General features: G+C 71.6%; 56 protein-coding genes (1 of these 56 cut by a window edge). 21 read left to right on the top strand and 35 right to left on the bottom strand.

Annotated features, from left to right (window positions below; all coding sequences use genetic code 11):
• Positions 1–30: 30 nt before the first annotated feature.
• The 5 genes from ACTJI1_RS12245 to ACTJI1_RS12265 all read right to left on the bottom strand — a co-directional run bounded on the left by ACTJI1_RS12245 (position 31) and on the right by ACTJI1_RS12265 (position 3,162).
• Positions 31–282 carry a DUF3072 domain-containing protein gene (locus ACTJI1_RS12245; RefSeq protein WP_310133200.1) on the bottom strand — a complete coding sequence of 84 codons (252 nt, stop codon included), beginning with the start codon at positions 280–282 and terminating at the stop codon, positions 31–33.
• A gap of 56 nt (positions 283–338) precedes the next feature.
• The gene (locus tag ACTJI1_RS12250; protein WP_440742875.1) at positions 339–869 is read right to left on the bottom strand and encodes a hypothetical protein; all 531 of its coding nucleotides are present in this window, start codon (positions 867–869) and stop codon (positions 339–341) included.
• Positions 870–910: 41 nt separating this feature from the next.
• Complete coding sequence (locus ACTJI1_RS12255) at positions 911–1,183, bottom strand: hypothetical protein (RefSeq protein WP_310133196.1); 273 nt, start codon at positions 1,181–1,183, stop codon at positions 911–913.
• A gap of 108 nt (positions 1,184–1,291) precedes the next feature.
• Positions 1,292–2,122 (bottom strand): class I SAM-dependent methyltransferase, encoded by an 831-nt coding sequence (locus ACTJI1_RS12260; RefSeq protein ID WP_440742876.1) that lies wholly within the window; start codon positions 2,120–2,122, stop codon positions 1,292–1,294.
• Between the two features lie 38 nt (positions 2,123–2,160).
• On the bottom strand, positions 2,161–3,162 hold the full coding sequence (locus tag ACTJI1_RS12265) for an EamA family transporter (protein WP_440743381.1): 1,002 nt from the start codon (positions 3,160–3,162) through the stop codon (positions 2,161–2,163).
• Between the two features lie 70 nt (positions 3,163–3,232).
• Between ACTJI1_RS12265 and ACTJI1_RS12270 the strand changes: the two genes are divergently transcribed.
• A complete protein-coding gene (locus ACTJI1_RS12270) occupies positions 3,233–3,787 on the top strand; it encodes a CGNR zinc finger domain-containing protein (protein ID WP_440742877.1) in 555 nt (184 codons plus the stop codon).
• 172 nt (positions 3,788–3,959) lie between these two features.
• Here ACTJI1_RS12270 and ACTJI1_RS12275 read toward each other — a convergent pair whose 3' ends face one another.
• Entirely contained in the window at positions 3,960–5,279 is a 1,320-nt protein-coding gene (locus tag ACTJI1_RS12275; protein WP_440742878.1) for an NtaA/DmoA family FMN-dependent monooxygenase, read from the bottom strand.
• A gap of 6 nt (positions 5,280–5,285) precedes the next feature.
• Complete coding sequence (locus ACTJI1_RS12280; RefSeq protein WP_440742879.1) at positions 5,286–6,671, bottom strand: O-acetylhomoserine aminocarboxypropyltransferase/cysteine synthase family protein; 1,386 nt, start codon at positions 6,669–6,671, stop codon at positions 5,286–5,288.
• A gap of 167 nt (positions 6,672–6,838) precedes the next feature.
• Here ACTJI1_RS12280 and ACTJI1_RS12285 point away from each other — a divergent pair, with 167 nt between their 5' ends.
• Positions 6,839–8,728 carry an FAD-binding monooxygenase gene (locus ACTJI1_RS12285; RefSeq protein WP_440742880.1) on the top strand — a complete coding sequence of 630 codons (1,890 nt, stop codon included), beginning with the start codon at positions 6,839–6,841 and terminating at the stop codon, positions 8,726–8,728.
• Positions 8,729–8,737: 9 nt separating this feature from the next.
• Here ACTJI1_RS12285 and ACTJI1_RS12290 read toward each other — a convergent pair whose 3' ends face one another.
• Both ACTJI1_RS12290 and ACTJI1_RS12295 read right to left on the bottom strand, forming a co-directional pair.
• Positions 8,738–9,310: a hypothetical protein gene (locus tag ACTJI1_RS12290; RefSeq protein WP_440742881.1), complete on the bottom strand. Its 573-nt coding sequence runs from the start codon at positions 9,308–9,310 to the stop codon at positions 8,738–8,740.
• Entirely contained in the window at positions 9,303–10,517 is a 1,215-nt protein-coding gene (locus ACTJI1_RS12295; RefSeq protein ID WP_440742882.1) for a glutathionylspermidine synthase family protein, read from the bottom strand. The genes ACTJI1_RS12290 and ACTJI1_RS12295 overlap by 8 nt, the downstream gene beginning before the upstream one ends.
• An 86-nt stretch (positions 10,518–10,603) precedes the next feature.
• Between ACTJI1_RS12295 and ACTJI1_RS12300 the strand changes: the two genes are divergently transcribed.
• Positions 10,604–11,530: an MBL fold metallo-hydrolase gene (locus ACTJI1_RS12300; protein WP_440742883.1), complete on the top strand. Its 927-nt coding sequence runs from the start codon at positions 10,604–10,606 to the stop codon at positions 11,528–11,530.
• A gap of 108 nt (positions 11,531–11,638) precedes the next feature.
• On the opposite strand, the gene ACTJI1_RS12305 is transcribed toward ACTJI1_RS12300, so the two are convergent.
• Entirely contained in the window at positions 11,639–12,289 is a 651-nt protein-coding gene (locus tag ACTJI1_RS12305) for an IclR family transcriptional regulator (protein WP_440743382.1), read from the bottom strand.
• Between the two features lie 116 nt (positions 12,290–12,405).
• On the bottom strand, positions 12,406–12,873 hold the full coding sequence (locus ACTJI1_RS12310) for a hypothetical protein (protein ID WP_440742884.1): 468 nt from the start codon (positions 12,871–12,873) through the stop codon (positions 12,406–12,408).
• Between the two features lie 228 nt (positions 12,874–13,101).
• Here ACTJI1_RS12310 and ACTJI1_RS12315 point away from each other — a divergent pair, with 228 nt between their 5' ends.
• The gene (locus ACTJI1_RS12315; RefSeq protein ID WP_310133178.1) at positions 13,102–14,133 is read left to right on the top strand and encodes a glycoside hydrolase family 6 protein; all 1,032 of its coding nucleotides are present in this window, start codon (positions 13,102–13,104) and stop codon (positions 14,131–14,133) included.
• Between the two features lie 2 nt (positions 14,134–14,135).
• Positions 14,136–14,576 carry a hypothetical protein gene (locus ACTJI1_RS12320; protein ID WP_440743383.1) on the top strand — a complete coding sequence of 147 codons (441 nt, stop codon included), beginning with the start codon at positions 14,136–14,138 and terminating at the stop codon, positions 14,574–14,576.
• Positions 14,577–14,582: 6 nt separating this feature from the next.
• Here the strand turns inward: ACTJI1_RS12320 and ACTJI1_RS12325 are convergent, their stop codons facing one another.
• The 7 genes from ACTJI1_RS12325 to ACTJI1_RS12355 form a co-directional block, all read right to left on the bottom strand.
• Positions 14,583–15,461, bottom strand: a complete 879-nt coding sequence (locus tag ACTJI1_RS12325; protein ID WP_310133174.1) for an alpha/beta fold hydrolase — start codon at positions 15,459–15,461, stop codon at positions 14,583–14,585.
• Between the two features lie 61 nt (positions 15,462–15,522).
• Entirely contained in the window at positions 15,523–16,152 is a 630-nt protein-coding gene (locus tag ACTJI1_RS12330; RefSeq protein WP_440742885.1) for an HAD-IA family hydrolase, read from the bottom strand.
• 86 nt (positions 16,153–16,238) lie between these two features.
• Complete coding sequence (locus tag ACTJI1_RS12335; RefSeq protein ID WP_440742886.1) at positions 16,239–17,369, bottom strand: NAD(P)/FAD-dependent oxidoreductase; 1,131 nt, start codon at positions 17,367–17,369, stop codon at positions 16,239–16,241.
• Positions 17,370–17,374: 5 nt separating this feature from the next.
• The gene (locus ACTJI1_RS12340; RefSeq protein WP_440742887.1) at positions 17,375–18,394 is read right to left on the bottom strand and encodes a Gfo/Idh/MocA family protein; all 1,020 of its coding nucleotides are present in this window, start codon (positions 18,392–18,394) and stop codon (positions 17,375–17,377) included.
• Positions 18,391–19,161 carry an amino acid ABC transporter ATP-binding protein gene (locus ACTJI1_RS12345; protein ID WP_310133166.1) on the bottom strand — a complete coding sequence of 257 codons (771 nt, stop codon included), beginning with the start codon at positions 19,159–19,161 and terminating at the stop codon, positions 18,391–18,393. The genes ACTJI1_RS12340 and ACTJI1_RS12345 overlap by 4 nt, the downstream gene beginning before the upstream one ends.
• Entirely contained in the window at positions 19,158–19,946 is a 789-nt protein-coding gene (locus tag ACTJI1_RS12350) for an amino acid ABC transporter permease (protein ID WP_310133164.1), read from the bottom strand. Before ACTJI1_RS12350 ends, ACTJI1_RS12345 begins: the two co-directional genes overlap by 4 nt.
• 18 nt (positions 19,947–19,964) lie before the next feature.
• Entirely contained in the window at positions 19,965–20,825 is an 861-nt protein-coding gene (locus ACTJI1_RS12355) for an ABC transporter substrate-binding protein (RefSeq protein WP_440742888.1), read from the bottom strand.
• Positions 20,826–21,011: 186 nt separating this feature from the next.
• Between ACTJI1_RS12355 and ACTJI1_RS12360 the strand changes: the two genes are divergently transcribed.
• The gene (locus ACTJI1_RS12360; RefSeq protein WP_440742889.1) at positions 21,012–22,118 is read left to right on the top strand and encodes a LacI family DNA-binding transcriptional regulator; all 1,107 of its coding nucleotides are present in this window, start codon (positions 21,012–21,014) and stop codon (positions 22,116–22,118) included.
• Between the two features lie 52 nt (positions 22,119–22,170).
• Here the strand turns inward: ACTJI1_RS12360 and ACTJI1_RS12365 are convergent, their stop codons facing one another.
• Positions 22,171–22,386, bottom strand: coding sequence for a hypothetical protein (locus ACTJI1_RS12365; protein ID WP_310133155.1), 216 nt, complete (start codon positions 22,384–22,386; stop codon positions 22,171–22,173).
• Between the two features lie 85 nt (positions 22,387–22,471).
• On the opposite strand from ACTJI1_RS12365, the gene ACTJI1_RS12370 reads away from it, so the two are divergent.
• Positions 22,472–23,422, top strand: a complete 951-nt coding sequence (locus ACTJI1_RS12370) for a GlxA family transcriptional regulator (protein ID WP_440742890.1) — start codon at positions 22,472–22,474, stop codon at positions 23,420–23,422.
• Here ACTJI1_RS12370 and ACTJI1_RS12375 read toward each other — a convergent pair.
• The 5 genes from ACTJI1_RS12375 to ACTJI1_RS12395 all read right to left on the bottom strand — a co-directional run bounded on the left by ACTJI1_RS12375 (position 23,395) and on the right by ACTJI1_RS12395 (position 25,490).
• A complete protein-coding gene (locus ACTJI1_RS12375; RefSeq protein WP_310133150.1) occupies positions 23,395–23,664 on the bottom strand; it encodes a hypothetical protein in 270 nt (89 codons plus the stop codon). The genes ACTJI1_RS12370 and ACTJI1_RS12375 overlap by 28 nt on opposite strands.
• Positions 23,665–23,817: 153 nt before the next feature.
• The gene (locus tag ACTJI1_RS12380) at positions 23,818–23,991 is read right to left on the bottom strand and encodes a CsbD family protein (RefSeq protein ID WP_310133148.1); all 174 of its coding nucleotides are present in this window, start codon (positions 23,989–23,991) and stop codon (positions 23,818–23,820) included.
• Positions 23,992–24,082: 91 nt separating this feature from the next.
• Positions 24,083–24,451: a MarR family winged helix-turn-helix transcriptional regulator gene (locus ACTJI1_RS12385; RefSeq protein WP_440742891.1), complete on the bottom strand. Its 369-nt coding sequence runs from the start codon at positions 24,449–24,451 to the stop codon at positions 24,083–24,085.
• 141 nt (positions 24,452–24,592) lie between these two features.
• Positions 24,593–25,150, bottom strand: a complete 558-nt coding sequence (locus tag ACTJI1_RS12390; protein ID WP_440742892.1) for a MarR family winged helix-turn-helix transcriptional regulator — start codon at positions 25,148–25,150, stop codon at positions 24,593–24,595.
• 34 nt (positions 25,151–25,184) lie between these two features.
• Positions 25,185–25,490 carry a DUF7882 family protein gene (locus ACTJI1_RS12395; RefSeq protein ID WP_310133142.1) on the bottom strand — a complete coding sequence of 102 codons (306 nt, stop codon included), beginning with the start codon at positions 25,488–25,490 and terminating at the stop codon, positions 25,185–25,187.
• Positions 25,491–25,622: 132 nt separating this feature from the next.
• Between ACTJI1_RS12395 and treY the strand changes: the two genes are divergently transcribed.
• Both treY and treZ read left to right on the top strand, forming a co-directional pair.
• Positions 25,623–27,887, top strand: coding sequence for a malto-oligosyltrehalose synthase (treY, locus tag ACTJI1_RS12400; protein ID WP_440742893.1), 2,265 nt, complete (start codon positions 25,623–25,625; stop codon positions 27,885–27,887).
• Entirely contained in the window at positions 27,884–29,593 is a 1,710-nt protein-coding gene (gene treZ / locus ACTJI1_RS12405; protein ID WP_440742894.1) for a malto-oligosyltrehalose trehalohydrolase, read from the top strand. Before treY ends, treZ begins: the two co-directional genes overlap by 4 nt.
• A 9-nt stretch (positions 29,594–29,602) precedes the next feature.
• On the opposite strand, the gene ACTJI1_RS12410 is transcribed toward treZ, so the two are convergent.
• A complete protein-coding gene (locus ACTJI1_RS12410; protein WP_310133137.1) occupies positions 29,603–29,929 on the bottom strand; it encodes a type II toxin-antitoxin system HicB family antitoxin in 327 nt (108 codons plus the stop codon).
• A gap of 458 nt (positions 29,930–30,387) precedes the next feature.
• Between ACTJI1_RS12410 and glgX the strand changes: the two genes are divergently transcribed.
• From glgX to ACTJI1_RS12425, 3 genes are read left to right on the top strand one after another with little or no spacing between them, the layout of a single operon-like run.
• Positions 30,388–32,421, top strand: a complete 2,034-nt coding sequence (gene glgX, locus ACTJI1_RS12415; protein WP_440742895.1) for a glycogen debranching protein GlgX — start codon at positions 30,388–30,390, stop codon at positions 32,419–32,421.
• The gene (locus ACTJI1_RS12420; RefSeq protein WP_310133133.1) at positions 32,421–33,278 is read left to right on the top strand and encodes a serine/threonine-protein kinase; all 858 of its coding nucleotides are present in this window, start codon (positions 32,421–32,423) and stop codon (positions 33,276–33,278) included. The genes glgX and ACTJI1_RS12420 overlap by 1 nt, the downstream gene beginning before the upstream one ends.
• On the top strand, positions 33,275–35,068 hold the full coding sequence (locus tag ACTJI1_RS12425) for a glycoside hydrolase family 15 protein (RefSeq protein ID WP_440742896.1): 1,794 nt from the start codon (positions 33,275–33,277) through the stop codon (positions 35,066–35,068). The genes ACTJI1_RS12420 and ACTJI1_RS12425 overlap by 4 nt, the downstream gene beginning before the upstream one ends.
• Positions 35,069–35,108: 40 nt before the next feature.
• Here ACTJI1_RS12425 and ACTJI1_RS12430 read toward each other — a convergent pair whose 3' ends face one another.
• Both ACTJI1_RS12430 and ACTJI1_RS12435 read right to left on the bottom strand, forming a co-directional pair.
• Positions 35,109–37,469 (bottom strand): ATP-binding cassette domain-containing protein, encoded by a 2,361-nt coding sequence (locus ACTJI1_RS12430; protein ID WP_440742897.1) that lies wholly within the window; start codon positions 37,467–37,469, stop codon positions 35,109–35,111.
• A gap of 35 nt (positions 37,470–37,504) precedes the next feature.
• Entirely contained in the window at positions 37,505–38,074 is a 570-nt protein-coding gene (locus tag ACTJI1_RS12435) for a dihydrofolate reductase family protein (protein ID WP_440742898.1), read from the bottom strand.
• A 48-nt stretch (positions 38,075–38,122) separates the two neighbouring features.
• Between ACTJI1_RS12435 and ACTJI1_RS12440 the strand changes: the two genes are divergently transcribed.
• Positions 38,123–39,133 (top strand): PHP domain-containing protein, encoded by a 1,011-nt coding sequence (locus ACTJI1_RS12440; protein ID WP_440742899.1) that lies wholly within the window; start codon positions 38,123–38,125, stop codon positions 39,131–39,133.
• Between the two features lie 109 nt (positions 39,134–39,242).
• Here ACTJI1_RS12440 and ACTJI1_RS12445 read toward each other — a convergent pair whose 3' ends face one another.
• The 3 genes from ACTJI1_RS12445 to ACTJI1_RS12455 all read right to left on the bottom strand — a co-directional run bounded on the left by ACTJI1_RS12445 (position 39,243) and on the right by ACTJI1_RS12455 (position 42,316).
• The gene (locus tag ACTJI1_RS12445; protein WP_310133119.1) at positions 39,243–40,016 is read right to left on the bottom strand and encodes a hypothetical protein; all 774 of its coding nucleotides are present in this window, start codon (positions 40,014–40,016) and stop codon (positions 39,243–39,245) included.
• Positions 40,017–40,097: 81 nt separating this feature from the next.
• The gene (locus tag ACTJI1_RS12450; protein WP_440742900.1) at positions 40,098–40,592 is read right to left on the bottom strand and encodes a MarR family winged helix-turn-helix transcriptional regulator; all 495 of its coding nucleotides are present in this window, start codon (positions 40,590–40,592) and stop codon (positions 40,098–40,100) included.
• Positions 40,593–40,615: 23 nt separating this feature from the next.
• Complete coding sequence (locus ACTJI1_RS12455) at positions 40,616–42,316, bottom strand: MDR family MFS transporter (RefSeq protein WP_440743384.1); 1,701 nt, start codon at positions 42,314–42,316, stop codon at positions 40,616–40,618.
• A gap of 221 nt (positions 42,317–42,537) precedes the next feature.
• On the opposite strand from ACTJI1_RS12455, the gene ACTJI1_RS12460 reads away from it, so the two are divergent.
• The 4 genes from ACTJI1_RS12460 to ACTJI1_RS12475 all read left to right on the top strand — a co-directional run bounded on the left by ACTJI1_RS12460 (position 42,538) and on the right by ACTJI1_RS12475 (position 46,630).
• Positions 42,538–43,236, top strand: coding sequence for a phosphatase PAP2 family protein (locus ACTJI1_RS12460; protein WP_440742901.1), 699 nt, complete (start codon positions 42,538–42,540; stop codon positions 43,234–43,236).
• Between the two features lie 85 nt (positions 43,237–43,321).
• A complete protein-coding gene (locus tag ACTJI1_RS12465; RefSeq protein WP_440742902.1) occupies positions 43,322–44,023 on the top strand; it encodes a M23 family metallopeptidase in 702 nt (233 codons plus the stop codon).
• 149 nt (positions 44,024–44,172) lie between these two features.
• On the top strand, positions 44,173–46,122 hold the full coding sequence (locus tag ACTJI1_RS12470; RefSeq protein ID WP_440742903.1) for a sigma-70 family RNA polymerase sigma factor: 1,950 nt from the start codon (positions 44,173–44,175) through the stop codon (positions 46,120–46,122).
• Positions 46,123–46,351: 229 nt separating this feature from the next.
• Positions 46,352–46,630 (top strand): hypothetical protein, encoded by a 279-nt coding sequence (locus tag ACTJI1_RS12475; RefSeq protein WP_440742904.1) that lies wholly within the window; start codon positions 46,352–46,354, stop codon positions 46,628–46,630.
• A 3-nt stretch (positions 46,631–46,633) separates the two neighbouring features.
• Here the strand turns inward: ACTJI1_RS12475 and ACTJI1_RS12480 are convergent, their stop codons facing one another.
• Positions 46,634–47,758: a S1C family serine protease gene (locus tag ACTJI1_RS12480; protein ID WP_440742905.1), complete on the bottom strand. Its 1,125-nt coding sequence runs from the start codon at positions 47,756–47,758 to the stop codon at positions 46,634–46,636.
• Positions 47,759–47,906: 148 nt separating this feature from the next.
• Here ACTJI1_RS12480 and ACTJI1_RS12485 point away from each other — a divergent pair, with 148 nt between their 5' ends.
• From ACTJI1_RS12485 to ACTJI1_RS12495, 3 genes are all read left to right on the top strand, one after another.
• A complete protein-coding gene (locus tag ACTJI1_RS12485; RefSeq protein ID WP_440742906.1) occupies positions 47,907–48,104 on the top strand; it encodes a hypothetical protein in 198 nt (65 codons plus the stop codon).
• A gap of 104 nt (positions 48,105–48,208) precedes the next feature.
• A complete protein-coding gene (locus ACTJI1_RS12490; RefSeq protein WP_310133100.1) occupies positions 48,209–48,433 on the top strand; it encodes a hypothetical protein in 225 nt (74 codons plus the stop codon).
• A 21-nt stretch (positions 48,434–48,454) separates the two neighbouring features.
• Positions 48,455–50,743, top strand: coding sequence for a helix-turn-helix transcriptional regulator (locus tag ACTJI1_RS12495; protein ID WP_440742907.1), 2,289 nt, complete (start codon positions 48,455–48,457; stop codon positions 50,741–50,743).
• A 51-nt stretch (positions 50,744–50,794) separates the two neighbouring features.
• Here ACTJI1_RS12495 and ACTJI1_RS12500 read toward each other — a convergent pair whose 3' ends face one another.
• Positions 50,795–51,370 (bottom strand): RNA polymerase sigma factor, encoded by a 576-nt coding sequence (locus ACTJI1_RS12500; RefSeq protein ID WP_440742908.1) that lies wholly within the window; start codon positions 51,368–51,370, stop codon positions 50,795–50,797.
• A gap of 100 nt (positions 51,371–51,470) precedes the next feature.
• Complete coding sequence (wecB, locus tag ACTJI1_RS12505; protein ID WP_440742909.1) at positions 51,471–52,643, bottom strand: non-hydrolyzing UDP-N-acetylglucosamine 2-epimerase; 1,173 nt, start codon at positions 52,641–52,643, stop codon at positions 51,471–51,473.
• Positions 52,644–52,759: 116 nt separating this feature from the next.
• Between wecB and ACTJI1_RS12510 the strand changes: the two genes are divergently transcribed.
• Positions 52,760–53,044, top strand: coding sequence for a GNAT family N-acetyltransferase (locus ACTJI1_RS12510; protein ID WP_310133091.1), 285 nt, complete (start codon positions 52,760–52,762; stop codon positions 53,042–53,044).
• On the opposite strand, the gene ACTJI1_RS12515 is transcribed toward ACTJI1_RS12510, so the two are convergent.
• Together ACTJI1_RS12515 and ACTJI1_RS12520 are read right to left on the bottom strand one after the other, a co-directional pair.
• Positions 53,004–53,375 (bottom strand): hypothetical protein, encoded by a 372-nt coding sequence (locus ACTJI1_RS12515; RefSeq protein WP_310133088.1) that lies wholly within the window; start codon positions 53,373–53,375, stop codon positions 53,004–53,006. The two genes, ACTJI1_RS12510 and ACTJI1_RS12515, sit on opposite strands and share 41 nt — an antisense overlap.
• Before the next feature lie 71 nt (positions 53,376–53,446).
• Positions 53,447–54,386, bottom strand: partial view of a lipoate--protein ligase family protein gene (locus tag ACTJI1_RS12520; RefSeq protein WP_440742910.1) — the 3' portion only. The gene runs 110 nt beyond the window's last position; the window shows 940 of its 1,050 coding nt (coding positions 111–1,050); its start codon lies off the right edge, out of view; its stop codon occupies positions 53,447–53,449.

Below are 54,386 nucleotides of genomic sequence, written 5' to 3' on the forward strand. Positions count from 1 at the left end.
GACGCCGGGCCGTCGGTCCGGGCTCGCCCGCTAGCTCTGGCCGCGCCCGGTCTTCTGCTGCAGGCGGTCGATCTCGGTCGACGCCTGGGCCTTGGTCAGGTCGGCGGGGATCTCCTCGCCGGCCTCGCGGGCGAGCGTGTCCAGGTAGCTGCGCTGGGAGGCGGTCATCGGCTCGTCGCCGGTGACCCACTCCGACGGGTCCTTGCTCGCCGGGTTGGCGTCGTCGTCACGGGCCCCCAGCACCTCGTCGGGTCCGTTGGTGGTGTCGCTGGTGTCGGTCATGCGGCAGACAGTACGCCGCCGGTCCGACACTCCCCACCCCGGCGGGAGGGCCTGAGTCAGCGGCGCAGGATGCTCGGGCGCGGGAGGCCCAGCTCCTCCAGCAGGTCGCCCAGCATCCGGTCGAGCTCGAAGCCCGCCTGCGTGACCTTGTTGTTGCCGAAGCCGCTCAGCACGCTGCTCGGCTGGTCGACGCTGAGCACGGTGCCCCCGCTGCGCGAGGCGTGCAGCTCGACCCGCAGCGGCGTGTACAGCAGCGTCGCCGGGTCGTGCCGGAACATCCGGGCGGCGGTCGCGTAGTCCCCGATCAGGTAGACGGCGCTCGGGATGTCGGCCCCGCCCACGCGCATCACCGGCGTCGGGTGCTCGGTCCAGAACCGGACGAACCGGTGGATGCCCGGCCCGGCGGTCTCGGACGTCAGCCGGCGCCACTCCGCGCCCTCGGAGACGAGCTCGCGCACCCGGGCCGTGTCGAGCGGCGGCACCTCCGCCTCGAAGGCGCGGCGCAGCGTCCCGAAGGCGACCGCGACCTCCAGCTCGATCCGGTTCACCGTCACGGGGATGATGCGTTCGGTCGCGGGGAGGGCCATCCCGCCATTCTCCCTCGCCGGCCTCGGACGCGCCGCCGGGGTCAGCCGAGGCCGGTCACACCGTGCGGCGGGGGCACCTCCGGCAGGTCGGCCGCGGTGCCGTCCTCGCCGAGCCGCGCGAAGTACGCCCGCTCCCGCTCCAGCGTGTCGGTCTCCGGGGCGCCGTAGCGGGTGGGGTCCGGCCGATGGGCGTCCTCCTCCACCGTCAGCAGCCCGTCCGGGTCGCGGGGGTCGCGCACGCCGGTCAGTCGCTCGTCCATCGTCGAGCCGTCGTCGCGCCGCCGCTGACTCTCGTCGCTAATGCCTGCATCCATACCGCCACCATCCCCGCCGTGACCGGGCGGGGCAAGGGGTCGGGACGGTCTGCCCTCGCCCCCGGCTGCCCTGGCCCCGGGCTGCCCTGGTCTCAGGCAGCCCTGGTCTCAGGCCGGCCGGCTCGCGCGCACGGTGTAGCTGAGCGGTGCCACGCCGCTGAGCGCGGCGAGCGCGAACTCGCCGTCCTCGCGCTGCACCATCTGCCCGGGGAGCGCCTCCCACGGGACGCTGTCGTGCTCCTCCAGCAGGTCGATGCGCAGCCCGGCGGCGATCAGCGCCGTGACGATCTCGCCGAGCCCGTGGTTCCACTCGTACGTCCGCGTCGCAGTGAGAGGGCGCGTGGTCTCCACGTAGGTGGAGTCGTCGTCCCACTCGAGCGGCTGCTCCCGCTCGAAGTACGGGAACCGGAGGTGGAGGTCGTCGTCGAGCCGCTCATCCATCGACCAGAGGATGGGATGCCCCTCACGGATGAAGAGGGACCCGCCCGGCGCGAGCAGGTCGGCCACCACGCGCGCCCAGCGGTCCACGCTCGGCAGCCAGCACAGCGCGCCGACGCCAGTGTAGACGAGGTCGAAGGTCCCGGGCTCCAGCACCGACGCTGCGTCGTAGACGTCCGCGACGACGAAGTCGACGTCGTCTCCCGTGTCGGCGACCAGCCGGCGCGCCTCATCGATGGCGTTCGCCGAGAAGTCGAGCCCGGTGACGCGCGCGCCGAGCCGGGCGAGCGAGAGCGTGTCCGTGCCGATGTGGCACTGCAGGTGGGCCGTCCGCAGCCCCGCGACCGGACCGAGACGCGGGAGGTCGAACCGCACCACCCCGGAGATCGCCTCACGGTCCTCGATGTACTGCGAGACCCGGTAGCCGTGCGGCCCCCGGTCGGCGTGCAGCACCGCGCGCTCGTCCCAGTTGGCGCGGTTCGCCTCGGTGAATTCGGACATGACCGTCCCGTCCCTCCGCCCGGGCGGCGCCGAGCCTGTCAGCCTAGCGGAGCGGTCGGCTCCTGCGAAGGGGCGGGAGAGGTCAGCACCCGGCCGCGCGTCCGGCGGCGCACCCGGCGCGGCGCGGCCTCGTCGCCGCGGTCGGCGCGCACGAGCGCGATCCCCCCGAGGATGAGCAGGCCGCCGAACAGCTGGGTCAGGCTGAGCCGCTCGCCGAGCAGCAGCCAGGCGTAGAGGGTGGCGGCGACGACCTCGAGGAGCCCGGTGAAGGACGCGAGCCGCGACCCGAGGATCTCCGTCGCCGTGATGCTGGCCGCGTACGCGATGGCGGTCGCGACCACGCCGACGACAAGCAGCGGAACCCACCAGGCGGTCGGGTTCCCGAACAGCGGCACATCGGCGAAGCTCACCGTCACCGGCAGCAGCCCGGTGGCCCCGACCGCGGCGAGCGCCGCCGCCCCGAGCAGCAGGCCGCCGGAGGCCAGCGCGACCGGAGGCAGCCCGTCGCTCGGGCGCGCCGCGATCACGTAGAACGCCGCACAGCCGACCATCGCGGCGACCGCCAGCAGCAAGCCGAGCGGGTCGATCGCGCCCGCCCCTCCGGGCGACACGACCAGCACGAGACCGGCGACGGCCACCACCGAACCGGCCAGCACCACCAGCCGCGGCGCCTTCCTCGTGCGCGCCCAGACCACCGCGACCAGGAGCACGGGCGCCAGGTACTCGACCAGGATCCCGGTGCTGACGGGGATGCGCTGGATCGCCGCGAAGTAGAGCACCTGCGTCCCGGCGACGCCCACCAGCGCCATCCCGAGCAGCCGCCAGCGCCCGCGCCAGACCGCCGCCCACCGCCCGCGGACCGCGACGAGCGCGAACGGGAGCAGCACCACGCCGCCGATCAGGGCGCGCATCGTGACCGCCGCGACCGGCGACCATCCGCTCTCCAGCAGCGGTTTGATGAACGCTCCCGACATCCCGAACGTCGCAGCCGAGATCACCGCGACGAGGAGGCCGAAGGATGTGGAGCGCCCGTGCTGCATGAGACTCACCTGTCAGGATCGTAAGAGATGATGGTCCTGACGCTAGTCCCGTCGCGAGTAAGGAGTCAACTTGCATTTTGCCCCTGACACGGTGGATGCGCTCGAGTTCGCCGTGCTGCTCTGCAACACCGCGCCGGACGCCTCCCGCAGCGGCGACGACGAGCTCGCGACCCCCGCCGACCTGGTGACGCTGCTCACCGAGAGCCGCTACTCCGGACGCATCGACGGCGACGAGGCGGAGCTCGCCGACGTGCACGAGACGCGCGAGCGCCTGCGACGCACCTGGTCGCTGGACCGCGACGCGGCGGCCCTCGAGGTGAACGCCATGCTCGCCGAGGCGCACGCCCTCCCCTACCTGATGCGCCACGACGGCTTCGACTGGCACCTGCACGCGACGGCCCAGGATGCGCCGCTCGCGGAGCGCATCCGCGTCGAGATCTCCCTCGCCCTGGTCGACGTCATCCGTTCCGGCGAGACCGGCCGCCTGCGCGTCTGCGCGGCCGACGACTGCGCGGGCCTGCTGCTCGACCTCTCCCGCAACGGCTCGAAGCGCTTCTGCAGCGTGCGCTGCGGCAACCGCATGAACATGATCGCGTTCCGCGCCCGCCAGGACCGCGACGCGTAGCGCGCGCCGGCGCGGCGCCGCCGCCTTCCGTCGGAGATTCGCGGCGGTACGTCGGAAATCTGGCCGGAATCCGCGCGAAACTCCCGCCACAGATCGTTGCGTCGGAGATTCGGGACCCGTTCTCCGACGGTAGCCGGCCGGGCGTGTCCAGCCCCGACCGGCCCCCGGCCCCTTAGAAGTCGCGCAGGTTCGCCCGGATCCCGCCGTTGCCGTACTCGGTGCGGAGGATGCCGCGACGGCGCAGCACCGGGACGAGCTCGTCCAGGTAGCGGTGCAGCGTCACCGGGTGCAGGTCGCCCGAGAAGATGAAGCCGTCGTTGTCGGCCTCCTCGCCGATCTCCTCGATGAAGTCGGCGATCTGCTCGGCCGTCCCCACGAATCCCTGACGGTCGGCGATGAGTCCCTTGACGACCTTCGGCGCGATCAGCTCGCGCAGCGTGACGCCCTCGCGGATGCCCTGCTTGCCGAACAGTCCCTTGATGCTGCCCTGCGAGACGTGATCGCCGAAGACCGAGACGTCGAACGGCTCGTCCAGCGAGAGCACGGTGAGGTCGGTCTCGAGGTCGCTCGACTGGCCTGCCAGGGCGCGGTACAGCTCCTCGTCGGTGGGATGCTTCGACGCCTCGACGACGCGTCGCGCCTCCTCGTCGCTCGGGACAACCTCTGGCTTGAACACGAACAGCACCTTGATGGAGTCCGGGTCGCGTCCCGCGGCCACGGCGGCCTCGCGCACCTTCGTGCGGTAGTCGCGGATGCTCTGCGCGTCGAGCGGGGCGAGCGCGAGCTGCACGTCGGAGTGCGTTCCGGCGAACGCGATGCCGCGCGGCGAGCCGCCCGGGGAGACGATCGCCGGGTCGCCCTGCGAGAAGGGCACGGCGTTCAGCGGTCCGGCGAGACGGAAGTACTCCCCCTCGTGCTCGAACCCGCGAATCTTCGATCCGTCCGCGAAGTGCCGCGTCGCCGCATCCTGCACCAGGGCTCCGTCGTCCCAGCTGTGCCACAGTCGGCGGATGACGGTGAGCCACTCCTCGGCGCGGTCGTAGGCGGCGTCGTGCGACAGCGGGGGCAGGCCGAGGTGGCGCGCGCTGCCCACATCCGTCACGACGTTGACGCCCAGGCGGTGATCGCTCAGGTGGTGGAGGGACGCGAACTGACGGGCCGCGACGTACGGCGGGTACGCGCCCGCGTTGATCGTCGGCGCGACGCCGAGGTGGCGCGTGGCGTCGAGGAGGTACGGCGAGAGGATGAGCGGGTCGTGCTTCGGGCCGCCGTACGCCTCGCGGACGCGCAGGTCGATGGTCTCCGGGAAGCCGAGCGAGAGCGCGTCCTCGATGATGACCAGGTCCAGCCCGGCCTGCTCCAGCTCACGAGCCGACTGCTGGTACAGGTCGGGGCGCGTCCAGTCGTAGCCCCACTCCCAGTAGGGGTGGCCCCAGCCCTGGGGGCCGAAGCCGCGGCTGAAGAACCAGCCGAAGTGCTGCAGGCGTGCCATGTGGTCCTACCGTCCTGCGGCGGGGACCGCCGCGTCCGTCGCGAATGCATGGGCCGGGAGGGCGTCCGCCGCATCCCCAGCCGAGGCCCCCGCCGCGCCCTCCGACACCGCCGACCCCGCCGCCACCGCCGCGAGCCCGCGCGCCAGGTCCTCGATCAGGTCGTCCGCATCCTCCAGCCCGATGGACAGCCGCAGCAGGCCGCCGCCGATCCCGAGCTCCTCGCGCACGTCCGCGGTGAGGTGACCGTGGGTGGTGGATGCGGGGTGCAGGATGAGCGACCGCACGTCGCCGATGTGGGTCATCCGGCTGAACAGTTCGACCGCGTCGTAGAACCGCTCGGCCGCTGCCGCGCCGCCGGCCAGCGCGAAGCCGAGCACGGCGCCCTGCCCGCGCGGGAGGTACCGCTGCGCGAGGCCGTACGCCCGGTGCGAGGCGAGCCCCGCGTAGTCGACGCGGACGACCTCGGGCTGCGCCTCCAGCCAGCGGGCGACCGCCAGCGCGGTGTCCGACTGCCGCTGCACGCGCAGCGAGAGGGTCTCGATTCCCTGCTGGATGAGGAACGCGTTCATCGGCGACAGCACGGGACCGAAGAGGGAGGCGACGACCGAGCGCGCGAACGCGGCGTACGCGCCGGCGCCGTGCACGTCGACGTAGCTGCGTCCATCCAGCCACTCGTCCGGTCCGGTCAGGTGACGGAACGGCGACGCGGCCCAGTCGTAGCCGCCCTGGTCGACGACGATGCCGCCGAGCGTCGAACCGTGGCCGCCGAGGTACTTGCTGGCCGAGTGCACGACGATGTCGGCGCCGAAGTCGCCCGGGCGCAGCAGGTAGGGCGTGGCGAGCGTGTTGTCGACGACGAGCGGGAGCCCGTTCTCGTGCGCGACGGTCGCGACGCCCGCGACGTCGAGGATCTCGGTGCCGGGGTTGGCGATGGACTCGCCGAACAGCACCCGGGTGTTGGGGCGGACGCGCCGGCGCCACTCGTCGAGGTCCGTCGGGTCGTCGACGAATTCGATCTCGATGCCGAGGCGCTTGAGGCCGTTCTCGAAGAGGCCGCGGGTGCCGGAGTAGATGCTCTGCGCCGAGAGGATGTGGTCACCGGCCTGCACGAGACCGAGCAGGGCGACGGTCAGCGCCGCCTGGCCGCTGCCGACCGCGATCGCCTCGCGGCCGCGCTCCAGCCCGGCGACCCGGCGCTCGAGGGCGGCGGTCGTCGGGTTGCCCGAGCGGCTGTACGTGTAGCCGGCCTCGTCGCCGCCGAAGCGCCCCTCGGCCTGGGCGAAGCTGTCGAACTCGAACCCCGCGGTCAGATAGATCGGCGTCACGCGGGCGCCGTGAGCGGCGTCGCGGGACTCTCCCGCGTGGACCTGTTGGGTGGTGAACTCCGGCATCCCCCTATGGTGCGGCACCGCCCGGCCGCGCCGTCCTTCTGTTGCGGAAAGCTACGGGAGGGCGGGTGGCCGCTTTCTTCCGCCACCGCGTGCGAAACGGTACAGTGGATGCGATATGCGAACACGGTGTTCGCATAATGAACGACTTACGACGAAGTGAGGCTCCCGTGCAGTTCCACCACCACGGCTACGTTTCCGGCGACCCGCGCATCCACGAGCCCGCCGGCACGGGGATCGACCGGCCCGCCGAGCTCCCCGACGAGGTGGATGTGCTCATCGTCGGATCCGGCCCCGCGGGGATGATCGCAGCGGCGCAGCTGGCGCAGTTCCCCAACGTGGTCACGCGCCTCGTCGAACGTCGCCCTGGGCGTCTCGCCATCGGGCAGGCGGACGGCATCCAGGCCCGCAGCGTCGAGACCTTCCAGGCCTTCGGCTTCGCCGAGCGGATCATCGCCGAGGCGTACCGCATCACCGAGATGGCGTTCTGGAAGCCCGACCCCGCCGACCCCTCCCGCATCGTCCGCACCGCGCGGCCCGTGGACGACCCCACCGGCGTCAGCGAGTTCCCCCACCTCATCGTCAACCAGGCCCGGGTGCTCGACTACTTCGCCGAGGTCGCGGCGAACTCGCCGTCCCGGCTCACGCCCGACTACGGCTTCGAGTTCGTCGGCCTGACGGTCGGGGAGGGCGAGCATCCCGTCGCCGTCACGCTCCGCCGCACGGCCGGGCCGGATGAAGGGTCCGAGCGGGTGGTGCACGCGAAGTACGTCGTCGGCGCCGACGGCGCGCGCAGCCGCGTGCGCGAGGCGATCGGCTGCCACCTCGCCGGCGACCAGGCGAACCACGCCTGGGGCGTCATGGACGCGCTGGCCGTCACCGACTTCCCCGACATCCGGACGAAGTGCTCGATCCAGTCGGAGGCGGGCAACATCCTGCTGATCCCCCGGGAGGGCGGCTACCTGTTCCGGATGTACGTCGACCTCGGCGAGGTGCAGCCGGGCGACAACGGCGCCGTGCGCTCCACCAGCATCGAGCAGATCATCGCGAAGGCGAACGCCATCCTGCACCCGTACACGCTGGACGTCCGGAACGTCGCGTGGCACAGCGTCTACGAGGTCGGCCACCGGCTCACCGACCGGTTCGACGACGTGGAGCCGCACGAGCTGGGCACGCGCACCCCGCGCGTCTTCATCACCGGCGACGCCTGCCACACCCACAGCGCCAAGGCCGGCCAGGGCATGAACGTGTCGATGCAGGACGGCTTCAACATCGGCTGGAAGCTCGGGCACGTGCTCGACGGACGCGCGCCCGAGTCGCTGCTCGCCACCTACTCCGCCGAGCGCCAGGTGGTGGCGAAGGACCTCATCGACTTCGACAAGCAGTGGTCGACGCTGATGGCGAAGAAGCCCGAGGAGTTCGCGAGCCCGTCCGAGCTCGAGGACTTCTACGTGCGCACGGCCGAGTTCCCCGCCGGGTTCATGACGCAGTACGCCCCGTCGTTGATCGTCGGGGAGGCCGCGCACCAGGAGCTGGCGGCCGGCTTCCCGATCGGCAAGCGCTTCAAGTCGGCCCCGGTGGAGCGGGTGTGCGACGGCAACCCGGTGCACCTGGGCCACCACGCCCGCGCGGACGGCCGCTGGCGCATCTACGTCTTCGCCGACGAGGCGGCCGCCGGGCAGCCCTCCGCCGTCGCCGACCTCGCCGAGTGGCTGGCGACCGACCCGGACTCCCCGCTCGCCGCGACACCGGAGGGCGCCGACCCGGACGCCTGGTTCGACGTGAAGGTCGTCTACCAGCAGGACCACACGGCCGTCGACCTCGGCGTCGTGCCGCCGCTGTTCCTGCCGCGGGTGGGACCGTTCGGCCTCATCGACTACGAGAAGGTGTACGCGGCGGACCCCGCCCAGGACATCTTCGCCGAGCGCGGCATCGACCGCCGCGGAGCGATCGTGGTGGTGCGTCCCGACCAGTACGTGGCACACGTCCTGCCGCTGACCGCGACCGCGGAGCTCGCGTCGTTCTTCGCGCCGATCCTGCGCACGGCGGTCAGCGCCTGAGGCGGGGGCTCACCCTCCGACGCTGACGCCCTCGCGGGCGCCGCCGATCCCCGACTTGCCCGAGCTGCCGAAACCGCCCTTCAGCGGCGCCCGCTCGCCGGCCGCGGCGCCGGCGGGGGCGCGCTGCACGACATCCGGTTGAAGGTTGGCGCTCGTCCACGAGAAGCCGCCGTTGCGGACCGGCGCCCAGGATGCGACGCGGCTGCTGTTCCAGATCGACGCGCCCCAGAGGATCGGGCCGATCCAGGGTGCGTGGTAGTGACCGGGATAGGCGGACGAGGACTCGCACAGCGACTCCGGGTCGTCGTCGACCTGGGTCCCCTCGGCGCGCAGCGCGTTCAGCTGCTCCGTCACGTCGGCGATGCAGTCCTCGCGGGTGCGGTACTCGGGGCGCCGGGCGTCGTCCGGCAGCACGTAGTGCGTGCCGTCGGAGGCGACCCGGACGGTCCCCTGCTCGTCCGCGCTGCACCCGGCCAGGAGCAGAGTGGCGGCCGCGAGCGTCGTCACGCCGGCGGCGACGCGGGGGACGCTGCGGTGGGCGGCGGCGATGCCGCGCAGCTCGATGGGACCTCGCTTACGCACGATCGCCGTCCTCCACGCCGGTCTCGATGAAATGGGGGACGAACTCGGCGAGATCTCCGGTGATCGGGCCGCTCGTCTCCCTCAGGTCGATCCCGGCCGGGCTGTCACCGACAACCCAGGACCCGATCACCGCCGTCTTCCCGGGGATGGGCGCGAACGTCGCGCGCTCCTGGAAGACGAACCCCTCGTCACCGTACGGGCCGTCCTCTTCGGCGACGACCGTGCCGTCGACGTCGTGCAGCGACACGTTGGCGCCCTCGCGGCCGAGCCGCGGCTTGCGGACGTAGCGCCGCCCCGCGAGCGCCGCAGGGTCGGCGTACGCGGGCAGGAGATTCGGATGCCCCGGGAAGAGCTCCCACAGCACGACGAGGAGCTGCTTGTTGCTGAGCAGCAGCTTCCACGGCGGCTCGACCCACTGCGTGGTCCCCCCGCTCTGGAGGAGGAAGCCGCCGAACTGCTCGTTGACCATCCACTCCCACGGGTACAGCTTGAAGATGTGGTGGACGGGCTCGCCGTCGGCGTCGAGGAAGACCGCGGCATCCACATCCCACTGCAGGTCCTCGATGAAGACCAGCTTGGGGTCGAAACCGCCGGCCGCGGCGGTCTCCGCCATGTACGCGACCGTCTCGAAGTCCTCGACGATGAGCGTGCCGTCGCCGGAGTCGTGCAGCGACGCGAGGTGCAGGCGCGCGCCGGGGGCGAGTCCCCAGCGCGCGCGGCGGATGTGCTCCCACTGCTCGACCAGCTGCTCGTGCAGCGAGTTGAACTGGTCGGACCCCTCGCCGCGCACCTCGGTCAGCCACTGCCACTGGGCCACCGCGGACTCGACGAGCGACGTGGGGGTGTCGGCGTTGAACTCGAGCAGCGAGACGGTCCCCTGTCCGTCGTAGGCGAGGTCGAACCGGCCGTAGACCGTGGGGTCGTCGGCGTCCCAGGATTCGGCCACCAGGTCGTGGAAACGCGACGGGATGCCGAACTCGGCGAAGCGGCGCGCGCGCACGATGTGCTCCACCGCATCCATGCACCGGTCGAACAGCTCCTGGGTCGCTGCCTCGATCAGCTCGACCTCGGCCATCGAGAAGGCGTACGCGGCCGTCTCGTTCCAGTACGGGCGGCCGCCCTCGGAGGGGAGGTCGTAGAAGGTGAACCCGATCCGGTCCAGTCGCGCCCGCCAGTCCGGCCGGGGTGTCGTCTCCAGACGCCGCATCCGGTCCCCCTCCCGCCGGCCCGACGCTCGGCCACCACAGCGTAACCGAAACGGTGTCGTCGGCGGCGGCGGCCTAGCCTGACGGGGTGACCGCCTTCGCGACCCTCGCCGACGGGGTGCACGCCGCGCGCATCCCGATGCCGGCCGGAGGGCTGCCGTTCAGCCTCGCGTACCTGATCGAGGACGCCCGCGGACGCCTGACGGTCGTCGACCCGGGGTCGCCGACCGCCGAGGCGCAGGCTGCCCTGATGGGGGCGGTGGATGCGCTCGGCCGGCGCCCGGCGGACGTGGCCGCAATCGTACTGACCCACCTGCACGCCGACCACGCGGGCGGGGCCGAGGAGCTTCGGCGGCGGACCGGCGCGCCGGTGCTCCTGCACCGCCGGGAGCAGGAGGCGCTGGACGCGCTCGCGAGCGGTCTGCCCGCACCCGACCTCGACGCGTGGGGTGTCCCGGCCGAGCGGCGGCCCGAGCTGCAGGCGGCCGCCGCGGCGCCGGTCGTGCCGTCGCTGCGCCGCGCGGATGGCCTGCTCGAGGACGGCGACCTGCTCGACGTGCCGGGCCGGCGCCTGCGCGTGCTGCACACTCCCGGTCACACGCCGGGCTCCGTCTGCCTCCACGATGAGGATGCGGGGCTCGTCCTCAGCGGCGACCACGTGCTCCCGACGGTGAACACGGGGCTCGGGCTCGGCGGTCCGAGCGCCTCTAACCCGATCGCGGACTACCTCACGTCGCTGCGCCGGGTCGCCGCACTGGACGGGCCCGGCGTCTGGGTGCTCCCCGGGCACGAGCATCCCTTCACCGGCCTCGCGGACCGCTGCGCGGTGCTGGCCGAGCACCACCTGCGCCGCGCGCGGGAGGTCGCCGCGCATCCCGGCGGCACGGTCTGGGAGGTGGCCGCCTCACTCACCTGGACCGGCGGCTGGGACGCCCTCCGCGGCTTCACCCTGCTGTCCGCCCTCTCGCAGACCGCCCTGCACCGCGACTTCGTCGCCCGCGCGCCCCTCCCTTGACCCGCCCCCGCGCCCGCGCCGCCGGCCCCCACCGTCGAGTACACGAAAAGTGCACGCTTAACCCCCCTANGTGCACTTTTCGTGTACTCGACGGTGGGGGGATGCGCGTCAGCGGAGGTCGGACTCGATCGCGGCGGCGGCCGCGCGCAGGCGGGCTCCGATCGCGGGCGCGTCCACGTCGTTCGTGACGTAGACCACCGCGAGGGCAGCCACCGGCTGGCCGGGCGCACGGACGGGCACCGCGATGGATGCCAGGCCCGCGATCACCTCGTCGTGACTGGTGGCGTATCCGCGGTCGTGCGCGAGCGCGGCTTCGTCGCGCGGGTGCTCGCCCGGCAGCTCGCGCCACTGCGCCTCGGTGAGCGCCGACTGGATGGCGATGCCGGGAGCCCCGGAGGCGAGCGGATGCCGCGTCCCCGGCCGCTGCGCGACGGTGGCGTGCGCGTGCGACGGCTCCACGGTGACCAGCGTGACCACCTCGTGCCGGTCGAGCACCGCCAGGAACGCCGTCATCGACAGCTCGTTCGCGACGGCGGTGAGCTGCGGCAGCGCCGCGGACTGCAGGTCGCGCGACACCGACCGGGCGAGGCTCGCCATCCGGGGCCCGAGTTCGACCGCGCCGGACGCATCCCGCACCACCAGGCCGTGGTCCTCGAGCGTGCGGAGGATGCGGTACGCGATCGAGCGGTGCAGGCCCAAGCCCGCGGCGATGGCCGGGATGCTCATGGGCTCCCCGGCGTCGGCCAGGAGTTCGAGCATCCGGATGCCGCGCGACAGCGTCTGCAGCGGAGGCGTCGCGGCAGGGGCGGAGCGGGCATCGTCGATCGAGGGCACGTGTTCGATTATAGAAACGACCACGCGGCGCCGGGCTGCGGTCAGGCGGAGACCGGCTGCCGCGTGTTCACCACATCCACCCGGGCGTCGATGAACGAGTGCACGCTCTCGTGGATGTGGTACTGCGTGTGCGACAGCCGCACCTCGCGCGCGTGGAGCAGCGCGCGGGCCGCGGCGCGACGGGCGCGCAGCCGGCCGAGCGAGACGGCGGCGCCGACCAGCACGGCGCAGGCGAGCACTGCGGCAGCCGCATCCACGAGGGCCATCCACGCCGGCGCGGCCGCCAGGGCGAGCCCCCAGGCGCCGGCCACGAGGGCGAGCAGCACGCCGCTCGTCCACAGCGTCGTGCGGGCGACGGCCAGGGGATGCGCGGCCAGCAGGGCACGTGCCTCGGCGGTCTCGCGCTCGTGCTGGCGGCGGCGCTCTTTCGCCCAGTGCAGGTCGCGCTCGTGGCGACGGGCAAGGAGTTGAGCCCGGTCGTGGGCAGGGTTGTAGGAGGTGGTGTGCACGATACGTCCTTTGCAGCGTTCGGGTTCTCCCGCGGGGCCGGGTTCGGGTTCGGCGTCCGCGGGGCTACAGGCAGTAACTCGGGTGTGTGACATCGTGAGCATAGCCAGAAAGACCGTTCTGTGGGTCGTTTGGAGGACACGGGTTTGTCCCCCAATTCGGGCGTCACATGCCTGCAATGCGACGCTGTTAGGGTGTGGGCTTCCGAAAGCAGTCCGAAAGGGGCGCGGATGCGTAAACCGGTGCTCGTCGTGGCGCTCGTCGTCGCGGCCCTGATCATCGCGGGCGGTCTGACCCTCGGGCTCACCCGGCCCGCAGCGGCTCCGACTGCGGCCACGGCGTCCGCCCCGGCGCCGACCGCGACGCCGACTCCCGACGCTCCGCGCGCCTTCGCCTCGACGCGCCTGTACCTCGATCCGAACACCGAGGCCGCCGCCGCACGCACGCGGATGGACCAGCAGGGCGACACGGCCTCCGCACTGATCGCCGGCCGGATCGCCGACATCCCGACGGCCGTGTGGCTCGGCGAGTGGTTCCAGGGCGACCGGTTGGTGACCGAATTGCGCAACGACGTGGCGGACGCGCGCGCCCAGCAGGCGACCCCCGTCTTCGTGGCGTACGCCATCCCGAACCGCGACTGCGGGGGCTACTCGAAGGGCGGCCTCGCCCCCGACCAGTACCTGCCGTGGATCCGCACCATCGCCGCGACGCTCGCGGACAGCCACGCCGTCGTCCTGCTCGAGCCCGACTCGCTCGCGATGCTCGCGGACCCCAAGTGCGGCGACTCCGCCTCCGTGCGGCTCCCCCTGCTCAAGGCGTCGGTCGGCATCCTCGAAGCCGCGGGGATCGCCACCTACCTCGACGGCGGCAACGCCCGCTGGCTCTCCCCCAGCGCTCAGGCCGCGTGGCTCGAGAAGGGCGGCGTCGCGGGCGCGCACGGCTTCTTCACCAACGTCTCGAACTTCGACACCACCCAGCGGGAGCGCGACTACGCGGGCAAGCTGTCGTCCAAGATCGGCTGGAAGCACTACGTCATCGACGTCTCGCGCAACGGCAACGGCTGGACCGGCACCTGGTGCAACCCGCCCGGCGCCAAGCTCGGCCAGGACCCGAAGGTGACCGAGGGCGACGGCGGCAAGCTCGACGCCCTGCTCTGGGTGAAGCACCCGGGTGTGAGCGACGGCAGCTGCAACGGCGGACCGGCCGCGGGCGTCTGGTGGCAGGAGGGCGCCGAGGCGCTCGTCCGCGGCGGCAAGGGGTGACGATGGATGGATGCGCGCAGCTCGCCGAGGCCTGCGCCCGCGTCGCAGCGCGCACGTCCGACCCGGCGCAGTTCCTCCGCGAACTGGGTCACGAGGCGGCCGGCGTGCGGCGCGGACCGCGCTGGCCGCTCGACGCCGGACGCGGCGGCTCGAACCGCATCCGCGGGCGCGGCTTCCGCCGCCACGTCGACGACGGCACCGACGGGCAGGCCCGGCACTTCGCGGGCATCGTGGCGGTCGCCGCACGCCTGGGCACGCGCACGACCCGCTGGCTGTCCATCCATGTCGGCCGGGATGCCCCCGAGTCGGCCGACGGCCGGCTCACCGACCACGCCCTCGACTTCGTGCGCGGCCTGCGCTCGGGCGAATTGCAGCCCGCCGACGCCGCCGACTGGGTGCGGTCGACGATCTGCGGTCAGGGCAGCGGCCTCACCAGCCGCTGAGCGCGGCTACCCGCTGGGCGGCAGGTGCTTGCCCCGGTGGATCTCGTAGAGGCTCGCGTGGCCCGGGGAGTCGGGGTCGTCGACGATCGGCTGGTCCGCCATGAAGAGCCGGATGACGTGCGCCAGCTCACCGGGGTGGCTGAAGTTGATCGCGTGCGCGGCGCCCTCGATCCGCACGACCAGCACGTGGTTGTCGGTGGCCGACGCGATCTCCTGCACGCGGTCCGGGTGCGGCAGCAGCGGGTCGCGGTCGCCGAGGACGACGAGGGTCGGGATGTGCAGCTCGAGCAGACGGTCGAGCGACGGGTACGAGGTGAGCGCGCTGAACATCTTGAAGGTGCTGGGCACGCCGAACCGGAGGTAGTCGGGCGTGGCGACCCGCACCATCCGCGGCGGTTCGCGTCCGCCGTCGCGGGTCAGCTGGCCGACGGCACGCCGCAGCGGCCGGTTGTAGGCGCCGCCTGCCGGCGACACCAGGACGGCTCGGTCGATGCGGTCCGGGAAGTGGTGCGCGAACTCGAGGATGACCGGGCACCCCATCGAGTTGCCGACCAGCGTGGCCTTCTCGATGCCCCGATCGTCCAGGAACCGGACGGCGTCCCGCGCCAGGTCCGGGATGTCGAGACCGTTCGGCGACTTCCCGCTGCGGCCGAACCCGGGAAGGTCCGGGACCAGCGTGTGGAACTCCTGGGCGAGCCGCTCTGCGGTCGGCAGCAGGTACCGGCCGGACAGCCCGAACCCGTGAACGTGCATCATCGCCGGCGCATCGGGCGGATCCGGCGATTCCCGGTAGAACACGTCGACGCCGTCGACCACGGTCCAGCGCTCGGCGAGACTCGACGCCGGATGCCGGGGCAGGCGCTTCGGCGCGCTCTTGGTGCTCATGGCGCGATCCTGCTCGGCCGACACCGGGTCGCGCAATGCAGTACCGGCCCGGGCGGCGACGTCAGCCCGCTGCGGCTCGGAGTCCCGAGTAGTCGATCAGCCGCTCGAGTCCTACGGTGACCGGCGACTCGTGGCGGCCGACCACCACGACCCGCGCACCGGAGGCGACGGCCGCCTGCAGCCCGGCCTCCGCATCCTCGAACACCACGCACTCGGAGATGGGCACGCGGATGCGCTCGGCGGCGAGCACGTAGCCCTGCGGGTCGGGCTTGCCCCGCGCGACGTCCTCCGCCGCGATCAGGACCGGAGGGAGGGGGACGCCGGCCGCGCGCATCCTGCCGATGGCCAGTTCGCGCGGCGCGCTGGTGACCACCGCGACGGGCACGTCGTCGGAGAGCAGCCGGTCGAGCAGCGCGGCCGCGCCCGGCACCTCGACGATGCCGTCGGTGCGCGTGATCTCCTCCGCCACGAGCCCGCGGACGAGCTCGTCGCGGGACTCGACGCTGAGCTCGGGGAGGAAGTGCGCGACGGTGTCGACGGCCTGACGGCCGTGCGCGTACGCCAGGAGTGCTGCGGGGTCGAGGCCGTGTCGCCGGCCGAAGGCGGTCCAGACCGACTCGACGACCGCCGTCGAGTCGACGAGCGTCCCGTCCATGTCGAACAGGAACCCGGCCGCCTCGATCTCATCCACGCTCCGAGCATAGGAGACGCGGGTGACGCGAGGCGGCCGGGCCGGCCGCGCGGAGGGGCCCATCCCACCTGACCCCTCCGCGACGTTCACACCAGCGCGGCGGAGAAGCGCGCGGGGCGGAACGTGTCCAGCAGCGGCGAGGCCTCGCCCGTCAGGATCTCGCGCGCGAGCAGTTCGCCCGCGATGAGCCCGAGCGTGGCGCCGCTGTGCGTGAAGGCGACGAAGTAGCCGGGGATCTGCTCCAGCTCGCCGAGCACCGGCTCGCCGTCGCCCGGGATGGGCTTCCCGCCGATGCCGAAGCCGTCGAGCTCGAGGCGCGGGTTGCCCGCGAGCACGCGGGACGCCTCCTCCAGCAGGCGGTCGACGATGCCGTCCGGGACGGTGACCGAACCGTCGTCGCCGACGACCAGCGCCTCCTCCGACCACGCCGAGTCGAGCGCGAGCGCTCCGGTCGGCGTCGGGCGCACGGCGACATTCGGCGTGTTGAGGACGGCCGTCAGCTCGGTCTCCACCGGCTTGGTCCACACCAGGAGGGCCGTGGGGCTGCCGTCCTCGATCGTCACGCCGTGCTCCGCGACCTGGGCGGGGACGCCCGGGCCGGTCGCGAGCAGCACCGCGTCGGCGTCGAAGCGACGCCCGTCCGGCGTGACGGCGCCGACGGCGCGGCCGTCCTCGACCACGACCTCGACGTGACCCGCGCCCGTGATCAGCGTGCCGCCGCGCGACGTGAACTCGGCCGCGAGGAAGGCGACGAGCGACGGCAGGTCGACCCAGCCCTCCCCCGGGTTGAAGATGGCGCCCTCGGACGCGACGGCGGCCGGGTCGACGCCCGGGGTCCACGCGGCGACCTCGTCGGCCGCCAGCCACTGCGCGTCGTAGCCGATGGCGCGCTCGTGCTCGAGTACCGGGCGGAACGACTCGCCCTCCGGCGCCCAGGTGAGCCCGCCGTCAAAACGGAGGAACCCGGACACGTCGGCGCGCGCCGCGAGGGTGCGGTAGCGGTCGATGCCGAGCTGGCGCAGCGCGTGGTACTCCGGCGAGCGCAGGCCCGCGGTGTTGAGCCACGAGAGGGAGCGTCCGCTCGCACCGCTGGCGAGCTCGCCCTCGGTGAGCAGGGTGACCTCGGCGCCAGCGCGCACCAGCTGGGTGGCGGTCGAGACGCCGAGGACACCGCCGCCGATGACGACGACGCGGGAACGGATGGATGGTGCGGTCATGGTGCTCACTTTCGGTTCTGCGAGTGGATGGTGTCGATCAGTTCGAGGGCCGCGAGCGACTCCCGGGGGTCGACGGGAAGGGGCGAGCCGTCGCGCAGTGCGGCGGCGAGGCCGCGATAGAAGGCGGCGTAGTCGCCGGGGACGAGGGAGACCGCGTCGGGATGGGAGTCGGTGCCGAGCCGTGCGGGCGCGGTCGCCCGCCCGAGGCGGGGATCGCCGGGCCGCATGCCGCCGCCGAGCTGTCCCTCCTGCGGGTCGAGACCCCAGGAGACGAAGCCGGCGCGCGAGCCGAGCGCCCGGAACCGTGGGCCGGCGATGGGCGCGACCGCGCTCATCCACAGGTGGCTCGTGGTGCCGGAGTCGTGCTCGAGCACGACGAACGCGTCGTCGTCGGCCGCTCCGCCGCGGCGGTCGCCGACCTCGGCGTGCGCGACCCGCGCGGGGCCGAAGAGGAGCAGAGCCTGGTCGATCAGGTGCGAACCCAGGTCGAACAGGATTCCGCCGCCCTCGGCAGCGCCGGTCGTGGACTTCCAGGAGTCGTCGATGGCGGGCTTCCACCATTCGAACCGCGACTCGAAGCGCCGCACGTCGCCCAGCGACCCGTCGCCGGCCAGCCGGCGCAGGGTGAGGAAGTCGCCGTCCCAGCGCCGGTTCTGGAAGACGGTGAACGGGACGCCCGCCGCCTCGGCCCGCTCGATCAGCGCGCGACCCGCTCCCGCGTCCGGCGCGAACGGCTTGTCCACGACCGTCGCGAGGCCGGCGTCGACCGCGGCGGTCGCCTGGGCGACGTGCAGCGGGGTGGGCGAGGCCACGACCACCAGGTCGATTCCGGGATGCGCGAGCAGCGCATCCACGTCGGGCACCGCCCGCGCCCCCGGGTGGTCGGCCGAGAGCCGCTCGGTCTGCGACGTGACGACCGCCGCGAGTTCGAACGCCGGGTCCGCCGCCAGGAACGGCGCGTGGAAGACGCGTCCGGCGACCCCGTACCCGATCAGTCCGACGCGCAGGGGCTCCGGGCCGCTCACAGCACCTCCGACAGGAAGCGCTGCAGGCGGGGGCTCTGCGGCCGGTCGAACAGGTCGTCGGGGCGCCCGGCCTCCACGACGCGTCCCTCGTCCATGAACACGACCTGGTCGGCGACCTTGCGGGCGAAGTTCATCTCGTGGGTGACGACGACCATCGTCATGCCGCGCCGGCCGAGGTCGGCCATGAGATTGAGGACGCCCTTGACCAGCTCGGGGTCCAGCGCGCTCGTCACCTCGTCGAACAGCATCACCTGCGGCTCCATCGCGAGCGCCCGGGCGATCGCCACGCGCTGCTGCTGGCCGCCGGAGAGGTCGCGCGGGCGGTGGTCCATGCGCTCGCCGAGCCCGACCTCGATGAGGCGCTCTTCGGCGACTCGCTGCGCCTCCGCCTTCGGCATCCGCTTCACGGAGCGCAGGGCGAGCATGACGTTCTGCAGCGCCGTGTGGTCCGGGAAGAGGTTGAAGTGCTGGAAGACGAGGCCGATGCGCCGGCGCAGCGCATCCGGCTTGCTGCCCAGGATGCTCTGCCCGTCGAGCAGCACGTCGCCGCTCTTCGGCTCGTGCAGCCGGTTGATCCCCCTGAGCATCGTCGACTTGCCGGAGCCGGACGGCCCGATCACGCAGGTCGTCGTGCCGGGGGCGACCGAGAGCGAGACGCCCCGCAGCACGTCGATGTCGCCGTAGGCCATCGTCAGGTCGACGAGGTCGAGCGCCGATCCGCGGAAGTCCGGGGTCTGCTGTGCGGGCAGCGGAGAGGTGTACGTCATGTGTTGCTCCCGAGGGTGAGGGGGGCGGGCGGCTGGACCTCGTCCAGCTCGTCGAGCCCGCTCTTCGGCGGCGCCGGCTTGCGGCGCCCGGTGCGGAACCGGTTGTCGAAGTAGTTGACGAGGTGGGTGAGCGGCACCGTGATGACCAGGTAGAAGAGGCCGGCCAGCACCAGGGGCGACAGGTTGCCCGTCAGCACGGCCGCGTCCTGGCCGACGCGGAACAGCTCCCGCTCCCCGACCAGCAGGCCGAGGAAGTACACCAGGCTGGAGTCCTTCACGATGGCGATGAACTGGTTGACGAGCGCGGGGAGCACCCGGCGGATGCCCTGCGGCACGACCACCAGGCGCATCGCCTTCGCGTAGCTGAGGCCGAGCGCGCGGCACGCCTCCAGCTGGCCGCGGTCGACGCTCTGGATGCCGGCGCGGAAGATCTCGCCGATGTACGCGGCCGCGATCAGCGACAGCGCCAGGATGCCCAGCGGGTAGGGCGAGGGTCCGAAGACCGCCTGCGAGAAGCGTGCGAACCCCTGCCCGATGAGCAGGATGGTGAGGATCGCCGGCAGACCCCGGAACACGTCCGTGTAGACCCGGGCGGGGATGCGGAGCCAGCGGGAGGTGGAGATCCCCATGACCGCGACCACCATGCCGAGCACGACGCCGATGACGGTCGCCGCGATCGAGATGATCAGCGTGTTGACGAGTCCGACACCGAGGAGCTGCGGGAAGACCTGCAGCATCGACGGGATGTCGAAGAAGGTGTGCGTGATGGTGTTGAGCCAGTCCATGGGGATCTCCCTGAGCTCCTACTTCGACGGGGTCGGCGTCGAGGTCTGCTCCGCCTTCGGCAGGTACTGCTCGGGCATCGGCGAGCCCGGGAACCACTTCTGGTAGAGCTTCTTCCAGGTGCCGTCCTCCATCGCGGCGTGGAGGGCGGTGTCGAGCGCCTTCTTCAGAGCCGGGTTGCCCTTGGCGATGGCGAAACCGGCCGGAGCGTCGAACGAGGGGATGTCCTCAGCGTCCTTCAGCTGCGGGTACTGGCCCACGTAGCTCTTGGCCGCCTCGTAGTCGAGGAAGTGCGCATCCACCGAGCCGCTGTTGAGGGCGGAGACGGCGGCGTTGTTGTCGGGGAAGCGGACGAGGCTCGCCTTGGGGAAGTTCTTGACGGCGTACGCCTCCTGCAGGGTGCCCTGCACGACGCCGAGGCGCTTGCCCGCGAGGTCCTTCGCGGAGTCGATGCCGCTCGACTTCGTGGTGAGCACCGTCAGGTAGCCCGCGAGGTAGCCGTCGGAGAAGTCGACCGTCTTCTCCCGCTCCTTCGTGATGCCGATGGCCGCGACGCCGACGTCGAACTGGTGGTTCGCGACGGCGGCGAGGAGGCCCGAGAAGTCCTGACCGGTGAAGACCGCCTTGCCGAGGTGGGCGCGCTTCGCGACGTCGGTGAAGAGCTCGACATCGAAGCCGGTGAAGTCGCCCTTGGCGTCGGTGAAGGTGTACGGCTTCGAGTCGCCGAGGCTGGCGACGCGGACCGTCCCCGCCTCGATGAGCCCGTACGGGTTGTCCTTGGTGGAGCTGCCTGCTGCGCCGCCGGCGCTGCAGCCGGCGAGGACCAGCGCGGCCGCGGCGGCCAGCAGTCCGGCCGGCCGGAGGAAGGTGCGTCGTTTCACTGCGGGGTCCAATCGTCTGGGGGATGGTCGGCGAGAGACAGGACGTGCGATCCTCGTCGATCCGTGGTTGCTGAGACCGGTCTCTGGGGATTACGCTGAGACCGGTCTCAGTTGGTTTTCTGGGACGCTACAACACGTCTCCGGGTTTCGTCAACACCGAGGACGCGACCAGGAAGGGCTCACCGAATGTCCCCACGACCCGGGTCCCGCCGCGCCGTCACGGTGGCCGACATCGCCCGGGCGGCGAAGGTCTCCAAGGCCACGGCCGCCCGCGCGCTCGGCGACTACGGGCAGGTGAGCGACGCGGTGCGCTCGCGCGTCCTGGCCGCGGCCGAGGAGCTCAACTACCGGCCGAACGCGCTCGCACGCTCGATGAACACCGGTCGCTCCAACACGATCGGCGTGGTCGTCGGCGACATCGAGAACCCGTTCTTCGCCCACGCCATGCGCGGCATCTCCGACGTCGCCAACCGCGAGGGCTACGACGTCATCCTCACCAACTCCGACGAGGACGTCGAGGCCGAGCAGGCCGCGGTGGATGTGCTCCTCGACAAGCAGGTCGACGCCCTGATCGTCGCGCCCGCCTCCTCCGCCCGGGTCGGCCACCTCGCCGCTGTCGGCGCGGCGGGGCGCCCACTGGTGCTGCTCGACCGGCGCGCCGACGGCCGCCCGTACGACTCGGTGACCGTCGACAACCGGGTCGCGGCGGCCCGGGCGACGGCCGAGCTCCTGGCCGAGGGGCACCGGCGCATCGCCTTCATCTCCACCCACGACCACCCGGCGGGCGTCTACACCCCGGGCGACACCATCACCATGTCGAGCGTCGCCGACCGCGTCGCCGGCGTGATGGAGGCGCTCACGGACGCCGGCATCCCCTCGCCCGAGCAGAACATCCGGCTGGACGCGCGCCGCCGCGGCGTCGAGGCGGTGGCCCGCGACCTGCTCGAGGGCGACGACCCGGTGACCGCCGTCATCGCGTCGGACAGCCTGATCGCCATGACCGTCTTCCAGACCATCCGCACGCTCGGCCTCAGCATCCCGGGCGACGTGTCCCTGATCTCGTTCGACAACCCGGAGTGGACCGGCATCACCACGCCGCCCCTGACCGTGGTGGAGCAGCCGATCTACGAGCTGGGCGCCGCCGCCGCGCGCCTCGCGCTGCAGCGCATCCACGGCGAGCGGGTGGACGACGCGGCCGTCGTCTTCGACGCCGACCTGCTCCGCCGCGCGTCGGTCGGGCCGGCACCGGTCGCCGCTGCCCTGTCGGACACGAAGGGTCGCAACACGCCGTAAAGCCTCCGCTATAACGGCGTGTTGCGACCCCTCGATCCGGCTGGGCCGCGGGTCAGCGGCCAGTCTCCCGGGCGGCCTGCGCTGCGCGCAGGTCGGCCAGCCCCCGCTCGGTCTCGCGTGTGACCGTTCCGCCGCGCGCGAGGATCGCCGCGGGCAGCCAGTCGCTGAGCACGAACCGCTTGCGGACGACCGGCTCCCCGCCGTTGGTCCGGGCCGGATGCCTGACCCAGCCGTGCTCCATCCCCTGTGTCCATGTCGTGTTCGCCATGACCTTCACGTTACGAGCGCAAAGATCCGGACACGAGATGGCTTCAGGTCTATCTTCGCAAAGATACGGCCATTAGACTGCGGGCATGATCCGATCGGTCGCTGTGCCCCTCATCGACGAGTTCGCCATGTTCGAGTTCGGGGTCGTCTGCGAGGTCTTCGGGCTCGACCGCAGCTACGCGGGACTCGAGCCGTTCGACTTCCGGGTGTGCACCATCCGCCCCGACACGGCGGTGACGAGCCCGGTGGGCGTCCGGGTGACCGCGCCCTACGGCCTCGAGGCGATGGACGACGCCGACCTGATCGGCGTGCCCGCCGCCACGGTGCGAGACGAGTACCCGCAGGAATTCCTGGATGCGCTGCGACGCGCGTACGACCGTGGCGCCATCCTGCTCAGCGTCTGCTCCGGCGCATTCGCCCTCGGAGCCGCCGGCCTGCTCGACGGGCGCGACTGCACCACGCACTGGCGGTTCTCCGACGAGTTGCAGCGCCGCTTCCCCGCCGCCCGCGTGGACCCCGACGTCCTCTTCGTGGACGACGGCCGCATCATCACCTCCGCCGGCACCTCCGCCGGGATCGACGCCAGCCTGCACCTCGTGCGCCGCGAGCTCGGGAGCGCGGTGGCCAACACCATCGCCCGCAACATGGTGGTGCCGCCGCAGCGCGACGGCGGCCAGCGCCAGTACATCGACAAGCCGGTCAGCGACTGCGAGGACGACACCTTCAGCGAGCTGATCGACTTCCTGACCGAGCGCCTCGACGAGTCGCACACGGTGGGCAGCCTCGCCGAGCGCACCCATATGTCCACGCGCAGCTTCTCACGCCGCTTCGTCGCCGAGACCGGCGTGCCCCCGATGCAGTGGCTCACGACCCAGCGCATCCTGCGCGCGCGACTGCTGCTCGAGACCACGGACCTGCCGATCGACGAGGTCGCCCGCCAGTGCGGCTTCGGGAGCGCGACGCTCCTCCGTCACCACTTCGACGCCGAGGTGGGCGTCCCGCCCACCCGCTACCGGGCGGCCTTCGCCCGGGCGTGATGCCGCGGCGCCAGGTCGTCGCCGCGGTAGTGCCGCAGCAGGCGCCAGTTGCGCAGCGCGAAGTCCGCGCAGATCGCCACGGTCGCCACGCCGCAGACGATGACGCCCCACGCGCGAGGGTTCTCGCCCTGGGTGGGGATGGCCACGGCCAGCGCGACCGTGGAGACGAGCGCCAGCACAGCGAGCAGGCCTCCGATGGCCGCCCTCCGTCCCGCTCGGGTGCGGTCCGTCCGGTCTCCCATGCTCCGGAAATTACTCCGCGGATCGGGTGAACGAAAGTCGAATCACAGGGAAACGGGCGATGAATCGCCGCGCCCGGACCGAGACGGATCCGGACAGCACGAAGCCCCCGCCCACGTGGACCCGTGCGGGGGCTTCGTACGGTTTCAGCAGCCTCAGTCCTTGAAGGCGTCCTTGATCTTCTCGCCGGCCTGCTTGACGTCGGCCTTGGCCTGGTCGCCCTTGCCCTCGGCTTCGAGGCGCTCGTCGCCGGTGGCCTTGCCCGCAGCCTCCTTGGCGTTGCCGCCCAGCTTCTCTCCGGCGTTCTCGATCTTGTCGTCGAGTCCCATGACGTCCCCTTTCAGTGGTCCGTTTCGTCTTCGACGCTCCCACCGTTGTGGAGCCGGGTCTACCCCGCGGGCCCCACCTCGCACCAGACGCTCAGGAGATGCTGTCGCGCTGGTCGAGGGACTCGACCGCCGCGGCCATCCGCCCCAGGAACTCGCGCACCACCTCGGCCTCGCGCGGGTCGAGCTCTCCCGCCGCCGCGAGCATGCGCCGGTGCATCGCCTGCAGCGTGTGGCGCACCTCCTGGTCGGCGCCCGGCGTCGCGACGATGACGAGCGAGCGCCGGTCGGTGGGATGCGGCTGCCGCGCCACCCAGCCGGCGATCGTCAACCGGTCGAGCATCACGGTCACCGACGACGACTTCAGGTGCAGTTCCGCACCCAGCTCGGCCGGTGTCGCGGGCACGCCCTCGCTCTGCCGCTTCAGCAGGAACCGCAGCGCGCGCAGGTCGTTCTCGCCCATCCGCATGGACTCACGCGTACGACGACGCATCGCCTGCTCGGCTGCGCGGTAGTCGCGCAGCGCGTTCAGGACCTCTACGGTGTGCGGGTCGGCACGGTCGTACCAGTAGCCCCCGCCGGTCTGTGCATCGATACCCCGATTTTACGCGGTGGTCCGAGGCGATGCAGCCCGGGGATGCGGCCGGCCGGTCTCGCCGGCGGCGTCGATGTGGTCGACCGCCTCGCGCATCCTGCGCAGGAACCCGATCACGGTCTCCGCGTCTTCCGGGCTCAGCGAGGCGGCGACGTCGACCAGCTCCTGGCGCATGTCGCCCAGGATGGCGCGCTGCAGCTCGTCCTCAGGCACGGCCGGGACGACGATGAGCGCGCGGCGGTCGAACGGGCTCGCCTCCCGGCGGATGTGGCCGGCGCGTTCGAGACGGTCGAGCAGTGCCGTGACGGACGAACTCTGGATGCCGAGGTACTCCGCGAGCTCCTTCGGCCCGACCGAGCGGCCCTGCTCCTGCGCGCGGAGCAGGTAGCGCATCGCGGAGACGTCGTTCTCGCTCATGCGGAGGACTCCCTCGGAGCGCCGGCGCATGGCGGACTCGGCGGCGCCGTAGGCGCGCATCGCCTCCAGCACCTCGAGGCCGGGCGACCGGTCGTCGGCTTCCTCGCGATACCAGTAGTGGCGCGCCGATTCCTGCGTATCGGACGTCATGCCTTAACGATAGAGCACCTACAATCTAGATTCTCTAGCGTTTGGCCGGGTGCGCCGCCGGCTCGGGCATCACCAGCAGTCCGTTGGGCCGGTGCGTTCCGTCCATCAGCGCGTCGAGCCAGTCCCGGTTGAGCGGAGCGATGGTCGACTCGTCGTAGCGGAAGCGGATGTGGAGCCCGTTGTCGACCCAGATCGCCTCCCGGCCGCCGTCGCCGTCGGGCACCCAGCTGAGCGTGAAGCTCTCCCGGCGGCGGAGCTTGGTGGTGATGACGACCTGGAGGTGCGCCAGCAGCCGATCCCCGAACAGGTAGTCCGTCGCACCGTAGCTGAGCACGCCCATTCCATCGCTCCCATCCTGTTCGACCGTCCGTACGGACGGTATGTAGTTAGTCTATCGATATAGCTTGCTTGTCTAGCAATACGCCCCGCTGCGGAATTCAAGGCCTTCGCGCGCCCGCGTGATGCCCGGAGAATGAACGCTGTGAGCACCTACCGTCTTCAGATCTCCCCCGACTTCACGCTTCGCGACGCCACCCAGGTGCTCGACTACATCCAACGGCTCGGCGCGGACTGGGTCTACCTCTCGCCGCTGCTCGAAGCCGAGCCCGGCTCGATGCACGGCTACGACGTCGTCGACCACAGCCGGGTGGACTCCGCGCGCGGCGGCCCGGAGGCGCTCTCGGAGTTCTCGGACGCCGCCCACGCGCGCGGGCTCAAGGTGCTCGTCGACATCGTCCCCAACCACATGGGCGTCGCGACGCCCGCCGTCAACGCCTGGTGGTGGGATCTGCTGACCTTCGGCCGTGACTCGCGCCACGCCTCCTACTTCGACATCGACTGGGAGTTCGGGAACGGCCGTCTGCGCCTGCCCGTGCTCGGCGACGGTCCGGACGAGGTGGACGCCCTGCGCGTCGAGGACGGCGAGCTGCACTACTACGACCACCGCTTCCCCATCGCCCCCGGGACCGGGGACGGCTCGCCGCGCGAGGTGCACGCACGGCAGAACTACGAGCTCATGTCGTGGCGGCGGGCCGACGCCGAGATGAACTACCGCCGCTTCTTCGCCGTCACGACGCTCGCCGGACTGCGGGTCGAGGACCAGCAGGTGTTCGACGACACGCACCGCGAGATCGGCCGGTGGTTGCACGAGGGTCTCGTGGACGGCCTCCGCGTCGACCACCCGGACGGCCTCCGCGATCCCGGCCAGTACCTGGAGCGCCTGCGCGCCCTGGCCGGCGACAAGCCGATCTGGGTCGAGAAGATCATCGAGGGCGACGAGCGGATGCCCGACTGGCCCGTGCAGGGAACCACCGGCTACGACGCCCTCGCCGTGATCGACCGCGTCTTCGTCGACCCGGCGGGCGAGGGCCCGCTGACCGCCCTGGCGGGCGAGTTCGACGACCGGGAGGAGAACCAGGACTGGATCGAGCTGGTCCACCGCCGGAAGCGCGCGGTCGCTGACAGCATCCTCCGCTCCGAGGTGCTGCGCGTGGTCCGGGAGCTGGGCGAGGGCTTCGACGAGGAGGTCGCGGATGCGGTCGCCGAGCTGGCCGCCTGGTTCCCGGTGTACCGCAGCTACCTCCCGTTCGGCGCCGAGTACCTGGAGGAGGCGCGCCTCGCGGCCGCCGAGTCCCGGCCCGATCTCGCGCCGATCATCGCCCGCATCACCGACCGCCTCGGCGACCGCTTCGAGCAGACGACCGGCGCGATCATGGCGAAGGGTGTCGAGGACAACGCCTTCTACCGCTTCACCCGCCTGGTCTCGCTCACCGAGGTCGGCGGCGATCCGTCCGAGTTCGCGCTCTCGCCGGAGGAGTTCCACCGCCGCCAGGCCGACCGTCAGCGGCGGCTGCCCGACTCGATGACCGTGCTGTCCACCCACGACACCAAGCGCGGCGAGGACACGCGCGCCCGCATCTCCGCGCTGGCGGAGCTGCCCGGCCGCTTCGAGCGCTTCCTGCGGACGGTGCGCGAGCACGTCGGGATCGGCGACGGGTCGCTGGAGAGCCTGCTGTGGCAGTCGGTGATCGGCGCGTGGCCCGCGTCGCGGGAGCGGCTGCAGGCGTACGCCCTGAAGGCGGCGCGCGAGGCGGGCGCATCCACCGCCTGGACCGACCCGGACGAGGCCTTCGAGCAGCGCATGGCCGCGGCCATCGACGCCGCCTTCGACGACGAGCGGGTCCGCGCGGAGGTGGAGGCCCTGTCCGCCGTGATCGACGGACCGGGCGCGAGCAACGGCCTGGGCGCGAAGCTGCTGCAGCTGATGTCTCCCGGGCGCCCGGACGTGTATCAGGGCTCGGAGCGCTGGGAGCGGTCGCTGGTCGACCCGGACAACCGCCGCCCGGTCGAGTTCGACGCCGCCGCGGCCCTGCTCGCCCACATCGACGAGGGATGGCAGCCCGAGATCGACTCGTCGGGCGCGGCCAAGGTGCTGGTCACCTCGCGCGCCCTCCGGCTGCTGCGCGACCGTCCCGAGCTGTTCACCGGCTACCGCCCGGTGTACGCGGAGGGATCGCGCGCCGGCCACCTCATCGGCTTCGACCGCGGCGGGGCCATCGCCCTCGCGACGCGGCTCCCCGTCGGGCTCTCCGCCACCGGCGGCTGGGCCGATACCACCATCGACCTCGGGGAGGCATCCATGCGCGACGAGTTCACCGGCGCCGAGTACACGGGACGCGTCCCGCTCAGCGCCGTGTTCGAGCGGTACCCGGTCGCCCTGCTGGCGGTGACGCGATGACGGCGGCGACGCCGGCCACCCGGCGCTTCCCGGTCTGGGCGCCGAGCGCACGCAGTGTGGATGTGGTGATCGACGGCCTCGGGACGTTCCCGCTCACCCCGGTGCCGTCGACCTCGGACACGCCGGCCGGAGGCTGGTGGGAGCTCGCCGAGCCGCCCGCGCTGCCCGGGCACCCGGTCGACTACGGGTTCCTCGTCGACGGCGAGGGCCCGTTCCCGGACCCGCGGTCGCTGCGACAGCCGCGTGGCGTGCACGAGTTGAGCCGCGAGTTCGACCCGCGCGCGCACGAGTGGACGGACGGGGTGTGGGAGGGACGCGACCTCGTCGGCGCGCTGATCTACGAGCTCCACATCGGCACGTTCACCCCCGAGGGGACGCTCGATTCCGCCATCGCCCGTCTCGACCACCTCGTGGAGCTGGGCGTCGACGCGGTCGAAGTGCTCCCGGTGAACGCCTTCAACGGCACGCACAACTGGGGCTACGACGGTGTGCTGTGGTACGCCGTGCAGGAGCAGTACGGCGGGCCGGAGGCCTACCAGCGGTTCGTCGAGGCCTGCCACCAGCGCGGGCTCGCCGTCGTGCAGGACGTCGTCTACAACCACCTCGGCCCGAGCGGGAACTACCTGCCGAAGTTCGGCCCCTACCTCGGTCAGGGCGCCAGCACGTGGGGCGTCAATATCAACCTCGACGGCCCGTTGTCGGACGAGGTGCGCCGCTACATCCTGGACAACGCCGAGTACTGGCTGCGCGAGATGCACGTGGACGGGCTGCGACTGGATGCCGTGCACGCCCTCCAGGACCACCGGGCCACGCATCTGCTCGAGGAACTCGCTGTGCTCGCCGACGAACTCGGCGGCGAGACCGGACGATCGCGGACGCTGATCGCGGAGAGCGACCTGAACGACCCGAAGCTGATCCGCACTCGCTCGCACCACGGCTACGGGCTCCACGCCCAGTGGGACGACGATGTGCACCACAGCATCCACGCCAACCTGACCGGTGAGGACACGGGCTACTACGCCGACTTCGCCGAGCCCGAGGCGCTGGTGAAGGTGTTCGGCCACGGCTTCTTCCACGACGGCACCTGGTCCAGCTTCCGCGAGCGCCGCCACGGCCGCCCGCTCGACCCGGACATCCCCTTCACGCGCCTGGTCGCGTTCAGCCAGGACCACGACCAGATCGGCAACCGTGCCGCCGGCGACCGGCTCACCGCCACGCTCGACCCCGGCCGCCTCGCGGTCGCCGCCGCACTGACGCTGCTCGGCCCCTTCACGCCGATGCTGTTCATGGGCGAGGAGTGGGCGGCGGCGACCCCCTGGCAGTTCTTCACCTCCCACCCGGAGCCGGAGCTCGGCAAGGCGACGGCGGAGGGCCGCATCGCGGAGTTCGCGAAGATGGGCTGGGACCCGGCCATCGTCCCCGACCCGCAGGACCCGCAGACCTTCCAGCGCTCGAAGCTCGACTGGTCCGAGCTCGACCGCCCGGAGAACGCCAGGATGCTCGACTGGTACCGCACGCTCACCGCTCTGCGCCGCAGCATCCCCGCCGATGCGCCGGCGACCGACGTCGCCTACCGCGACGGCGTCTTCCGCTTCGCGCGCGCGGGCCTGCTGGTCGAGGTGAGCCTCTCCGGAACCGGCCTCGGCGAGCCCCCCGCGGACGCCGTCGCCGCCTTTGGCGAGGCGGTGCGGGTCACCCGCGCCTGACGACGTCGCTCACGAAGCAAGGCGACTGCTGACGAGCCGGTTGAGGCTCACGTGCTCCTCGGCCGCCTGGATGGCGAGCTGCCGGTGCAGCTCGGGCGGGATGCGCACCTTGAACTCGCCGCTGTAGCGTCGCTCGGCGAACGGCTCGGGGATCGGTTCGCCCGAGTCCTGCAGATCCTCGATCACGTCTTCGACGAGCGCCACGATGCCCCGCAGAGCTTCGTCCTGCGTCGGTGCCAGCCACGACAGTGAGGGCATCTCGGCCACCTGACCCACGAACTCTCCATCGTCGGCCGACCAGAGAACCCGGTACGTGTAGTGCGTGAAGTCGGTCACCGTTGCTCACTCTCCCATCGCTCGATCGCCAGAAGTACCTGGATCACCTGATATCTCTTGGCTCGCCCTCGATCATTCTGGATGTTGACGCGAGGGTCGCCGCTCCACGGTGTTCTGAACACCATGTGACTCGAACCCGACTGGCGCGGCTCTCCGAAATAAGCGACGCAGACCTTCACCAGATCATCGAACCTGACGTCCGTCGGGTTTCGCCTCATCCGCAGGAGGAGCTTCGCGAGGTGGGGCACACTCAATGGTGCCACTAATGACACCACCCGTCAACCGCCGGCCTGCCGCTTATAGACCCGGCCGCCCGCTGTCAATGCCTGGCTGGACCCGCCGGTCCGCAGGTATCGTGGCGGTCTACCGCCGATCGGAGGCACCGTGCCCCACCCCTGCCCCCTGCTCCGCTGCTCCGCCCGCAGCAGCACCGCGCCGCTGACCCGCGGAGCGGCCGAGTGACCGCCTCGACCCCGTACCCGCTCGGCATCACCCTGGGTGAGGGCGGCGCGAACGTCGCCGTGTACAGCGAACACGCCGACAAGGTCATCGTGTCGCTCTTCGACGGGCGCGGCCGGGAGACGCAGACCGTCCTCCCCGAGCGCACCGGGCACGTCTTCCACGGCTTCGTCCCGGGCCTCGTTCCGGGCGCCCGCTATGCGTACCGCGTCGACGGCCCCTGGGACCCGGCCAACGGCCTCCGCTTCTCCCCCGCGAAGGTGCTCCTCCCGCCGCAGGCCCGCGCGGTCACCGGCTCGTGGGACAACACGCAGGCTGTCTTCGGCCACCAGCTGGGCCGGCCCAAGCGGCGCAGCGACACGAACGGCGCCCGCCACGTCGCCCTCGGCGTCGTCATCGACCGGCAGGAGTTCGACTGGGGCGACCACGAGCGCCCGCACACCCCCCTCAGCGAGACCATCATCTACGAGATGCACGTGAAGGGCTTCACGAAGCTGATGGAGTGGGTGCCGGAGGAGTTCCGCGGCACCTACGCCGGCCTCGCGCATCCCGCCGCCGTCGAGTACCTCAAGAACCTCGGCGTCACCGCGGTCGAGCTGCTGCCCATCCACCAGTTCGTCCAGGATGCGCACCTGCAGGAGAAGGGCCTCCGCAACTACTGGGGCTACAACTCCATCGGCTTCTTCGCCCCGCACAACGAGTACGCTGCGACCGGCGACACCGGCCACCAGGTGGACGAGTTCAAGGGCATGGTCAAGGCGCTGCACGCCGCCGGCATCGAGGTCATCCTCGACGTGGTCTACAACCACACCGCCGAGGGCAACGACCTCGGGCCGACCTACAGCTTCAAGGGCATCGACAACCCGTCGTACTACCGCCTGGTCGACGGGGACGCCGCGCACTACTTCGACACCACCGGCACCGGAAACAGCTTCAACGTCAGCCACCCGGCCGCGCTTCAGGTGATCATGGATTCGCTCCGCTACTGGGTCGAGGACATGCACATCGACGGCTTCCGGTTCGACCTGGCCACCACGCTCACCCGCCAGGGCGGCGACGCGAGCCTCCACAGCGCGTTCCTCACGCTCATCCAGCAGGACCCGACGCTCGCCCAGGTGAAGCTCATCGCCGAGCCGTGGGATGTCGCCGGCTACCAGCTGGGGGGCTTCCCGGCCGACTGGTCGGAGTGGAACGGGAAGTTCCGGGATGACGTGCGCGACTTCTGGCGCGGCACGCCCGGCGTGCTCTCCACCCTGTCGCAGCGCGTGCTCGGCAGCCCGGACATCTACGAGGACTCCCGCCGCGCCCCGCTGTCGAGCGTCAACTTCGTCACCGCGCACGACGGCTTCACGCTCGCCGACCTCACCAGTTACAACGAGAAGCACAACGAGGCCAACGGCGAGGACAACCGCGACGGCGAATCGGACAACCGCTCGAGCAACTACGGCGTCGAGGGCCCGACCGACGACCCCGGCATCAACGCCTTCCGCATCCGTCAGCGCAAGAACTTCCTCGCGACACTGCTGCTCTCGGCGGGCGTCCCGATGATCCTCGGCGGCGACGAGATCGGGCGCACCCAGCAGGGCAACAACAACGCCTACTGCCAGGACAACGAGATCTCGTGGTTCGACTGGGAGCACGCCGACTGGGAGCTGCACGAGTTCACGTCGAAGCTCATCCACCTGCGCCGTGACGAGCCCGCGCTGCGTCCGGTCTGGTACCGGCACGCCCCCGACGTGGGCGGCCCGGACATCGTGTGCATCCTGCGCGCGGACGGCGAGCCGTTCTCCGACGAGGACTGGGCCGACCCGGAGGCCCGCTCCATCGCGTTCGAGCTCCGCCACGAAGGCTCCGACTCGTTCCTGCTCATGCTCAACGGTGCGGGAAACGGCGTCGAGTTCGTCCTCCCCGAGGCGACCGGTGCGCACTGGGAGCTCGAGCTGTCGAGCGACCCGGAGCTCCAGCTCCACGACGGCGACAGCGTCATCCTCGGCGAGTCGTCCTTCGCCCTCCTGAGGTCGCGGAACAGCTGATGCCCGAGTCCACCATCCCCGCGCTGCTGGGCCGCTACCGGCCGCAGCACGTGATCGGCCGCGGCGGCGAGGCGAGCATCTTCCGTGCCGTCGACGAACTGCTCGGCCGCGAGGTCGCCATCAAGCTCTACCGCTCCGGCGGCGAGGAGGAGATGGCGCAGTACCGTACCGAGCAGGCGGCGCTCGCGCGGCTGAGCCACCACGGCATCGTCTCCCTCATCGACGCCGGCATCGACTACTCCGCGCCGAAGGACCCGCGGCCCTTCCTCATCATGGAGCTGGTCTCCGGCACCGACCTCGCCGAGGCACTGGCCCAGCGGGAGCTGACGCTGGAGGAGATCGCCGAGGTCGCGTACGACATCTCCGAGGCGCTGGAGTACGTGCACGCGCACGGCGTGGTGCACCGCGACATCAAGCCGTCGAACATCATGCTCGTCTCGTACGGCACCACGACGTTCCGCGCCCGCGCCAGGCTCACCGATTTCGGCATCGCCAGCGGCATCCGCGGGGTCCCGTCGCAGCCGGACGAGGGCAAGACGACCGGCACCGCCGCCTACCTCAGCCCCGAGCAGGCGATGCGCCGGCCCGCCACCCCCGCGAGCGACATCTACTCGCTCGGCCTGGTGCTGCTCGAGTGCTTCACCCGCTCGGTCACCTACCCCGGCGCCGCGGTGGAGTCGGCGCTCGCCCGGCTGGAGCACGAGCCGCCGGTTCCCGACGATCTGCCCGACGACTGGACGCGCATCCTCCTCGCGATGACGTCGAGCGACCCGGCCGCCCGCCCGACCGCGGAGCAGCTGACGCCGATGTTCCGCGAAGCGGTCATCTCCGCCGCCGGACTGCAGCAGAAGGTGTGACCACGCAGCCCCAGGATGCGGCAGCCGGGCAGGCGGCGGGCGCGGCGGTCGAGGATCACGCCGCCATCGGCGACGGCCGGACGGTCGCGCTGATCGACCGCTCCGGCACGGTGGACTGGCTGCCCCTCCCGAGCCTCGACTCCCCGCCGGTGTTCGCGGCGCTCCTCGACCCGGAGCGGGGCGGCCGGCTCGTCCTGCGGCCGGTGAGCGAGTTCACGTCGCGCCGACGATACCTGCCCGGCACGAACGTGCTCGAGACCACGTTCACCACCGCCTCCGGCACGGTTCGCGTCACCGACGCCCTCGTCACCGGCGTCGCCGGACGGCTGCCGTGGGTCGAGTTCGCCCGACGCGTCGACGGGGTGGACGGCATCGTCGTCATGGACTGGGCGGTCGAGCCGGGGACGGTGCTCGGCGGCGCGAGCCCCTGGGCCGAGCACATCGACGGCAGCCGCATCCTGCGCGTCGGCACGGTGAACATCGGCGTCACCGGTCTGACGGACGGCGAGGACGACCCCGAGGCGCCGCGGTTCGGGGGCCGCATCCGGGTCGGCGAGGGAACGCGACGCACGCTGACGATGGTCGCGACGGACGACGAGCCGCTGCACCTGCCGGTGCCCGGCAACGTCGACATCGGCATCGACCGCACGACCTCCAACTGGGAGTTGTGGTCGAACACCTTCTCGTACTCCGGCCCGTGGGCGGACGCGGTGCAGCGCAGCGCGCTCGCGCTGAAGCTGCTGCTCTACGCGCCCACCGGCGCGATCGCCGCCGCGGCCACCACCTCCCTGCCGGAGACGCCGCGCGGGGGCAAGAACTGGGACTACCGGTTCGCCTGGGTCCGCGACACCGCCTACGCGCTCCGCGCGCTCGAGCGCTTCGGCCTGCGCGAGGAGACCCACGCCGCGATCTCCTGGCTGCTCCGCGCGGTGAAGGGCGACCCGGCCGAACTGCGCGTGCTCTACGGCCTGCGCGAGGAGTCGTCCGCCGACCCGGTCGAGCACGACGTGCCCGGGTGGCGCGGCATCGGGCCGGTCGTCACCGGCAACCGCGCCGCCGAGCAGCTGCAGCTGGGCGTCTACGGCGACCTGCTCAGCGTCGCACTCGCCTACGCCGCGGCGGGCAACGTCCTCGACGTGCCCACCCGACGGCTCGTGTCCGACGTCGCCGACCGCGTCTGCGACGTGTGGCGCGAGCCGGACTCCGGGATGTGGGAGCTCACCGAGCTGCGCCACCACACCTCGTCGAAGATGGGATGCTGGCAGGCGCTCCAGGCGGCGCTGCAGCTGGCCGAGCTCGGCCAGGCCGCGGGCAACCCGGCGCGCTGGCGACGGGAGGCCGACCTCATCCACGAGTGGGTCGACGAGCACTGCTGGTCCGACCGCCTCGGCGCCTACACGATGGTCGCCGGCGAGGACGAGCTGGATGCGTCGGTGCTGCTGCACGCGCCGAGCGGCTTCGACCGCGGCGAACGGATGCGCTCCACGATCGCCGCACTGCGGCGCGAGCTCGGCAGCGGGCCGCTGCTGTTCCGCTTCACCGGCGCCCGCGCCGAGGGTGAGGCGCCGTTCGTGGCGTGCTCGTTCTGGCTTGCCGCTGCCCTCGCGTGCGTCGGCGACGTCGCGGACGCCACCTCCGTCATGGACGACCTGGTCGGGCGCGCCAACGACGTCGGCCTGTACGCCGAGATGATCGACGAGGACGGCACCTTCTGGGGCAACTTCCCGCAGGCGCTGTCGCACCTCGGCCTGATCGACGCCGCGCTGACGATCGCCGACCTCCGCCGGTAGCCGAGCGCTGTCGGCCGGCCGGTGTCGGCCGGTCGCGCTGCTAGCGCACCGCGTCGCTGGCGGCCCCCACGTACTCCGCCAGGTGCCGCCCGGTGAGCGTCGACCGGTCGGCGATGAGCTCGGCGGGCGTCCCCTCGAACACGATCCGCCCTCCGTCGTGGCCCGCGCCGGGACCGAGGTCGATGATCCAGTCGGCGTGCGCCATCACCGCCTGGTGGTGCTCGATGACGATGACCGACTTTCCCGCATCCACCAGCCGGTCGAGCAGCCCGAGCAGCTGCTCGACGTCGGCCAGGTGCAGGCCGGTCGTCGGCTCGTCCAGGACGTAGACGCCACCCTTCTCCGCCATGTGCGTGGCGAGCTTCAGCCGCTGCCGCTCCCCGCCCGACAGCGTCGTGAGCGGCTGGCCGATCGTCAGGTACCCCAGCCCGACATCCGCGAGGCGTTTCAGGATGGCGTGCGCAGCGGGCAGCTTCGCGTCGCCCTCCGCGAAGAACGCCTCGGCCTCGCTGACCGGCATCGCGAGCACCTGGCTGATGTCGCGGCCGCCGAGCGTGTACTCCAGCACCGAGTCGTCGAAGCGGCGGCCCTCGCACACTTCGCAGACTGTCGAGACACCGGCCATCACGCCGAGGTCGGTGTAGATCACCCCGGCGCCGTTGCAGTTCGGGCACGCGCCCTCGGAGTTGGCGCTGAACAGCGCGGGCTTCACGCCGTTCGCCTTCGCGAACGCCTTGCGGATCGGCTCCAGCATGCCGGTGTAGGTCGCCGGGTTGCTCCGCCGCGAGCCGCGGATCGCGCCCTGGTCGACCGAGACGACGCCTTCGCGCGGCGTGACCGACCCATGGATGAGCGAGCTCTTGCCCGACCCGGCCACGCCGGTCACGACCACCAGCACACCCAGCGGGATGTCGACATCCACCCCCTGCAGGTTGTGCTCGGAGGCGCCGCGGACCTCGAGGGCGCCCTTGGGCGTGCGCACCGACTCCTTGATCCGCGCCCGGTCGTCCAGGTGGCGTCCGGTCAGCGTGCCGCTGCCGCGCAGCCCCTCGACCGTGCCCTGGAAGACGACCTCGCCTCCCTGCGCCCCCGCCCGGGGACCGAGGTCGACCACGTGGTCCGCGATCTGGATCGCCTCCGGCTTGTGCTCGACCACCAGCACCGTGTTGCCCTTGTCGCGGAGCTGGAGCAGCAGCTCGTTCATCCGCTGGATGTCGTGCGGGTGCAGACCGACGGTCGGCTCGTCGAAGACGTACGTGATGTCCGTGAGAGACGACCCGAGGTGGCGGATCATCTTCGTGCGCTGCGCCTCGCCGCCGGAGAGCGTGCCCGACGGCCGGTCGAGCGACAGGTAGCCGAGCCCGATCTCCACGAAGGAGTCGAGCAGGTGCTGGAGGTTCCGGAGCAGCGGCGCCACCGACGGCTCATCGAGCGACCGGACCCAGGCCGAGAGGTCGGTGATCTGCATCGCGCAGGCGTCGGCGATGCTGACCCCTCCGATCTTCGACGACCGCGCGCTCTCGCTGAGCCGCGTCCCGCCGCACTCCGGGCACGCGGTGAAGGTGACCGCCCGCTCCACGAAGGCGCGGATGTGCGGCTGCATGGCATCCACATCCTTCGACAGCATCGACTTCTGCAGCTTCGGGACAAGTCCTTCGAAGGTCAGGTTGATGCCGTTGATCTTCACCTTGGTGGGCTCGTGGTACAGGAAGTCGTTCCGCTCGCTCTCGGTGAAGTCGCGGATCGGCTTCGCCGGGTCGAAGAACCCGGACTCGCTGAAGATGCGCGCGCCCCAGCCGTCGGCCGTGTAGCCCGGCACCGTGATCGCGCCCTCGGAGAGCGACTTGCTGTCGTCGAACAGCTGCGTCAGGTCGATGTCGCTGACGGAGCCCATGCCCTCGCACCGGGGGCACATCCCGCCGAGCTGGCTGAACTCGCGCTTCTCCGTCTTGCCGCCGACGGTCAGCGCGCCGCTGCCGGTGACCGAAGGGATGTTGAACGAGAAAGCCTGCGGCGACCCGATGTGCGGCTGCCCGAGCCGGCTGAACAGGATGCGGAGCATCGCGTTGGCGTCCGTCACCGTCCCGACCGTTGAGCGTGCGTTCGCGCCCATCCGCTCCTGGTCGACGATGATGGCCGTGGTCAGCCCCTCGAGCACGTCGACGTCGGGACGCGACAGCGACGGCATGAAGCCCTGGACGAAGGCGCTGTAGGTCTCGTTGATCATCCGCTGCGACTCGGCCGCGATGGTGCTGAAGACCAGCGAGCTCTTGCCCGAACCGGAGACCCCGGTGAAAACGGTGAGCCGGCGCTTGGGCAGCTCCACATCCACGTTCTTCAGGTTGTTCTCGCGTGCCCCCTGCACGCGGATGACGTCATGGCTGTCGGCCGTCGCGGTCATGTCGAGTCCCTCCATCGAGCCTGACCCACGGTATATCAGGAGGCTTCGTCTGCGGCCACGATGCGGTAACGGAGCCGCGCGAACTGCCCGACGGCCTCCGCCGACTCCAGCCGCAGCCGGTCCGACTCCACGCGGCGCGGGAAGAGCGGCGCGCCGCCGGTGAGCGCGACCGGCGCGATCGACACGGCCAGCTCGTCCAGCGCTCCGGCGTCGAAGAACTGGCCGGCCAGGTCGCCCCCGCCGACGACCCAGACGGCCCCGTCGCCGGCGGCCTCGCGGATCGCCGGCAGCGCGTCGGCCACGGAACCGGAGACGAAGCGGATGTCCGCGCCCTCGGGCACCGGGAGCTCGCGGTGCGTGAAGACGAACGTGGGCCGGGTGCCGTGGAACTCCTGCCACTTCTCCGGATGCTCCAGCACCCCGGTCTCACGCACCACCCACTCGTACGTCGTGCGCCCCTCCACCATCACCGTCGCGTCGCTCGGGACCAGCCCTTCCGCGGGCTCCTCCCCGCCGGGCACCGCGAACAGCCACGCCAGCGAGTCGTTCTCGTCCGCGATCCACCCGTTGAGGGTCGCGGCCGTGTCGAAGACGATTCTCCCCATGCGGCCGACGGTACCGGGGACCACCGACACGGTGGGAGCATGGGGCGCATGGATGCCGTCGACGCCCTGAACGAGATCGCCTTCTGGCTGGAGCGCGAGCTCGCCCCGAGCTTCAAGGTCCAGGCCTTCCGCCGCGCGGCCGCGACCATCGACGGCGTCGGCAACGAGGAGCTGGCCGCGCGCGTGGCGGACGGGCGGCTCAAGCGCACGAAGGGCATCGGCGACCGCACGTTCCAGGTCATCGCGCAGGCGGTCGAGGGCGACGTGCCCGGCTACCTGGCGGACCTGCGCGAGCGCAACGCCGCTCCGCTCGACAGCGGCGGCCTGGAGCTGCTCGCCCAGCTGCGCGGCGACCTGCACAGCCACACCGAGTGGTCGGACGGCACGGTCCCGATCGCGGTCATGGCCGCGGCCGCCGCGACCCTCGGCCGCGAGTACCAGGCGATCACCGACCACTCCCCCACCCTGACGGTCGCGAGCGGCCTCTCCGCCGAGCGGTTGGAGGAGCAGCTCGGCGTGATCGCCGACCTCGACACCGGGTCCGTCACCCTGCTCACGGGCATCGAGGTCGACATCCTCGAGGACGGCACCCTCGACCAGACGCCCGGACTGCTGGACCGGCTGGATGTGGTGGTCGGCAGCGTCCACTCGAAGCTCCGCTCCGACAAGCGGACGATGACGAAACGGATGCTCGGCGGCATCCGCGACCCGCACACGAACGTGCTGGGCCACTGCACCGGCCGGCTCGTGCAGGGGTCGCGCGGCACGCGTCCGCCGTCGGAGTTCGACGCCGATGCGGTCTTCGCGGCGTGCGCCGAGAACCAGGTGGCCGTCGAGATCAACTCGCGCCCGGAACGGCAGGACCCGCCGGACGAGCTCATCCAGCGCGCCCTCGACGCCGGGTGCCTGTTCTCGATCGACACCGACGCGCACGCGCCCGGCCAGCTTGACTTCCTCGCCTACGGCGCCGCCCGCGCGGCTGCCAACGGCGTCCCCGCCGACCGCATCATCACCACCTGGCCGCTCCCTCGCCTCCGCGCCCACCTCGCCAAGGCGTAGCCGCGGATCGTCGAGGTGCACCTTGTTGCGCCCGACATGCCGCACGACTGCGCAACAACGTGCACCTCGGCGAAGTGGACGACGCAGAGGGGGTGCGGCGCGCGCGGGGTCAGAGGCCCCAGGCGGAGGACGGAGCCTGCACGATCTCGACCGGGCGCGTGCTCCAGTGGGTGCCGTTGCCGTAATGGCTGGTCGCCCACGGCGATGCCCAGATCGCGGCCGCGGTGGTGTCCGCCGACGTCCCGGCCTCGAGCCCGGCGACGATCTCCGGGTAGCCGCGCTGCAGGTTCTTCGCGCAGTACTCGGCCGCGGTGATGAGGTCCGGATAGCTGCCCAGGCCCGCGCCTCCGCCCGAGCCGTAGCCGTTGTTGAGCGGGTTGTTGCGGTTCCACCAGTCGGGCGGCCCGTTCTCCTGCCGCATCCAGCGCAGCATCACGGTGACGTTCGCGTCGGTCTGCGGCCAGCCGCCGAACATGAGCACGAGCTTCGCCCAGGCTTCGTTGGTGCCGACCCGCGCCAGGGTCTGGAGCCCGTCCGTCGCGCTCAGGTTCTCGCGGTTCACGACGGGAGCGGCGATGGTCGCATCCACCAGCAGGTGCTGCGGCGGCGCGGCGACAGGCGCCTCCCCGGGCGCGGCCGGGGCCAGTGTCGTGTCGGGAGCGATCCGCAGGGTGGAGGCCAGCGCGTCGTCGGTGGGCACGATCGAGAATCCGCAGACGAGGCCGATCACGGCCAGCGTCACGCCCACCCGGTGGCGCAGCGGCAGCACCGGCCGGCGCTTCCCCTTCGGCAGCCGGATGCGCACCCGCTGCGACGGCACGGCCGCGCGGCGGCCCGCCGAGCGGCGGCCGCGGGGGCGGAGGGGGGCGGATGCGGACTGCATACCGGATGAAGGGTACCAGCGTCCCCTCGGAACGCCAGCGGGAATCTCAGCAGGAGCACCAGCCGGAACGCGGCGCGAGCCCTACCGCGTGACCTCGTTGAGCCGGCCCAGCAGCTCGGCCAGGCGGCGCACATCCTCTTCGCCCCACTGGCGCAGCCCCCGGTACAGCGTGGCCTGGTCGGCCGCGCGCACCTCGTTGACCTTCTCGATCGCCTCCGGGGTGGCCGCGATGAAGCTGGCGCGCCGGTCGGTGGGGTCGGTCCGGCGCTCGACGAACCCCATGTCTTCGAGGAGTCTCAGCTGCCGGCTGACGACGCTCTTGTCCGTGTACAGCATGCTGGCCAGCGCACCGGCGTGGGTGGGGCCGCTGCGCACGATGGTGGTGAGCAGCTTGTAGCCGCCCGGCTGCAGGTCGGGGTGGATGCGCTCCGCGCGGTCGCGCATCGCCGTGCCCACCTGGTTGAACAGCCGGGTGAACTGCTCCTCGACCTCCGAGATCGCCGCGTCGGTCGCCTGCTCCGCCGCGGCGGGGAGGGTGGCGGCGGAGCCCGCCGCCACCCGCTCCGTGTTGTCCATGGCCGCGATCATAACGCGCTGCTCTAGCGGCCGTTCCCAGCGGTGGGCTCGGCCGGAGCCGTGCCCGGCGCCTCGCGGCGGACCGCGGTGACCGACCCGGTCGCCGGCGCTCCGATCAGCGCCTCGGCCACTTCGAGCGCGTTCACCTCGGCCGCCTCGATCGGCGTCTCGCCGCCCTCGCCGTTCTCCTCGCGCATCCGCTCGATGGCGGTCTTGCTGCCGAGGCGGATGTTCGGCAGGAACAGGATCGCGATGACGCTGATCACCGCGAGCGGGACCGCCACCAGGAAGATGTCCGCGACGGACTGGCCGTACACCGACTCCACGATCGTGCGGATCGGCAGCGGCAGGGTGTTGACCTCCGGCAGCGTGCCGCTCTGCAGCGACTTCGCCGCCTCGACGCCCTTCGCGCCGAGCTTGGCGACGGCGGCCATCAGGTCGTCCTTGCGCTCGGTCATCAGGTTCGTCACCGTGGTGCCGAGGATGGAGCCCATGACCGAGACGCCGATCGTGCCGCCGAGGCTGCGGAAGAAGGCGACGTTCGAGCTCGCCGCTCCGAGCTGGTCGGCCCGCACGGTGTTCTGCACGATGAGCACCAGGTTCTGCATGACCATGCCGACACCCGCGCCGAGCACGAGCATGTAGACGGAGACCAGCCAGTAGTTCGTGTCGTACTCGATCGTGCTCATCAGGTAGAGCCCGACGGTCAGCAGCACGGATCCGGCGATCATGAAGCCCTTCCAACGGCCGAACCGGCTGATCAGGTTACCCACGATCATCGAGGAGAGCAGCAGGCCGAGGATCATCGGCAGCGTCAGCAGACCCGACTCGGTCGGCGTCGCGCCGCGCGCCAGCTGCATGTACTGGCCGAGGAACACCGAGGTCCCGAACATGGCGACGCCCACGGAGATGGACGCGATGACCGCGAGCGTGAAGGTGCGGTTCTTGAACATCCCCAGCGGGATGATCGGCTCCTTCACGACGAGCTCCGTGACGATCGTGGCGCCGATCAGCGCGATCGCGCCCCCGACCATCCACATGGTCTCGGCACTCCACCAGTCGAAGTTCTTGCCGGCGAGCGACACCCAGATCAGCAGCAGCGAGACGCCGCCCGCGAGGAAGATCGCGCCGAGGTAGTCGATGCGCACCTTGCGCGCCGGCCGCTTGGGCAGGCGCAGCGTGAGCTGCAGCAGGATGATCGCCACGACCGCGACCGGAACGCCGACGAAGAAGTTCCAGCGCCAGCCGACCGAGTCGGTGAGCAGGCCGCCGATCAGCGGGCCGCCGACCGTGCCGACCGCCATGATGCCGCCGAAGAGGCCCATGTACCGTCCGCGCTCCCGCGGGCTGATGATGTCGGCCATGATGATCTGGCTGAGCGCGGTCAGACCGCCGGCGCCGAGTCCCTGCACGACGCGGAACCCGATGAGCATGTTGGTGTCCTGCGAGAAGCCGGCCATCGCCGAGCCCGCGACGAAGATCACGAGAGCGAGCTGGATGAGCAGCTTGCGGTTGAGCAGGTCGGCGAGCTTTCCCCAGATCGGCGTGGACACCGTGGTTGCGAGCAGGGTGCTCGTCACGACCCAGGTGTAGGCGGTCTGGTCGCCGTGCAGTTCGGAGATGATCCGCGGCATCGAGGTCGAGACGACCGTGCCCGCGAGGATCGAGACGAACATCCCGAGCAGGAGTCCGGAGAGGGATTCGAGCACCTGCCGGTGCGACATCGCGGCCGGTGCCCCCTCCCTGGTGAGCGTGGTTGACATGTGGATCCTTCGCACAATTGGTTGACTGCGATCAACCGTAGATAATTAGGTGACCGAAGTCAACTAACATCGTGCACCACTGCATTATTTCCGACGGTGCAAACTTATGCGGCTGAGGGACCTCGAAGGGTCGGCGGGCGCTTCCCCAGGCTCCGGCGGACGGCTGTCCCTACCCTCGGAGAATGGCCTCCCGTCGCGCACGCCCCTGGTCGCTGCTCACCCCCGTCCACTGGATCGTGTGGAGCGTCGTGCTCTTCGCCGTCACGATCGCCCTCGGGCTGGCCGCCAAGGCCGTCCCGGCGCTGCGCATCGACGGGCTCGACGCGGCGGTCAACCGCGTCTACTCGCCGCTGCTCGACGATGCGGCGCTGGTGCTCGACCGCCTCGACAGCCCTCCCGTCGTGGCCGCCATCCTGGTCGTCGTCTTCGTCGCCTTGCTGTTCGCGGTGGGATGGCGGCGAGCGCTCGGCGCGTGCGTCACCACCGGCGCGGGCTGGCTGACGACGCTGGTCGTCAAGACGGTCGTCGCCCAGCCCCGGCCGACGACGGGCGGGCTGACCCACATCCTGCACATCTCCCCCGCCACGCTCAGCTACCCGAGCGGCCATGTGGTGTTCGCCGCCGCGCTCGTGACTGCGCTGGCCATGGTGGCAGGTCGCGCACTCGTCCGCGCGCTCGTGATCGTCGTCGGCGTGCTCTTCGTCCTGGCGGTCGGCTGGTCGCGGCTGTACGTCGGCGTGCACTACGGGACCGACGTCGTCGGCGGGATCCTGAACGGCGTCGCGGGCGCGGTGCTCGTCGCCGGTCTCTGGAACCTCGCCACTCGCGGCCGCGCCTCGCGACGCGAGGATGCGCGAGCGGAGTACGCACTCGCGGACTAGGTAGTGGTTCGGTAGTCCGACGGTCCCGCGGGGGCCGTTGCGCAGGGGATCGTCGGAGAACCGATCCCCCAACCGAAGGACCGCGATGCTCCGCAGACTCTCCACCACCGCTCTCACCGCCCTCCTCCTCGTGGGGGCGACGAACGCCGCGGGCGCGAACGCGGCGCCCGCTCGCGCGGCTGCGCAGTCGGAGGGGCTCAGCCTGACGCCGCAGGCACTGCGCGTCGTGCCGGACACCCGGTCCGAGCTGCGCGACCTCCCGCCCGCACCGCGCGTCGACCCGGCCGCGCCGGAGGCCGCCGTCGTCGCACCCCCGGTCGAGGAGCCTCCCGCCGCTCCCGCGCCCGTGGCGCCGCTCGCCGCCTGGCCGGTGGACCCCGGCCTGCCGATCACCGACGGGTTCGGCCCGCGCGAGGCGCCCACGGCCGGCGCATCGACGAACCACCGCGGCATCGACGTCGGCGCGCCCGCCGGGACCCCGGTCGTCGCAGCGGCGGCCGGCACCGTCACCCAGGTGGTGGCCGTGGACTCCGGCGGCTGCGGCATCGAGATCGTGATCCAGCACGACGCGCCGGTCGGCTCCGTGAGCACCCGCTACTGCCATCTGCTCGACGGGTCGCCCCTGGTCGAGGTCGGGAGCGTCGTGGGGGTCGGACAGCAGATCGCCGCCGTCGGGAGCACGGGCGTCTCCACCGGGGCGCACCTCCACTTCGAGGTGCTGCTGCCGGGCGGCGAGGCGATCGACCCGCTGCCCTGGCTGGGGCAGCACACCGTCCCCGCCGTCTGACGCTCGGCGTCAGCGCCGGACGGCCGCGCGGGTCTCTGCCGGGGGACGCCTCGATCCCGCCGGACTTTTTTCGCCGGGCCGCGTCACGATCGCGTCTTGCTCCCGTCTACGTAGGTAAACCCCGGCCTGCCCGTAAGGACCCGACCCTTATGACCCATCAACTCGACGACCTCTCCGACGCCGATCTGCTCGCCCGCGCCCGGGAGAAGGACGCGGCGGCCTACGGCGTCCTCTGGAAGCGCCACTGGAACGCCGCCCGCGGCATGGCCGCCTCCATCACCAACCGCTTCGAGGCCGACGACCTCGCGTCCGAAGCGTTCGCGCGCATCCTGAAAGCCGTCGAGAAGGGCAAGGGACCCCAGAACGGCTTCCGTTCCTACCTCGCCTCGACCGTGCGCAACGTCGCCATCGACTGGTCCCGCCGCAAGGCGTCGCCCAATCTCGAAGACCCCGATGCGCTGGAGGACTGGTCCTACAGCGAGCTCACCGCCCTCGACAAGATCGAGCGCGAGACGATCGCCAAGGCGTTCTACGCACTGCCCGACAGCTGGCAGGAGGTGCTCTGGTACACGCAGGTCGAGGAGATGTCCCCCCGCGACATCGCTCCCCTGCTCGGCCTCTCGCCGAACGCCGTGTCCGCCCTCGCCGTCCGTGCGAGGGAGGGCCTCCGCCAGACCTGGATTAACGCCCACCTTGCGGAGGCCGGCCCGGGTGACCCCGTGCACGCGTGGACCATCAAGCGGCTGGGCAGCCACGTGCGCGGACGGCTCTCGAAGACCGACCGACGCCGGCTCCTGCACCACCTGCAGGAGTGCTCGTCGTGCTCCGACGCGGCCGGCGAGGCGGATCGCGTCGGATCGCGGCTGGCGCTCGCCATCCTGCCGCTCGTCCTGGGCGTCGGCGGCGCCGCCGCCTACACCGAGTGGGTGCACGGCTCGAACGCCGCCGTCGCCTCCACCCTGCCGAGCGCGCTTCCGTCCCTCCCGGGCGGAGGCGTGAAGGGTCTGCTGACCGCCGCGAGCCAGCACCCCGGCCTCACGACCGTCGCCGCGACCGCGGCGAGTTCGTCCCCGACCCTGGCCTCCGTCGCCACGAGCGTCATGGTGGCGGCGGTGCTCACGGCGGGAACCGTGCTCGGCAGTCAGCCGGCGGAACCTGCGCTCGGCGAGAGCGTGTCTGCACTGACGGACACTCAGACACCCTCGGCGCAGGCCGATCCGGTGGATGCCGTGGAGCCGGCCGAACCGGCGCCGGAGGACCCGGGCGCGGTGCCCGAAGAAGACCAGGGCGGTGTTGCGGAGGTCCCCGCCGACGAAGAGTCGACACCCTCCGACGCCGATGAGGTCGAGGCTGACGGCACCGAGGTCGACAACACCGAGGTCGACAACACCGAGGTCGACAACACCGAGGAGACCGGCGGCACCGAGACGTCGCCGATCGATGCCGGCCCGCCGAGCAGCACGCCCGCGCGCGAGGCGGCGATCCGCTCCGTCCCCGCCGACGACACGCTGCTCGCGTACCGTCTCGACGACGGTGCGGCGCCGACGGCCGTCGACTTCGTCCACGAGCGCGAAGCCCGCTACGACCGGCCCGATGACGCCGGCATGTGGTCGCTCTGCGAGCAGACGCGCCGTGACCCCGCAGACGTGTTCAGCATCCAGATCTGGTTCAAGACCGCTGTCGGCGGCGGGCGCCTCATCGGATACAGCGACTCCGAGCGCGGACCGTCCGCGCACTACGACCGCCATCTCTTCCTGGCCGACGACGGACGCGTCGTCTTCGGCGTGTTCCCGGGGGCCGTCCACACGGTCGCCTCCGCACGGAGCTACGCCGACGACCGGTGGCACCAGGCGACGGCGACGCTCTCCCCCGCCGGGATGGCGCTCTACGTCGACGGCGAGCCGGTCGCGAGCGACCCGTCCGTCACGCACGCGGAGGGCTTCGCGGGCTTCTGGCGTGTCGGCTACGACACCCTCGGCAACTGGGGACCGGACACCCCGAGCCGGTACCAGTTCTCCGGAGAGCTCGCGTACGCCACGGTCTACTCCGTCGCGCTGACGCCCGCGCAGATCCAGGCGCAGTGGGAGCTGAGCGATTGACGGCGAGCCCGTCATGATGCGGCGGAACCTGCGTCTTCTTCGGTTGAGAGCATGAATCGGGCTTCGCGCTCTCACCGGGTTGCGGTGCGCATGCACCGTCTCCTCGTGGAGTGGCCCAGCCTGCGGTCGGGTACAGCAGGCAGTGGGCCACTCCACGTCCCCGGTAAGCACAGTGCCCGATAAGCACAGTGCGCCCAACGCGGCGCCGTGACTCGAAAGGATGAGGATCGTGGCACCCACGTTCAATCCGCGCGAGCGTGCAGCGCGGCTGATCAGCGTCATCACCGACGGCTGGCGAGGGGAGGTCGTCACACCGCTCATCCCGCGCGACCCGGCAGAACCCCTGCGGTCGGCTCTGTTGAACGAGCGGTCGGAGCGCCTGAACGAACTGCGAACGCTCGACTTCCGCGTCTACGACACCGTGCGGATCGAGGAGCCGGGCCCGTCGGACACCTACCGGATCATCGACCGCTTCAAGAGCAGCTTCGACCCGCAGCTGGCGCTCTGACGGCTACGAACCGCTTCCGAGGGTGACCTCGGTCGTCGTGCTCTTCCCGTCACGCTCGTAGGTCACCTTCACCTGATCGCCCGGCTGGTGCGTCAGCTGGATCGCCGTCAGGTCGTCGATGCTGCCGACCGGCTTCCCGTCGACCCGGGTGATGATGTCGCCCGGCTGGATCCCCGCCTGATCGGCCGGGCCTCCGGGCGTCACGGACTGCACGTACAGCCCCGTCTGCTCGTTGCCCTGCTGCCCCGCCTGGATCGGAGCGACGCCGATGCCGAAGGTCGGGTACACGACCTTCCCGGTCTCGATGATCTGCTGCGCGATCGGGATGGCCACCGCCTCCGGGATCGCGAACCCGATCCCGACGCTCCCGCCGCCCGCGACGCCGTTGGCGCCGGGCACGGTCGCAATGGCGGAGTTGACGCCGACGAGCCTGCCCTCGCAGTCCACCAGCGCGCCGCCGGAGTTGCCGGGGTTGATGGACGCGTCCGTCTGGATGGCATCCGCCAGCACGGCGTTCCGGTCGGTGTCGCTCTGCACCGGCACGGTCCGGCCGAGTGCGCTCACCACGCCGGTCGTCACGGTGCTGGACAGCCCGAGCGGCGCGCCCAGCGCGACCACCGGCTGGCCCACCTGCAATGTGGTCGAGTCGCCCTGCTGGATGACGGGCAGACCCGACGCATCCACCTTCACGACCGCGACGTCGGCACGCGGCGAGCGCCCCACGAGCTTCGCCGGGTGGGTGGAGCCGTCGCTGTAGAGCACGGTGATCTCCGCGCCCTCGGCCGCCGGTGCGATCACGTGATTGTTCGTCAGGATGTAGCCGTCCGACGTGATCACCTCGCCGCTCCCGGTGCCGCCGGAACCGTCCGCTGCAGAGACTCCGATCGTCACGATCGTCGGCAGGACGTCGCGGGCGACCTGCTCCGCGTCGCACACCGACTGCGTGGACACCGTCGGAGCGCGCGACGCCGTCAGCGCACTCCCCAGAGTTCCGGCACCCCGGATGGCGAGGCCGCCGAGCGTTCCGGCGCCGAGCAGGATGACGGCGCCCAGGACCGCCAGGAGGACGATCGCCCACACCGGGAAGTGGCCCGGCCGCTGCTCTTTTCCGTTGTCGGCTGAGGTCATGGGTTCCCCCGTCTCTGCTCCCACATCGGTATGGTGGACGCCCGGCATCGGCAGGGATAGACAGTTTCGGCAGCGAACGGCGGGTCCGAGGGCGTCGCAGTGGTTCATCCACCTAGCCAAGACACCGCGTTCAGGAGAAGCTGGCCTCGTGCCCGGGGCGGCGGGCAGGACGGGGGCGACGGTGGACGACGGCGACGACATCCCGGCACGCCGGCTCGGCGCCTGGCGCCGAGCCTTCGACGACCCGGCGGTGGAACGGGTCGTGATCGTGGGTCAGACGGTCCGAGTCTGCCTGCGTTCGGGCGTCGAACTGGAGTGGTGTCTCGACGAGCCGGAGACGTTATGAAATTCGCGCGAAATGGGTAGTGCGCATCCCCCCGTTCGCGGTGCACCATGTTGTCACCGACACCGGCGGCCCCGACAGCCGCCGCTGCGGAAGGAGGCACGCAGATGCTTGACGACAAGGACTACATCCACCCGCCCCACCCGCCGCGGCTCCGCGAGCACGTCGGTCTAATCCGGTGGCGCCGCAACGCTCAGGGCGACTGGGTGACCGAGACCATCACCGGGCAGTACGCCGGCGGCGACTCGCACCGCTGGGTCGTGCGGCTCTACTCCGGCATCGAACTCGAGTACGACCTGGAGACGTGGGCCCCCTACCAACCGCACCTGTAGCGAGCGGCCTTGGGGGGTCACGTGGTCGCATCCAGCGCAACGCACCATCTTCCGGCGCGCTTCGAGCCGATGACCGGGCGGCGCGACGAGACATCGCTCGTGCGCCGGCTGCTCCAGGGGTCCACGCGGCTCGTCACCGTGACCGGCGCGCCCGGTGTGGGGAAGAGCACCGTGGCGGTCGCTGCCGCGGCCAGCATGGAGCGGTCGGTCGCCGGGCTCTGGTACGTCGACCTCCGTGACCGGTCGGGCGAGGTCGCGACAGCGATCGCGCACGAGCTCAAGGCGGACCCTGGGGCTGATCCGGTCGGCTCGTTGATCGCCGCCATCGGCGACGACGACCTGCTCCTGGTGCTGGACAACGCGGATGCCACCGTCGCCGAGACCTCTGCTCTGGTGGAGTCGCTGCTGAGGTCGTGTCCGGCCCTCCGGGTCATCGTCAGCAGCCGCGAGCCTCTCTCCACCCGGGGTCAGGCGCTCGTGACGATCGGCCCGTTCCCCTGGGAACGGCTCGCCGCATCCAGCGACGCCGTCCGGCTGTTCACCGAGTGCGCGATGCGCGAGGACGCCCTGTTCTCCGTCGACGACGGCACCCTCCCGTTCGTGCTGCGCATCTGCGAGGCGACGCGCGGGGTTCCTCTCGCCATCGAGCTGGCGGCTGCACAGTTGCAGTTCATGGATGTCCGGACGCTCGCCGACCGGATGGACGACCAGCTCGAGACTCTGGAGCCCGCGGACCCGGCCGCACGGTCCCTCCGGGCGGCCGTCGTGGACAGCTGGGACCGCTGCCTGCCCGAGGAGCAGCGCGTGTGGGCGGACCTCTCGGTGCTCGCCCCCGGCTGGGACCTCGACCTCGGCGAAGCGATGGCCGCGCTCAGCGCCGGCGCCGGGAGAGCCACCCGGGTGGTGAAGCAACTGCTGCGGCGGTCCGTCATCCACCGGCGCCGCAACGACGACGGGGTGCGCTACGAGCTCCTTCCGGCGATCCAGGAGTTCGGGCGTGCGCACTGCACGGATGTCCAGGCGGCCCAGGTGCAGTTCGTCGCCTGCATGATCGAACGGCTGCAGGACGCCGAGGATCACTGGTTCTCCGACCGCCAGGGCGAGATCCTGCGCCGTCTCCGGGGCGACGTCCCCAACATCCGGCAGGCTGTGGCGACCGCCGCCGCGCTGGGCCGGACCGACGACGCCATCCGGGCCGCCGGCACGGCGTGGCGGCAGGCGTGGCTGATCCACGGCAGCGTGGATGAGCTGGGCACCTGGCTCGGGGTGGCCCTCGCGTCGGGCGTCCCGTCCGCGTACTGGGGCTCGCTGGGACATTCGCTGCGCTCCTGGGTCTTCGCCATGACGGAGAAGCCGGGGCTCGCTCGAGCGGAACTGGAGGAGGCGAGGTCCGGCTACGAGACGGTCGCCGCATCAGGGCAGCCGGCGGACGCGCGCGAGTGCCGGATCGCGCTGCTGAACGCCGCCGAACCGGCAGAACCGGACGATTCGGAAGCCGTGCGCCTCCTGGAGGAGGCGATGCAGGAGCAGGGAGAGGCTGCCTACCGGCTCGGCCGCTACAACACGCCGCAGCGCCTCGCCGCCCGGCTGCTCGTCCAGGGGCGCTGGGAGGAGGGACGACGACTCGGCGACGAGCTACTCGAGCGGGGTGCCGCCGTCGGCGATCGGTTCGAGCGCTCGTTCGTGCTGACCACCCGCGCCACCGCTGCGTCGGCCGCGGGCGACTACGCCATGTCGGAGACGGACGCTCGCGAAGCGCTTCAGCTCAAGCGAGGGCTGGGGAACGGGCTCGGCGTCGCCCAGGCGCTCGAACTGCTCGCCGACGTCGCGAGAGAGAAGGCCGACCCGGTGCGCGGCGCCACGTTGCTGGGATGCGCGGCGGCACGCTGGCGGGAGGCCGGGGCCGTGCGCGCCAACTACGGGCCCTACTTCTACGATCGGGCCACCACGGAGCGCGCCCTCCGGCTGCGTCTGGGCGATCCGGCCTTCGAGCGCGCCTTCGCGTACGGGATGGAGCTGAGCGAGGACGAGTCGGTGGACTTCGGCCTGCGGAATGTCGTCGAGGCGCGGCTCCGCACGAGTACCCCGCAGGCAGCGGCCGGAGCGCCCGGCCTGACGCCGCGCGAGGCGCAGGTGGCCTCGCTGGTCGCCGAGGGCGACACCAACAAGACGATCGCGCGCAAGCTCTTCGTGTCGATCCGCACCGTGGAGTCCCACGTGCAGAACGCGCTGGTCAAGCTCGGGCTCCGCTCTCGCACGGAATTGGCCGTCTGGTACAGCGATCACGCGGAGTACCGGCGAGCGGGGTGACCGCTCGCCCGGAGGACGCGGCGGGGGCGCGCATCCTCCGGGGCGGACATCTCAGGCGGCGACCGCGTAGTCGCTGCGGGTGGCGGCGAGGGACTCGCGCAGGCCCCGGCGGGCGCGGGCGGCGAGGGCGGTGGCCGCGCCGACGGTCATGCCCATCGTCTCGGCCACGGTCGCCATCGGCAGCCCCTGCAGGCAGGACAGGTGCAGCACCTGCTGCCACCGCTCCGGCAGCTGACGGAACGGCTGCTCGAGGTCGCCGAGGTCGGTGACCTCGAACTCGTAGCTGCCCAGCGCCGTGTCGGGCGTGAAGGGCACCATGGTGGCGCGGGAGTCGCGCCCGCCCCAGGTGGCGGCGACGTTGCGGATCGCGGTGCGCAGGTAGTGGGCGAACCCCTCCCGCGGACCGTTGCCGTTACGAAGGGACGTGAGCACCTTCGCGAACGCCTCCTGCACGATGTCCTCGGCGTCGTACCGCGCGGTGGTGGAGCGGGCCACGTGGTGGGCCCAGCCCTGGTAGCGGTTCCAGATCTCGCCGAAGTGCGCGTGCTCACCCTCGCGCACCAGGCGCAGCAGCTCCAGGTCGGTCGGACGGTGCGTGGTCGCGGTCGCGGTGGTGGTCGCGGTCATCGTGGCTCCTCGGTCGGGGTCCGGATCGGGGGCTTCCCGATCCATGACCCCAGACTCGATTCCGCGCCCCACCGGCCAGAACGGCGGAACTACCGAGCCGCTACCGAGATACCGAGAGGCGGTCCGCGTCCGCCGCCTCGAAGTCCGGGAGGCGCTCGGCGCCGCCGAGGAGCGCGCCGAGAGCCGCCACCGTGCGCGCGGCCGCGTGACCGTCGCCGAAGGGGCTGGCCGCGTGCGCCATGGCGGCGTGGCGGACGGGATCGGTGAGCAGCACGGCCGCCTCGTCGACGATCGTCTCGACGTGCGTGCCGACCAGCCGCGACGTGCCGGCCAGCACCGCCTCGGGCCGCTCGGTGGTCTCACGGAGCACGAGCACCGGCGAGCCCAACGCGGGGGCCTCCTCCTGCACGCCGCCGGAGTCGGTGAGGATGAGGGTCGCGCGGTCCATCAGGTGGACCATCTCGGGGAAGGCGACGGGGGCGGTGACGAGGATGTTCGGCGCCGTGCCGAGGGCGGCCAGCAGGTGCTCGCGTACAGCGGGGTTCGGGTGCGCCGGGAGCACGAAGACGTGGTCGGGGAAGCGGGCGGCGAGCACCCGCACCGCGGTCCCGATGCGCCGCATCGGCTCCCCGTGGTTCTCGCGGCGGTGGGCGGTGACGAGCACGAGCGGTGCGTCACCCGCCAGGGCGCGGGTCAGCGCCGGGTCGCCGAACTCGGGAGCACGATCGAGCATGAGGTGCAGGGCGTCGATCACCGTGTTTCCGGTGACCGCGATGCGCGCCTCCGGAACGCCGGACGCCAGGAGGTTGCGCTTGGCGTGCGCCGTCGGGGCGAGGTTGAGGCCGGCGATCTGCCCGATGATCCGGCGGTTCGCCTCCTCGGGGAACGGGTCGAAGAGGTCGCCGCTGCGCAGCCCGGCCTCGATGTGCACGACCGGGATCTTGCGCTCGAAGGCCGCGAGCGCCGCGGCCATCGCCGACGTGGTGTCTCCCTGAACGAGCACCGCATCCGGTGCATGCCGGTCGAGCAGCGGCTGCAGGCCGGTCATCGTGCGGACCGTGATGTCGTGGAGGGTCTGGCGCGGCGTCATGATGCCGAGGTCCGCATCCGCCGACACCCCGAACGTCGTGTTCACCTGGTCGAGGATGTCGCGGTGCTGCCCGGTGAGCACGACCGTCGGGCGGAAGAGCGGCGACTGCTGCAGCGCGCGGACGACGGGCGCCATCTTGATGGCTTCGGGGCGGGTGCCGTAGACGGGCATGACGGTGTGCACGGGTGGAGTCCTCTCGTCGGGGCGACGGCGACGATGCGCCTGTGCCTTAAGAGACGAGCGATGACGGCCGACCCTGACGCGCGATCGGGAGGTGCGCGCCGCGATAGCGTTGCGGCATGAGCCTGACCGTCGAGAATCAGCCCGATCAGTCCCGCTACGCGCTGCTGCAGGACGGCGAGGTGATCGGCGTCGCCGAGTACGAACTCCGCGACGACGCGATCGTCTTCACGCACACCGAGGTGGATGAGGCCAAGCGCGAGAAGGGGATGGCATCGACCCTCGTGCGCACGGCGCTCGATGATGTCCGCGACAACTCGGACCGCCGGGTGATCGCCACCTGCCCCTACGTGCGGCGCTGGCTCAGCGAGAACCCCGACTACGCGGCGCTGCAGCAGCGGTAGCGCGGCCGTCCTCGCTGGGGGCGCGGCCCTCGGCCCGCTGTCCGTTGCCCGCCGTTCCGAGGTCGAGCGTGATCTTGCCGCCCTCCCAGCCGGTGTCGCCGCGATCGCCCGGGAGCGGCGCCGGTGCCGGCAGGAGCGACTGCCGGTCGAGCTCCTGCTGGGCCTCGTGGCGGGCGGGGGCGAAGATCTCGTCGAAGGATCCGCCGATGGCGCCGCTCATGGTGCCCGAGCCGCGCTGGGCCTTGTTGGAGAGGTCGATCCAGCCGAGTTTCACGGCCACCACGATCGCGGCGATGAACGCCACGACGATCCCCACGACCCACCAGTTCACGCATCCAGGGTACCGGAGCACCTGTGCGGTTCCTGGACAGGTGGCCACCGCCGCACAGAAGCGAGGCCCCGTCAGGGAACGCGGTACAGCCACTCCTCGGTGGCGAACTTGTCGGCCACCAGCTGCTCCGCCGCCGCGTACTCGGCGTCCGTGAGGTCGCCGTCGGTCGCGCCGTACAGGTTCCGGAACGTCAGCTTCATCTGCTCGATGATCTCGGCGCGGCTGAGGCCGGTCTGGCTGCGGAGCGGGTCGACGCGCTTGGCGGCGCTGGTGATGCCCTTGTCGCTGATCTTCTCGCGGCCGATGCGCAGCACCTCGGTCATCTTCTGGCCGTCCATGTCGTAGCTCATGGTGACGTGGTGCAGCACGGCGCCGGAGCCGAGCCGCTTCTGGGCGGCCCCGCCGATCTTGCCGGACGGGCTGGTGATGTCGTTGAGCGGCTGGTACACGGCGTCGATGCCGAGCGACTTGAGCGCGATGATCGCCCACTCGTCGAGGAACGCGTAGCTGTCGGCGAAGCTCATGCCCTGCACGAGGTCGGCAGGGGCGTAGATCGAGTAGGTGACGACCGAGCCGGCCTCCATGAACATGGCCCCGCCGCCGGAGATGCGGCGCACCACCTGGATGCCGTACTTCTCCGCGTTGTCGGGGTCGACCTCGTTCTTCACCGACTGGAAGCTGCCGATGACGACGGCCGGCTCGTCCCACTCCCAGATGCGGAGGGTCGGACCGCGCCGCCCCTCGCCGACCTCGGTGGCGAGCACCTCGTCGAGTGCCAGGTGCATCTGCGGCGAGACGGCCTTGGCGTGCACGATCTGCCAGTCGTAGTCGCGCCAGCTCGTCGCCTTGGCGAGAGCGCGCCGGACGGTCACGGCGACGGCCTCCGGGGAGAAGCCGAGCAGCGTCGCGCCTTCGGGGAGCGCCTCCTTCACGGCGGCGACGATGGTCTTGGCGTCGGCCTCCGCGGGCAGTCCGTTCACCGCGGCGTCGATGGCCTCCAGCGCGGAGTCC

Source organism: Leifsonia sp. 22587, from assembly GCF_052044215.1.
Classification (GTDB): Bacteria; Actinomycetota; Actinomycetes; order Actinomycetales; family Microbacteriaceae; genus Leifsonia; species Leifsonia shinshuensis_C.

What these genes read in the sequence shown, in the direction of transcription:
- ACTJI1_RS12245 (WP_310133200.1), bottom strand. Translation starts at nt 282, where the DNA reads ATGACCGACACCAGCGACACCACCAACGGACCCGACGAGGTGCTGGGG.
- ACTJI1_RS12250 (WP_440742875.1), bottom strand. Translation starts at nt 869, where the DNA reads ATGGCCCTCCCCGCGACCGAACGCATCATCCCCGTGACGGTGAACCGG.
- ACTJI1_RS12255 (WP_310133196.1), bottom strand. Translation starts at nt 1,183, where the DNA reads ATGGATGCAGGCATTAGCGACGAGAGTCAGCGGCGGCGCGACGACGGC.
- ACTJI1_RS12260 (WP_440742876.1), bottom strand. Translation starts at nt 2,122, where the DNA reads ATGTCCGAATTCACCGAGGCGAACCGCGCCAACTGGGACGAGCGCGCG.
- ACTJI1_RS12265 (WP_440743381.1), bottom strand. Translation starts at nt 3,162, where the DNA reads ATGCAGCACGGGCGCTCCACATCCTTCGGCCTCCTCGTCGCGGTGATC.
- ACTJI1_RS12275 (WP_440742878.1), bottom strand. Translation starts at nt 5,279, where the DNA reads ATGGCACGCCTGCAGCACTTCGGCTGGTTCTTCAGCCGCGGCTTCGGC.
- ACTJI1_RS12280 (WP_440742879.1), bottom strand. Translation starts at nt 6,671, where the DNA reads ATGCCGGAGTTCACCACCCAACAGGTCCACGCGGGAGAGTCCCGCGAC.
- ACTJI1_RS12295 (WP_440742882.1), bottom strand. Translation starts at nt 10,517, where the DNA reads ATGCGGCGTCTGGAGACGACACCCCGGCCGGACTGGCGGGCGCGACTG.
- ACTJI1_RS12305 (WP_440743382.1), bottom strand. Translation starts at nt 12,289, where the DNA reads ATGCTCGAACTCCTGGCCGACGCCGGGGAGCCCATGAGCATCCCGGCC.
- ACTJI1_RS12315 (WP_310133178.1), top strand. Translation starts at nt 13,102, where the DNA reads ATGCGTAAACCGGTGCTCGTCGTGGCGCTCGTCGTCGCGGCCCTGATC.
- ACTJI1_RS12320 (WP_440743383.1), top strand. Translation starts at nt 14,136, where the DNA reads ATGGATGGATGCGCGCAGCTCGCCGAGGCCTGCGCCCGCGTCGCAGCG.
- ACTJI1_RS12325 (WP_310133174.1), bottom strand. Translation starts at nt 15,461, where the DNA reads ATGAGCACCAAGAGCGCGCCGAAGCGCCTGCCCCGGCATCCGGCGTCG.
- ACTJI1_RS12335 (WP_440742886.1), bottom strand. Translation starts at nt 17,369, where the DNA reads ATGACCGCACCATCCATCCGTTCCCGCGTCGTCGTCATCGGCGGCGGT.
- ACTJI1_RS12345 (WP_310133166.1), bottom strand. Translation starts at nt 19,161, where the DNA reads ATGACGTACACCTCTCCGCTGCCCGCACAGCAGACCCCGGACTTCCGC.
- ACTJI1_RS12350 (WP_310133164.1), bottom strand. Translation starts at nt 19,946, where the DNA reads ATGGACTGGCTCAACACCATCACGCACACCTTCTTCGACATCCCGTCG.
- ACTJI1_RS12360 (WP_440742889.1), top strand. Translation starts at nt 21,012, where the DNA reads ATGTCCCCACGACCCGGGTCCCGCCGCGCCGTCACGGTGGCCGACATC.
- ACTJI1_RS12365 (WP_310133155.1), bottom strand. Translation starts at nt 22,386, where the DNA reads ATGGCGAACACGACATGGACACAGGGGATGGAGCACGGCTGGGTCAGG.
- ACTJI1_RS12370 (WP_440742890.1), top strand. Translation starts at nt 22,472, where the DNA reads ATGATCCGATCGGTCGCTGTGCCCCTCATCGACGAGTTCGCCATGTTC.
- ACTJI1_RS12375 (WP_310133150.1), bottom strand. Translation starts at nt 23,664, where the DNA reads ATGGGAGACCGGACGGACCGCACCCGAGCGGGACGGAGGGCGGCCATC.
- ACTJI1_RS12380 (WP_310133148.1), bottom strand. Translation starts at nt 23,991, where the DNA reads ATGGGACTCGACGACAAGATCGAGAACGCCGGAGAGAAGCTGGGCGGC.
- ACTJI1_RS12385 (WP_440742891.1), bottom strand. Translation starts at nt 24,451, where the DNA reads ATGGGCGAGAACGACCTGCGCGCGCTGCGGTTCCTGCTGAAGCGGCAG.
- ACTJI1_RS12390 (WP_440742892.1), bottom strand. Translation starts at nt 25,150, where the DNA reads ATGACGTCCGATACGCAGGAATCGGCGCGCCACTACTGGTATCGCGAG.
- ACTJI1_RS12395 (WP_310133142.1), bottom strand. Translation starts at nt 25,490, where the DNA reads ATGGGCGTGCTCAGCTACGGTGCGACGGACTACCTGTTCGGGGATCGG.
- treY (WP_440742893.1), top strand. Translation starts at nt 25,623, where the DNA reads ATGAACGCTGTGAGCACCTACCGTCTTCAGATCTCCCCCGACTTCACG.
- treZ (WP_440742894.1), top strand. Translation starts at nt 27,884, where the DNA reads ATGACGGCGGCGACGCCGGCCACCCGGCGCTTCCCGGTCTGGGCGCCG.
- ACTJI1_RS12420 (WP_310133133.1), top strand. Translation starts at nt 32,421, where the DNA reads ATGCCCGAGTCCACCATCCCCGCGCTGCTGGGCCGCTACCGGCCGCAG.
- ACTJI1_RS12430 (WP_440742897.1), bottom strand. Translation starts at nt 37,469, where the DNA reads ATGACCGCGACGGCCGACAGCCATGACGTCATCCGCGTGCAGGGGGCA.
- ACTJI1_RS12435 (WP_440742898.1), bottom strand. Translation starts at nt 38,074, where the DNA reads ATGGGGAGAATCGTCTTCGACACGGCCGCGACCCTCAACGGGTGGATC.
- ACTJI1_RS12440 (WP_440742899.1), top strand. Translation starts at nt 38,123, where the DNA reads ATGGATGCCGTCGACGCCCTGAACGAGATCGCCTTCTGGCTGGAGCGC.
- ACTJI1_RS12445 (WP_310133119.1), bottom strand. Translation starts at nt 40,016, where the DNA reads ATGCAGTCCGCATCCGCCCCCCTCCGCCCCCGCGGCCGCCGCTCGGCG.
- ACTJI1_RS12450 (WP_440742900.1), bottom strand. Translation starts at nt 40,592, where the DNA reads ATGGACAACACGGAGCGGGTGGCGGCGGGCTCCGCCGCCACCCTCCCC.
- ACTJI1_RS12455 (WP_440743384.1), bottom strand. Translation starts at nt 42,316, where the DNA reads ATGTCGCACCGGCAGGTGCTCGAATCCCTCTCCGGACTCCTGCTCGGG.
- ACTJI1_RS12460 (WP_440742901.1), top strand. Translation starts at nt 42,538, where the DNA reads ATGGCCTCCCGTCGCGCACGCCCCTGGTCGCTGCTCACCCCCGTCCAC.
- ACTJI1_RS12465 (WP_440742902.1), top strand. Translation starts at nt 43,322, where the DNA reads ATGCTCCGCAGACTCTCCACCACCGCTCTCACCGCCCTCCTCCTCGTG.
- ACTJI1_RS12470 (WP_440742903.1), top strand. Translation starts at nt 44,173, where the DNA reads ATGACCCATCAACTCGACGACCTCTCCGACGCCGATCTGCTCGCCCGC.
- ACTJI1_RS12480 (WP_440742905.1), bottom strand. Translation starts at nt 47,758, where the DNA reads ATGACCTCAGCCGACAACGGAAAAGAGCAGCGGCCGGGCCACTTCCCG.
- ACTJI1_RS12490 (WP_310133100.1), top strand. Translation starts at nt 48,209, where the DNA reads ATGCTTGACGACAAGGACTACATCCACCCGCCCCACCCGCCGCGGCTC.
- ACTJI1_RS12500 (WP_440742908.1), bottom strand. Translation starts at nt 51,370, where the DNA reads ATGACCGCGACCACCACCGCGACCGCGACCACGCACCGTCCGACCGAC.
- ACTJI1_RS12510 (WP_310133091.1), top strand. Translation starts at nt 52,760, where the DNA reads ATGAGCCTGACCGTCGAGAATCAGCCCGATCAGTCCCGCTACGCGCTG.